The sequence below is a fragment of the Caulobacter sp. Root343 genome, assembly GCF_001425745.1.
Lineage (GTDB): Bacteria > Pseudomonadota > Alphaproteobacteria > Caulobacterales > Caulobacteraceae > Caulobacter.
The window spans coordinates 876,623-933,129 of the sequence record NZ_LMDF01000007.1; the positions used below are offsets into that span (position 1 = coordinate 876,623).

Genomic DNA, 56,507 nt, shown 5'->3' on the forward strand with positions numbered 1-56,507 from the left:
CCCCCGGACGGGCGTGGACCAACTGGATCGGCTACTCCGTCTCCAGCTCGGCGATCCACGATAGGCGGCTTGTACGATCACCGCCCTGTCGCTCCGCCGACGATTTGGTCCCGGACGATCCCGCCACCCGCACGCGCTCCTAAAGAGTAAGCCGTGCGACCTGACGAGGCCGCCGGGAACCGCCAGCGGCCCCGCTCAACCTATCCCCATCGCCGCTTCGGGCCGGNTCGCACGCGCTCCTAAAGAGTAAGCCGTGCGACCTGACGAGGCCGCCGGGAACCGCCAGCGGCCCCGCTCAACCTATCCCCATCGCCGCTTCGGGCCGGATCCAAGCGCCCTCCCCTTGCGATGGGGACGGGATTGATTGTGCAGCGGTTCTGAACGCGGATCATTCAGAGGCGCGTAAAAGTGAGAAGCGGTTGACTTCGCTGGGTTCGGTTTCGCGAACGCCGGGGATAGAGACGGCTCAATCCCCGTAGTCTCCCCGAAATCCCTCTCTCYRWGAGAGAGGGATTTCGGCCCCGCCCCCTGCTCGGCCCGCATCCGGTAGGCCATCACCGCCGTGTGGCCCAGGGGTTCGACCAGCCGCCAGTTGACGATCGCCCCCAGCGGCGCGCCGACCACGGGGATGAACTGGGCCAGTTTCGCCAGATCGATGTGGTCGCGGTACTGCTGCTGGAAGGCCCGCCAGTCGAAGTCGTCCAGGTGGGCCGGATGGGCCCGCGCGTCCCAGTCGTCCATGGCGGCCAGCACCCCGGCTCGGTGCGGAGCATCCGAAAACGCCAGCTCGAAGATGTGCAGGATGAACAGTCGCTCGGGCAGTTCCGTGCCGTCGTGGCCGAACACGGCGGCGATCTCGAACAAGAGCTTGATCTTGAAGCTCATCAGCAGCGGGAAGTCGGCCGCCGCCGCCAGGAAGCCGCCCAGGCCGGTGACCCCGCCCTCGGCCGCCGCCGCCTTCTTCCAGCCGTCGATGGCCTTGGCGGCCCGCGCGCGGCGTTCGTCCAGGGTCAGGCCGATCATCGGCGAGCCGGTCGTGAAGTCCGACCCGACCAGCAGGGCCCGCGTCATCCCCTCGATGGCCGCCGTGATGGCGGCGTGGACCTTCTCGGGGATCAGCTTGTTGATCCGCTGCTGCGTGGCGCGGGCCAGGCCGTTGAGGGGGCCGGCGGGCTTGGTGAGGTCAGCGCGCCAGGCGAGGAGGTCGGGGGAGAGGGGCATTCCTATCAGGTACCCCTTCTCCCCTTGCGGGAGAAGGTGGCCGCCGAAGGCGGTCGGATGAGGGGTCGCACCGCCGGCGCGCCCTGCCCGCCGAACCGCCGTCGCCGCGGACCTCACCTTCAACCCCTCATCCGGCGCTCCGCGCCACCTTCTCCCTCAAGGGGAGAAGGAAATGAACGTGGTATAGATCTAGTCGCAGACATGCCCAGCAAGTCGGAGATAATGGCGTTCACGCAAGCAGTTACCATGGAAACTGCTCGCCACAGACCTTGTCATCGGCCAACCTTTTCCTGAATCCATTTTTGGAAGTGTGATTGATCTCTCCGTTTGAGCGCACGAAGAGAAGCCACTCTCGGCCATTCTTCGATTTGCCTCATACTCATTCGTACATTTTCCCCGCCGTAGATGACGTCCACCTCCCCCGTTTTACAATGCACCACTATGGACCTATCGCCGATCCAAAGCACATCTCCGGCGCAAGAATAACCCGCCTCGACTAATATTCTCCTTGGCTCAAATCCATACCTAGATACCTCAGAAACATTCTTAAATCCCAAGGATACTATCGCAATAAATAACGGGATTACAAATACAAAAATGAATAACCTTGGCGTACTGCCAATTGCCACGTCGTATGAATAATAATAACCCGCACTAAACGCATAGATGAATGTTAATGGGCTAAAGACTCCTCCACAAACAACATATGCCGCTGCTAACATTGATATAATTCCCGGAAGGAAAGCGGTTTTCTTTATGGCGGAGGACCAAAATTCGTTTTCCTGCGTGAGAAAAATAAGCCCCCTCGCTGCGAACCAACCCGATGTGCACCCCAGCGCCGGTGCCAAAAGTCTAAAAAACAGATCAATTCCAGAATTCAGAACGTCTGCAGCGGACGCTATCTGTAGAAAATTCAGTCCCCAGCCATCGAATATCCATCCATTGAATATAGCTGCAGCCGCGAATGAAAGACCCGCAAGTGCCGATAGCCATTGAGCAACCATAGCTCCAAGGCTGTGCCATCTATCCAACATCGCCCCCATCTACTCAATCCTGACTTCGTAGAGCAGCTTAACCACAACAATAGCGATTGGACAGTTCCGCCGCATATCGGAACTCCCATCCACACCTCCGCCCTACCCATCCCCACCTTCCCCAGCCCCTTCACCTCGCCCTTCCCGCCCGACGCGCCTATATCCCTACCCTGACGTTCACCACGCCGGACCGCCGGGATTGTCCACCCAGTTCAGACTGCCGCTGACCGCGCCGCCGACCTATGCTCGCGAGGACTTCGCCGTCTCGCCGAGCAATGCGGACGCCGTGGCGCGACTGGACGCCTGGCCGGACTGGCCCGAGGGGCGGCTGGCCCTGGTCGGGCCGGCGGGGGTGGGCAAGACCCACCTGGCGCGGGCCTGGGCGCTGGCGACCGGCGCGGTGACCGTGGCGGCGGCCGATCCGGACGCGGCGCCGGTGGATCTCTCCGCCCTGCGCGGCCGGGCCGTGCTGGTCGAGGACGCCGACCGGAGGTCGGACAGCAGTCCTATCGATGACGAAGCCCTGTTTCACATCCTCAACATGGCCGGGGTCGACGGCGGGACCGTGCTGCTGACCGGCCGGACCGCGCCGCTGGCCTGGGCGGCGGCGGTGCCGGACCTGCGCTCGCGGCTCAACGCCATCTCGGTGGCGACGATCGACGAGCCCGACGACGCGGTGCTGGAGGCGGTGCTGCGGCGCGCCCTGGAGCAGCGGCTGATCAAGCCTGAACCCGACCTCTACCCCTACCTGCTCTCGCGCCTGCCCCGCTCGGCGGCGGAGGCGATCGCGGCGGCGGATTTGCTGGACGAGGCGGCGGCCGAGAAGCGGCGCGAGGTCAACAAGGCCCTGGCGCGGGAGGTGCTGGGGGATTTCGAGGGGGATGAGGAGTAGCGCTCCTTCCGCCCAGCAAATAGCCCGACCTCCCCGGCGAAGGCCGGGGCCCAGATTCATCCTGAGCGGTTTGAGCGTTCGCGCCCTACCGCTCCGCCAATATCGCCAACACCGGTGGGTTCGATCTGGGCCCCGGCCTTCGCCGGGGAAATCGGGGGTTTTGAGGCCTGTCTTCGTCCCGTCACTTGTCTCGTTCACCATGGCGGAACACACTCCGCCTATAGTGAACCCATGACCGACGTCGCGACCATGCCGCTAGCCGCCAAGATTCCGTCCACTGAAAATCCGACCAGCCTGGTGCTGGATGGCGAGCTGATGGCCTCGCCCGAGCGGTTCTTCAACCGCGAACTGTCGTGGCTGGCCTTCAACCAGCGGGTGCTGGAGGAGAGCGGCAATCCGCGCCACCCGCTGCTGGAGCGGTTGCGGTTCCTGTCGATCAGCGCCAACAACCTCGACGAATTCTACATGGTCCGCGTGGCCGGCCTGAAGGGCCAGGTGCGCGAGGGCGTGCGGGTGGTCAGCCAGGACGGCATGACGCCGGGCGAGCAGCTGACCCACATCAACGCCTCGGCCGCCGAGCTGATGAGCGAGCAGCAGAAGATCTGGCGCCAGGTCCGCACCGAGCTGTGGGACGAGGGCCTCAAGCTCCTGGACGCCAAGGACATCGAGGGCGAGGACCGGGTGCTGGCCGAGGACATCTTCCTCAACCAGATCTTCCCGGTGCTGACGCCGCTGGCCATCGACCCGGCCCACCCGTTCCCGTTCATCCCGAACCTGGGCTTCTGCCTGGCCTTGAAGCTGCGGCGGATCGCCGACGACAAGCACCTGTACGCCCTGGCCCCGGTGCCCTCGCAGGTGCGGCGGTTCTGGGAGCTGTCGTCGATCGTCCAGCGCGGCAAGAAGCGCCAGCGCAAGATCGTGGCGCTGGAAAGCTTCATCATCCTCTTTTTGGACCACTTGTTCCCCGGCTACGAGGTCGAGGGGCGCGGCCTGTTCCGCCTGATCCGCGACAGCGACCTGGAGATCGAGGAAGAGGCAGAGGACCTGGTGCGCGAGTTCGAGGCGCGGCTGAAGAAGCGGCGCCTGGGCCGGGTGGTGCGGGTCAAGATCCAGACCACCATGCCGCCGGACCTGCGCGACTTCATCATCGAGGGCCTGCGCGCCGAGCCCGAGGACGTGATCCTGGTCGACGGCAAGCTGGGCCTGGCCCAGATGTCGGAGCTGATCCCGCCGGACCGCCCGGACCTGAAGTTCCCGCCGTTCAACGCCCGCTTCCCCGAGCGCATCCGCGACCACGGCGGCGACTGCTTCGCGGCGATCCGCGAGAAGGACATTCTCGTTCACCACCCGTTCGAGAGCTTCGACGTGGTGGTGCAGTTCCTGCGCCAGGCCGCCCGCGATCCCAACGTGCTGGCGATCAAGCAGACCCTGTACCGCACCTCCAAGGACAGCCCGATCGTGGCGGCCCTGATCGAGGCGGCCGACAACGGCAAGAACGTCACGGCCCTGGTCGAGATCAAGGCCCGCTTCGACGAGGAGAATAACCTGAAGTGGGCCCGCGACCTGGAGCGGGCGGGCGTGCACGTGGTGTTCGGCTTCGTCGACTGGAAGACCCACGCCAAGCTGTCGGTGGTGGTGCGGCGCGAGGCCGACCAGACCTTGCGCACCTACTGCCACTTCGGCACCGGCAACTATCACCCGCAGACGGCGCGGGTTTACACCGACCTGTCCTTGTTCACCTGCGACCCGGCCCTGGGGCGCGACGGCGGCAAGCTGTTCAACTTCATCACCGGCTATGCAAAGCCCAGCGGGCTGGAGAAGCTGTCGTTCTCGCCCCAGACCCTGAAGCCCGACCTGCTGCGGATGATCGAGGTCGAGGCCGAGGCGGCGCGCGACGGCAAGCCGGCCGGCATCTGGGCCAAGATGAACGCGGTGGTCGACCCGCAGATCATCGACGCCCTCTACGCCGCCAGCCAGGCTGGGGTGCAGATCGACCTGGTCGTGCGCGGCATCTGCTGCCTGCGGCCGGGGATCCCGGGGCTGTCGGAGAACATCCGGGTCAAGAGCATCGTCGGTCGCTTCCTGGAGCACTCGCGGATCATCGCCTTCGCCAATGGCGGGCCGATGCCGTCGGCCCAGACGCGCCTGTTCATCAGCTCGGCCGACTGGATGCCGCGCAACCTGGACCGCCGGGTCGAGAGCCTGGTGCCGGTCGAGAATCCGACCGTCCACCAGCAGGTGCTGGACCAGATCATGGTCGCCAACCTCAACGACGAGGCCCAGAGCTGGAAGCTGGACAGCGAGGGCGACTACCACCGCGACCCGGCCTGGGCCAGCAAGGGCGCCTTCTCGGCCCACGATTACTTCATGACCAATCCCAGCCTGTCGGGCCGCGGTCACGGCGCGCGCGAGATGCCGCGGGCCTTCGACCATGTGGGGCCGAAGCGCCGGGGGTGAGGCGCCTCGGTCTCCTTTCGCCGTTGCTGCTGCTGGCCGCCTGCGGACCGGGGCCGGCGCGGCAGGCCGAGATCTGCGCCGTCCAGGCCCTGCCCGCCCGCCCCGGCGTCGACCGCTTCGGCGTCCCGCCAGGTGTCGAGCGCCAGGCCCAGCGCGAGGGCGCGGTCTATGGTCCCGGCGTGCTCCTGACCGGCCGCATCGGCTGGTGGGGCCGCTGTCCCGGCCGCGCCGACACCACCGACATGCTGCTGATCGGCCCCGCGCCCTGGGCCCTGACCAAGGGCGGCCCGCGCGCCCACGGCCGCCAGGTCGCCTACGGCACCTGCTACCATCGCCGCGAGGACCAGCGTTGGCGGACGGTGGCCTGCCGGATCAATCCCTAGCGGGCGATCCGCGCGGCGTCGGTGAAGGCCGCCGCCTCGATATTGGCCGTCGCCGTCCGCAACCGCGCCAGGCCATAGGCCAGCCGCCCCTCCGCCGTGTCCAGCAGCGGCTCGCTCAGCGACAGGCCGGCGTGGAGGACGTCCAGCTCCGGTCCGTCCAGGCTGTCGGCCCGCGCCTGCCCGGCCACGCCGGCCACGAAGATCGCCGCATGAAAAACGTGGCTGACCTGGCGGAACAGCCAGAGCCGCGCCCGCTCGGCGTCCGTGGCCTCGCGGTTGAAATAGACGCGCAGCAGCAGGGCCTCGCCGGCCTGGTCGGCGGCATAGACATTGGCCAGGGCGGCCAGGTCGACATAGCGGTCGGCCCGAAACGCCGCCTCCCAGTCGATCAGCCAGATCCGCCGGCCGTCATAGAGCAGGTTGCGCGGGTTGAGGTCGTTGTGGCTGGAGACCGGCTGGGGCTCCAGGCGCTTGCAGGCCGCATACAGCCCCGCCCAGGCGGCCAGCGGCGCGGCCAGGGCCTCCGCCGCCACGGTCCCGCTCCCGGCCGCGCGATCGACCAAAGCGGCCAGGCCGTCCAGATAGTCGACCAGCGGCGGAAAGCCCTCGATGGCGTGCAGCGCGCGTACGGCCTGGGCCAGCTCGACCACCAGGTCGGCGCGCGAGCCCGCATAGTCCAGCGTCAGCGACCGCGCCTCGACATGGTCGCTGATCGCCACCCCGTCGCCCGGATCGGCGTAGCGCACGCGCGGCGCCAGGCAGGCCTCGGCGGCCAGCTTCAGGCAGCGATAGCTGCGATGCGGATCGCGCAGGGCGTCGCGCTCGGCCGCCTCGACCTTCAGCACATAGGCGATGCCACCGACCCGGATCCGCCACAGCCCCGCGCCCGACAGGCCGCCGGACAGCGGCGTCCACCCGTCCAGCACCTCGGTCCCGAACGCGGCGCGCAGGGCCTTGCGGACGGCGGGGAGCTGGTCGGGCGAAATGGACATCGGCGGAGCCTCGTGAACAGGCCCGCCTTATTCACCCGGATGAAATTAGAGTCAATATTATCCGGGCAATAATACACCGGCGCGCGCAAAACGTTTTGTCGCAAGCCTTTCCGCGCGATCGTCCTCATGGAAAAATAGACGCCGGCGCTTCCCCCGCCGGCCGAATACGCTAAACCCAGCCCATGGTCTTCCAAGCGCCACGCGACGCGGCCGTGATCGATATCGGTTCCAACTCGGTCCGCCTGGTGGTGTACCGGCTGGAAGGCCGCGCCATCTGGACCGTGTTCAACGAGAAGGTCCTGGCGGGCCTGGGCCGCGACCTCGGCGACAGTGGCCGCCTGTCGCCCGAAGGCGTCCTCCAGACCCTGCAGGCCCTGAAGCGCTTCCGCGCCGTGCTGGAAGCCGTCGATCCGGCCGAGACCTTCGTGGTCGCCACCGCCGCCGCCCGCGAGGCCCGCGACGGCCAGGATTTCATCGCTCAGGTGCGCGAGCAGACCGGCTTCACGGTCCGCGTCCTCACCGGCGAGGAAGAGGCCCACTACGCCGCCCTGGGCGTGCTGGCCGGCGCGCCCGACGCCGAGGGCGTGGTCGGTGACCTGGGCGGCGCCAGCCTGGAGCTGGTCCGCCTGTCGACCACCGGGGCCGGCCAGGGCGTGACCCTGCCGCTAGGCCCGTTCAGCCTGGCCGATCCTCATGGTGGCCCGAACGGCGGTTTCGACGCCGAGCGCGTACGACGCCTGACCCGCGAGCGCGTGGCCGCCGTCGCCGACGACTTCCGCACCGACACCTTCCACGCCGTCGGCGGCGCCTGGCGGAACCTGGCCCTGCTGCACATGCGGCTTTCCGGCTACCCGTTGCACGTCGTCCACCAGTACGAGATCAGCGCGCCCGAGGCCCTGGCCGCCGCCCGCCTGGTCGCCCACCAGTCCAAGAGCTCGCTCGACCGCATCGAGGGCATGAGCAAGAAGCGCTCGGAGACCCTGCCCTACGCCGCCGTGGTGCTGGAGATCCTGATCGAGCAGCTGGGCCTCAAGCGCATCGAGATCTCGGCCTATGGCGTGCGCGAGGGCCTGCTGTTCGAGGCCATGCCGCCGCGCGTGCGGGGCCTGGACCCGCTGATCGAGGGCTGCACCGCCCTGGGCGCGCGCCAGGGCGTGGCCGACGAGCTGGGCCCGGCCCTGGACGCCTGGATCGCGCCGGCGTTCCGCACCCTGCCCCCGCTGTTCGGCGAGCGCGACGGCGTGCTGGTCGCCGCCGCCTGCCGCCTGTCCGACGTCGGCGCTCGCCTGCACCCCGACCATCGCGCCGACCTGGTGTTCGAACAGGTGCTGCGCGCCCCGATCGCCGGCCAGACCCATGCCGAGCGGTCCTTCCTGGCCGTGGCCGCCCACGCCCGCCACGCCACCAACTTCAACCCACCCGAGCTGGAGACCCTGGAGCGGCTGCTCAGCCCCGCCCAGCTGAAACGGGCCCGGGCCCTGGGCGCGACGATCCGCCTGGCCTGCGACCTTTCGGGCCGCAGCCCCCGCCTGCTGGCCCATTCGCGCCTGACCCTGGACAAGAGCCACCTGATCCTGGCGGCCGACCCCGGCTTCGCCGATCTGCTGCTGGGCGAGCAGACCAACAAGCGCGCCAACACCGCCGCCCAGCACCTGAACCTGAAGCCGAAGATTATCACGGGGTAAATCCAGGTATAGTTCGCCCGAGCAACATACTTAACCAGCCCTGAACTTCCCCAATACGGGGGAAATGACAAGTTGTCGCAGGACACCGGCGCTCAATGAGCACGGTTTGTTAGCTCTACCACACGCATCGTGCCTCCAACGACATTGGAGGAAGTCAATGATGCTGAAGCGTAAGTTCGACTACCTGGACGCCATCGCCGCCCCGGCCGCCAAGGCCCACCGTCGTCCCGAGCTGCATATCGCCAACGATCACGACGCTCCCGTCGCCAGCGGCGCGCGCTCGCTGCAATCCGAGATCGGCCGCGTCTTCGCCCAGGAAAGCCAATGGTCGGTGCGCCGCACCGTCGCCGTCGGCGTAATCTTCCACCTCGGCGTCTTCTGCGCCCTGGGCCTGGCGGCCGGTGGGGCGCTGAGTCAGTTCGGGCGGTAGCACGACGTTTGCAACGGATGGCGGGCGGACACTCGGAACCCCTCTCTCATAGAGAGAGGGAGGGGCCCGCCGCGAAGCGGTGGGAGGGTGAGTGGTTTCACCGCTGGCCGGAAATCCCGAGCCTCCCATTGAAGCATCTCAAGAGTGAACCCAGGTTTGAACCATCGGCGGCGCCGCCGCTTTCGCCGGAGCTTCGTTCGGAAAGAGTGTAACCTCTCACCCTCCCATGCTGCGCATGGGCCCCTCCCTCTCTCTAGGAGGGAGGGATTTTGGCAAACGTCCGCCCTGGGACGCCCCCTACCCCGACACCTCCGCCTCGCCGCCCGCTGGCGACGTCGCGCTGTCCAGCTCCAGCCAATCCGTGAACGGCAGCTTGTACGCGCGGTCGAAGAACTCGGCCTGGAAGCGGAAAGGCAGGTTGGCGTCGCTGTTCCACAGCATGACGATGCCGGTCTTGGTTTCGGGATCGAACATCATGGTCGAGCGATAGCCCGACACCCCGCCGCTGTGGCCGATCAGGTGGTGGCCCTTGTAGTCGAAGCTGCGCATGCCCAGGCCGTAGCCGGGGCTCTTCAGCTCGCGGGCGATGTTCAGGCGGCCATAGGGCCGGCCCGTGGCGACGCGGGAGCGCTGGACGTCGTCGAGCACCGAGGGCGACAGTACGTCCTGTCGCAACCCCATCTGGGCCCGCATCCAGATCGCCAGGTCGACGATGGTCGAGTTGACCCCGGCCGCCGCGGGCACGTGGTAATAGGCGTCGGACAGCTCCAGCGTGCCGCGGCCGCGGTTGTGCGGCTTGGCCCAGTGCTTGGCCGAGGTCAGGCCGGCGGCGCCGATGCTGGCCCCGGTCATGCCCAGCGGCCCGAACAGGCGACGCTGGACCGTCTCGGCATAGGGCTGGCCGGTCTTGTCGCGGATGACCTCGCTGATCGTGTCATAGGCGATATTCTGGTAGGTGTGGCAGGTGCCCGGCGGGCAGACCGGCTTCAGCGCGCCCAGCGAGGCGCGGATCTTGGCCGGGTCGACGCCGTCCTCCAGCTGGCCGTCATAGGCGTTCCTGCCCAGGCCCGTGCGCTGCGACAGCAGCTGCTCGACGGTCAGATCGCGCTGGGCCTCGCCCGGCAGGCGCAGGCTGGTGTGAAAGGTCTCGATCGGGTCCTGCAGCGAGAACAGGCCGTCGGCGGCCAGCCGGGCGCTCAGGGTGCTGGCGACGGTCTTGGACAGCGAGGCCCAGCGGAACACGGTGCGGGCGTCGACGGGCTCGCCGCCCTGGGCCGAGGTGAAGCCATAGCCCTTGACGAACGACAGCCGGCCCTTCTCGACCACGGCGACGGCCAGCCCCTCCATCGACCGGTCGGTCATCATGGCGTTGAAGCGGGCGTCCAGCGCCTTGTAGTCGATGTCGCCGCGCCAATCGGCGGGCGCCTCGGGGACCTTGAAGGTCGCCTGTCCAGGGATCGAGAAGTTCCCCTTCGGCCCCGCGTGGTCGAACCACAGCAGCAGAATCGAAGCGACGAAGACGAGGCCCGACAGGGCCGCGACGATCAGCCATTTCCGGCGCCGCCGCTTCTCCCAGACGCTGCTCTCCCCGACTTCGTGCACTGACCTAAGCTCTTGAAACTGGATCCGGCGACGCGACTCGCGAGGCCCCGCGCCCGTATCTTCTAGGCAAGAACACCCGCGATGTGCGTCGAAAATGCGGAGGATCTAGCCGAACAACGCCGCATAGAGGTCGCGGGGGTTCACCGGCTTCTCGACCCAGCCGGTCATGCCCGCCTCGCGGCAGGCGGCGACCTCGTCGGCCGAGACGGCGCCGGTGACGGCGATGATCGGCGTCTGGCGGTTGGCCCCGACCTGGCGCAGCCGCCGGGTAGCCTCGAGCCCGTCCATGCCCGGCATGCGTACGTCCATCAGGATGGCGTCGAACACCTGGGTCTGCGCCGCCGCAAGGGCGGCCAAGGCGTCCTCGGCGGTCTCGACGCGGGCGCCGAAGGCCTCCAGCATCTGGCGCAGGGCGCGGCGGTTGATGTCGTGGTCGTCGACCACCAGGATCAGCGGGGCCTCGTCGCGGAGCGCCAGCGCCGCATCCGGCTCCGGCGTGGGCGGCTCGACGCCCTCGGGCGCGGGCAGGCGCAGGATGAAGCGCGCGCCGCCGTCCTCGGCATTGGCGGCGGTGAGCTCGCCACCCATCAGCCGGGCCAGGTCGCGGCTGATCGACAGGCCCAGGCCCGTGCCGCCGAACGCCCGCGCGGTGTCGGCGCCCGCCTGCTCGTAGGGGGTGAAGAGCCGCTCGATCTGATCGTCGGCGAGGCCGGGTCCCGTGTCGCGCACCACGATCGTGACCGTGCGCGCCTTGCCGAGCTCGACGCGAACCTTGACCCGCACGTCGCCCTCGGCGGTGAACTTGAGGGCGTTGCTGAGCAGGTTGTTGAGGATCTGGCGCACGCGCATGGGATCGCCGCGCACCCAGCGCGGCAGGGCCTCGGCGCCCAGCAAGGACAGGCCCACGCCCTTGGCGTCGGCCGCGCCGCGCCAGAAGCCGACCGCGTCGGCGACCAGGGCGCGCAGATCGTAGTCGACCACCTCGACGCCCATGCGGCCGGCCTCGATCTTGGACAGGTCCAGCAGATCGTTCAGCAGGGTCCGCATCATCAGGCCGGCGTCGGCGATCAGCGAGGCGTCGGACTTGTCGCGGTCCAGGGCCTCGGCGCCGTTCAGGATGGCGTTGATCGGGGTGCGCAGCTCGTGGCTGACCATGGCGATGAAGGCCGACTTGGCCGCCGTCTGGGCTTCGGCCGCCCGCCGCGCGGCGCGTTCGGCCTCCATGGCCCGCCGCGACCACAGGAACACCATGGCCAGGGTCAGGCAGAACAGGCCGACGCCGGCCAGGAAGAACGGCATGACCGGATCGCTCAGGTTCCCGGCGACCAGCGGCGTCACGAACAGATAGACGAGGTGCGGCGCCACCGCCGAGCCGAAGGCGGCGAGGCAGCCCTCGGCGCCCATCAGAGCCGTGAAGATCGATCCCGACAGCAGCAGCACCGCGGCGGCCGCGCCCAGCGGCGTGCCGATCGACCACAGCGGAATGGCCAGCCAGCCGAAGGTCGTGGCCATGATCAGGTCGGTGACGAGGTTCAGCGCCACGGCGCGCCCAGGCCGGGCATGGCCGAGGAACCGCTTCAGGGCCAGCAGCTCGGCCACCTGCACGACCAGATAGGCGGCGGACCAGGCGAACAGGAACTTCAGGTCGGCGTAGAGGAACGCCAGGCCGCACAGCACCAGGATGACGAAGAGCCTGAGCGGCACCTGCTGCCGACGGGACACCGCGGCCGGGCGATAGGCGACCGCCAGTTTTTCCCAGAAAGCACCCAAAGCGACCCCCGTACCCGACGCGCTCCGCCTAAGGGCGCGAATACGCCGCCTCGCTGTACGCCAGCAAGCGTTGCCACAGCGCGCGACAGGACCCGATTTGGGTATCGAAAGCGCGACAGCCCCTGAGGTTGCCGCGCTCGATAATCGGGACGCCTACTCCGCCTTGGGCGCGCGGCGGACCTCGACCACGCGGACCTTGGCGCCGTCCAGCACCAGGGCCAGCTCGCCGCGCTTGATCTTCAGGGCGTCGGCCCCGAAGGCGTCGCGGCGCCAGCCGGCCAGGGCCGGGGTGGTGGCGTTGTCGTCGGCGGCGATCTTCTCCAGGTCCGAGACCGTGGCGATCAGCTTTGAGGCCACGCCGGCCTCTTCGGCCCGCGCCTTCAACAGCACCTTGAGCAGCTCGACCACCGCGCCGGCGTTCTGGGGCGGCGGCGGTCCGGGCTTGTCGACGACCGGGGCGTAGCCTTCCGGATCGGCCAGGGCGGCCTTGATCGCGGCCAGCAGATCCGGGCCGAACTTGCTGCCGCCAAAGCCCTTGGGCACGCCGCGCAGGTTGTTGAGGGCGTCCAGGCTGGTCGGGGCCTGGGTGGCCAGCTCGTCGATGGCCTCGTCCTTGAGGATGCGGCCGCGCGGCTGGTCGCGGCTCTGGGCGGTGCGCTCGCGCCAGGCGGCGACGGCCTTGAACACGGCCAGGTATTTCGGGGCGGTCTTGCGCGGACGCAGGCGACGCCAGGCCTTTTCCGGATCGACGTCATAGGCGGCCGGGTCGGAGATGGCGGTCATCTCCTCCTCGACCCAGGCCAGGCGGCCGCTGGTCTCGAGTCGCTCGCGCAGGATCGGGAACAGGGCGGCCAGGTGGGTGACGTCGGCCAGGGCGTAGGTCAGCTGGGCCTCGGACAGCGGCCGGCGCGCCCAGTCGGTGAACCGGCTGGACTTGTCCAGGTCGATGCGCAGCATCTGTCGGACCAGGGCGTCATAGGCGATCTGCTCGCCGAACCCCGCCGCCATGCCGGCGACCTGGGTGTCGAACAGCGGCCGCGGCATGGCCTTGAGATTGTTGAAGATCTCGACGTCCTGACGGGCGGCGTGGAACACCTTGAGGATGCTCTCGTCGCGCATCACGACCAGCAAGGGCTCGAGATCGATGTCTTCGGCCAGCGGGTCGATGACGGCTTCGTGCGTGGGCGAGGCGACTTGGATCAGGCACAGTTTCGGCCAATAGGTCGTCTCGCGCATGAACTCTGTGTCCACCGCGACGAAAGGCTCGCCCCGCAGCTCATTACAAAACGCCGCCAGCTCGGCGGTGGTGGTGATCGGCTTCATCCGCTGCTAATAGCCTCGCGCACCCCCGAGTCTGCAAGCGTCAAGACGCGTGAAGCGGCGCCGGGAAGCAAATTTTCCGCGAGTTCGGTGGATCCCGTCATCCTCCGATAGACCTAGAGCGAGCGCCAGAGCCACCATGAGCGATCTGCCCAACGGCCTTACCTACGCCCAGGCGGGTGTCGACATCGACGCGGGCAATGCCCTCGTGGACGCCATCAAGCCCCTGGCCAAGGCCACCCGCCGCCCAGGCGCGGAAGCCAGCCTCGGCGGCTTCGGGGCCCTGTTCGACCTGAAGGCGGCCGGCTACGAGGACGCCCTGCTGGTCACCACGACCGACGGCGTCGGCACCAAGCTGCGGATCGCCATCGACGCGGGCATGCACGCCACGGTCGGGATCGACCTGGTGGCCATGTGCGTCAACGATCTGCTGGCCCAGGGCGCCGAGCCGCTGATGTTCCTGGACTATTTCGCCACCGGCAAGCTGGACATCGAGGTCGCCAAGAGCGTCGTCGCCGGCATCGCCGACGGCTGCAAGCTGGCCGGCGCGGCCCTGGTCGGCGGCGAGACCGCCGAAATGCCAGGCATGTACAGCGACGGCGAATACGACCTGGCCGGCTTCTCGGTCGGCGCGGTCGAGCGCGACGGCGTCCTGCCCAAGCTGGACAAGCAGCGGGCCGGCGACGTGATCATCGGCCTGGGCTCGTCGGGCCCGCACTCCAACGGCTATTCGCTGGTGCGCCGCGTGGTCGAGCGCTCGGGCCTGGCCTGGGACGCCCCCTGCCCGTTTGAAGCCGGCAAGACCCTGGCCGAGGCGCTGATGGCCCCGACCCGCATCTATGTGAAGTCGCTGCTGCCGCTGCTGCAGTCCGGTCGGATCAAGGGCGGCGCCCACATCACCGGCGGCGGCCTGATCGAGAACCCGCCCCGCGCCATCGCCGAGGGCCTGGAGGCCCAGTTCGACTGGAACGCCTGGCCGCTGCCGCCCGTGTTCGAATGGCTGGCCCAGGTCGGCGGCATTTCGGAACACGAGATGCGCCGCACCTTCAACTGCGGCGTGGGCTTCATCGTCATCGTGGCGCAGGCCGACGCCGAACCGGTCCTGGCCGCCCTGCTGAACGCCGGCGAGGACGCCTTCATCTGCGGCCAGCTGGTCAAGGTTTGATGGCCCGAAAGACTAAGGTCGCCGTTCTGATCTCGGGCCGGGGCTCCAACATGGAGGCCCTGGTCCGCGCGGCGAAGGCGGAAGACTGCCCGTTCGAGATCGCGCTCGTCCTGGCCAACAAGCCGGACGCCGGCGGCCTGGCGGTCGCGGCCGAGGCCGGCGTCGAGGCGCTGTGCGTCGACCAGAAGCCGTTCGGCAAGGACCGCGAGGCTCACGAGCGGGCCATCGACGCGGCCCTGCGCCAGCGCGGGATCGAGGTCATCGCCCTGGCCGGCTACATGCGCATCCTGACGCCGTTCCTGGTCGACGCCTGGGAGGGCCGGATGCTGAACATCCACCCGTCCCTGCTACCCGCCTATCCGGGCCTGGACACCCACGGCCGCGCCCTGACGGCCGGCGAGCTGGAAGCCGGCTGCACGGTCCACCTGGTCACCGCCGGCGTCGACGAGGGCCCGATCCTGGGCCAGGCCCGCGTGCCGATCCTGCCCGGCGACGACGACCACACCCTGGCGGCGCGGGTGCTGGAGCAGGAGCACAGGCTCTATGCGGCGACCTTGGCGGAGTTCGTGCGGGGCCTCTAGGGCGCTCACGGCCATCGGAAGCCGCCACGACGAGCGGCCGCCACGGGTAGTGGGCGGACATCTGCCTTGCCAGAAGACGTCCGCCTCGGTTCTGACGCCCTCAGCGAATGAAATAGCCGTTCACCTTCCAGGCCGAACCTTCGTGGGCCAGGATGAGGGTTTCTACGGCGTCAGGCCTATTCGCGAAGACGGTCGCGAATTGGACGATCTTGTACTCGCCTGCGGGGGCCCCCGGCAGCGAGCTCGCGCTCGACACGCTCTTGAGCGAACGCGAAGCCACCGCGCCCAGTTGTTGTCGCAGAGGTTGAACCGTTGCGGTCCAGCCGGCCTCCGTCACTTGCGCTCTAAACAAGCTTCCCGACGCTTTCCAGCTTTCGCCCCAGCGTTGCCCATCGATCAGCTTCGCCCATTCCTCGGCCGCATGCGCGCCCGCCTGGTCGGACGCGCTGGACGATGCCGAGACGGCTATCGGCGTCGTCGGTGGCCGTGTCCTGCCGTCGTCCTGCAAAGCCAGTGAAATCGCCACTGAAACTACTATCGCAAACATGATCGCAACACCTCCAGAGAACCAAGCGAAGGCGTGACCCACGCGTTGGCGATTTTCGGACGGGTCACGTTCTCCACCCGGCGCCTCTGTCGCGACGACCCCGATTTGTTTGTCCCCCAAGAAATTTGGGCCTTGGCTCTCCATCTGGGCCAGAAGCCTCGCCGCCTCGCGGCTGCTGCCGACGCCGAGCTTTCGACGCGCCTCGCGCAGGCGCTCGTTCACCGTATGAATCGACAGTCCGAGCGTTAGAGCGATCGACTTTGCGTCGTGACCGTTAAGGAGCAGGCGAAGCGTCTCCTTCTCGCGCTCGCTGACAGTACCAAAACGTTCCCGCATGCTCGGCCGCCCTTACCTTCGATTGCAGCCTAGCCGGGCGACCAAAGGTTCGCCATGGGCCGTAAGCCAACCTCGAGGTTCCGCCTCCCCGCGATCAGGGTTCCGCCCCGTACTTCGCCATCATGTCCAGAAGCAGCCTGGCCTGCCGCGCCGCCTCGCCGCCGTTGGGGTCGGCGGACAGCGGCTTGAGCAGGGCGAAGGCGGTGTTGGCGTCGTCGGCCATCAGGAAGGCCACTGCGGCCACGATCCGGATCTTCGGCACCTCGGGCGCCAGGCCGACGGCGCGCCGCAGCAGGGCCAGGCGCTCCGGCGACGGCGTTCCCTCGGTGGCCATGGTCTGGGCCAGCAGGAACAAGGTCTGATAGTCGTTGGGCTCGGCCGCGTCGGCGCGCGCCAGATAGGTCCGGGCCGAGGCGAGCAAGGCCTCGCGATGCGGCAGGTCGCTGGCCGCCCGATAGAGCTTGCTGGTCCCCATCAGCCGCAAGGCTTCCAGATTGCCGCCGTCCTCGGCCAGCAGCCGCTCCAGCAGGCGTTCGCCCTCGTCGCGGTCGCCGATGGTGATCTCGGCCCTGGCCAGGGCCTGGCGGCTGTAGCGCTCGTCCGGACGTCGGGCGGCGGCCTTGCGGAAGTGGCGCAGCAGGCCCGGCCTGTCGGTGCTGGCCGGGCCGGCCTTCAGCTGCTGCAGCTCCAGGATCAGGTCGTCAGCGCCCGCTGGCATGCGGCGGATGGTGACCGCGCGGTGCGTCTCGCCGATCCTGGGAATCGTCGTCAGCACGGGCTTGGCGCCCAGAAAGACCGCCAGCGTGTCCTTCAGCTTCTCGGGCGGCGCGCCGAAGACTTCGGTCCAGGCGGCGTCCACGTCGTGCTCTCCGCCCTCCAGACGCTTCAGATAGGCGTCGAGCTTCGCCTTTCGGCCGGGATCCGACCAGAGATAGCGGACCAGCAGCGCCGCCCGCTCGTCGAAGCGCCGGCGGTTCGCGGCGCTCTCGCCGTCGCCGGTCTCGGCGATCACGTGGGCGACGCCATCGAGGCTCCCGATCACCCGCCGCTCGTCGAACAAGGCCGGCGTCTGGCCGATCACGATCCTGTCGGGCTGGATGTCGACGGCGCTGTAGTAGATCGCCGCCCCTTTCACCAACCATCGCGGCTGGCGGAACGGAAAGGTCTCGCTGAAGAAATGCAGCGCATAGGCGCTGAGGACACCGTCGTCCCCCGCCGTCTTGTCGGTCGCGTTGAAGAACCGGAAATTGTCGCGGATGACGACGGCGAAGATGTCGTCGGGCTCAGCCACGTTCATCGACAAGGCGCTGACCGCCGCGCCGGGCAGGAAGCGCCTGTAGGACAGGTTCTCGGTCGCGCCGGGGTCGACCGGCCGCACTAGGTAGATCGGAAACTTCCGAGATGGCGGGCCGCCCTGCCGGCCGTAGAGCGCGCGCAGGGTCTGGTCCAGCGCCTCCAGATCGTCGACCACCCGCCGGAGCACCGCCTCGCCCTCGTCGGAATAGACGATGACGTGGTCGCTTTCGGCCCGCAGCCAATGGCCGCGGGCCTGCGGCGCGACGACGACGTTGTCGACGGACTGGGCGCTGGCGACCGTCGGAGCGCCAAGCAAAAGGGCCACGGCCACGATCGCGGCCCTCATGCCGACCGCCAGCGACGCTCGGCCCAGATCGCGCCGCCAGTGACGACGGCCACCGCGACCCACAACGCCGACGCGCCGACCGTCACATAGGTCAAGGCGCCCAGGGCGCCGCCGGCCGCCAGACCCAGCCAGAGCAGGACATAGCGCGGCCAGTCCGACGGTTCGCCGCCGACCAGGGCGCCGGCGATGCGCTGGCCCGCCTTGACCAGGGCGCCGGTCATGTAGGTGAGGCCCACCGCGACATCGCCGTTGCGCTGGAACACCGCGTTCTCCGCGCCCATGGCCATGGCGACGGCCGTGACGCCGGCCGTGTCGAAACCCAGCGCCAGCAGGGCCGCGCCGCTGGCCAGCAGGAGCGCTTCCAGCACCAGGACCGGCGAGCGCCGGCTTTCGCCAAACGCCCGGGCCGTAAGGGCGCCCAGTACGACCCCGGCCACGAACGAGGCCACCAGGGTCAGCACGGTCAGCACCGCGTGGACGTTCCCCGTCGCCAGCCCGACGCCCAGCCGCGTGGAGTTGCCGCTCATGAACGAGACGAAGAACCCGCCCAGCTTCAGGAAGCCGATGGCGTCGACATAGCCGGCCACGCCCGACAGGGTGACCGCCAGCACAACCTCGCCCCGTTCGTAGTGCTTCACGTCTGGCCCCGCCCCAATAGAAAACGGCCGGATCGTCACCGATCCGGCCGCCTCGCGTCACGAGAAAAGTCGCGCTAAGCCTTAGCCGACGATCTGGTCTTCCGTGAAGAACTGGGCGATTTCGATCGCGGCGTTCTCCAGGCTGTCCGAGCCGTGGACCGAGTTTTCGCCGATCGACAGGGCGAATTGCTTGCGGATGGTGCCTTCGTCGGCGTTGGCCGGGTTGGTGGCGCCCATGACTTCGCGGTACTTGGCGACGGCGTTGTCGCCTTCCAGCACCTGCACGACGACCGGCTCGGCGGTCATCTGGCCGACGAGTTCGCCGTAGAACGGACGCTCGGCGTGCACTTCGTAGAATTTCTTGGCTTGGGCTTCGGTCAGCTTCACGCGGCGCTGAGCGACGATGCGCAGGCCAGCGGCCTCGATCACAGCGTTGATGGCGCCGGTCAGGTTGCGACGGGTGGCGTCAGGCTTGAGGATCGAGAAGGTGCGTTCGGTCACGAGATATCTCACACAAGAGTTGTGAATTGGGAGGTTGCGGGCTTATAGCCGTGCGCCTCCTCCCCGCCAACCCCGCCGCGTAACCTTCATAAAATGCTTCAGATCCGTGACCTGACCTTCAACGCCTGGGGTCGGAAGTTCTTTGACCATGCCAGTGTCAGCCTTCCCCCCGGCGCCAAGGTCGGCCTGATCGGTCGCAACGGCGTGGGCAAGTCCACCCTGTTCAAGTTGATCCTGGGCCAGCTGCACGCGGGCGACGACGAGATCAGCCTGCCCAAGGCCGCGCGGATCGGGTCGGTCGACCAGGAACACCCGGCCACGCCCTTCACCCTGCTGGAGACCGTGCTGGAGGCCGACGAGGAGCGTCACAGCCTGATGACCCGGCTGGACACGGCCGATCCCGAGGAGATGGGTGAGATCTGGGCCCGGCTGATCGAGATCGACGCCGACTCGGCGCCGGCGCGGGCCTCGGAAATCCTGGTCGGCCTGGGCTTTTCGCAGGAAGACCTGGCGCGACCGATGAGCGAGTTCTCCGGCGGCTGGCGGATGCGCGTGGCCCTGGCCGCGGCGCTGTTCGCCGAGCCGGACATGCTGCTGCTGGACGAACCGACCAACTATCTCGACCTGGAAGGCGCGCTGTGGCTGGAGGCCCGCCTCCAGAAATACCCGCACACCGCCCTGATCGTCAGCCACGATCGCGAGCTGCTCAACAACAGCTGCACGCACATGCTGCACCTGGCCGGCGGCAAGCTGGAGCTCTACACCGGCGGCTACGACGACTTCGAGAAGCGCCGCGCCGAGAAGGCTCGCCTGCAGCTGTCGGCCAAGGCCAAGCAGGACGCCGAGCGCGCCCACCTGCAGGCCTTCGTCGACCGCTTCAAGGCCAAGGCCTCGAAGGCCGCCCAGGCCCAGTCCCGCATGAAGCGCCTGGCCAAGATGGAGCCGGTGGCCACCACGATCGAGGAGCGCGTCGCGCCGTTCACCCTGCCCTCGCCGCCGCGCCCGCTGCCCCCGCCGCTCATTCGCCTGGAACGGGCGAACGTCGGCTACGAGGAAGGCCGCTCGATCCTCAAGAACCTCAACCTGCGCATGGACCTGGACGACCGCATCGGCCTGCTGGGCGTCAACGGCGCGGGCAAGTCGACCTTCGCCAAGATGATCGCCGGGGCGCTGGGCGTGCAGTCGGGCGAATTCCACCGCGACCGCAAGATGCGCGTGGGCTGGTTCCACCAGCACCAGATCGAGGCGATGGATCCCGAGGACACCCCGCTGGAGATCATCCGCCGGGCCATGCCCGACTCCTCCGAAAGCTCGCGGCGCTCGAAACTGGCGCAGTTCGGCCTGGGCTTCGACAAGCAGGAGACCACGGTCGCCAACCTGTCGGGCGGCGAGCGCGCGCGCCTGCTGCTCAACATGGTGGCGATGGACGCGCCGCACATGCTGATCCTCGACGAGCCGACCAACCACCTGGACATCGACAGCCGCCGGGCCCTGCTGGACGCACTGAACGACTACGAGGGCGCGGTGATCCTGATCACCCACGACCGCTCGCTGATGGAGCTGGTCGCCGACCGCCTGTGGCTGGCGGCCGACGGCACGGTGAAACCGTTCGACGGCGACATGGACGACTACGCCAGGTTCGTGCTGGAGCGCGCCAAGCAGGCGGTGAAGCCGACCCAGGTGGCGCGCGAACCGGAGCCAGCGGCGACCTCCGCCAAGAAAAAGACCGCCGTCGAGCCGCTGCGCCGCAAGGTCGAGGCCGCCGAGCAGGTGCTGACCCGCTGCACCCGCAACTTGGCCGAGCTGGAAACCCAGCTGGCGGACCCGGCCCTCTATGTGAAGACCCCCGGCAAGGTGGCCGAGCTGACCAAGCGCCGCGACAACGCCAAGACCAAGCTGGACGAGGCCGAAGCCGCCTGGATGAGCCTGGCCGAAGAGCTGGCCGAGGCCGAGGCGTAAGCTTAACCACAGGCTCGGAAAGGTTTAGGGTGAACGCGCGCTAAACCATGTCGTTTAGCCATTCCGCGACATCTGGGGCGCAGTCTGCGTCCCATGAGTAGCGCCCATCCCCGTAACCATGTCGTGGCCAATCCGGAAGGATTGTCCGCCCACGCCGTCCTCGAGGCGTTCGCCGACTGGGTGAACGCGCGGATCGGCGAGGCCATGCGGATCGAGATGGACCTGGCGTTCCGCGACCGTCCGTTCGACGTCGAGGTCGGCCGCACCCCGGCCCTGGTCGGCTGGGAGCACAAGTTCATCCCGCCGGGGGCCGCCGCGCCGCGCGGCAAGATGTGGACGGTCTACCGCCTGCACGACCAGACCGGCCGGCCGGCCCACCTGCCGCAATCGGGCGACCTGGTCGAGGACCTGACGCCGCTGCTGGGCGAGCTGGGTTATCTGGGCATCTTCGACGGCGAGGTCGCGCTGTTCCCCGGCGTGGGCAAACGCAAATAGGCCCTGGAGCCTCCCGCACCGGGAAGGCTCGATCAGGGCGCCGTCAGTACGACGGCTTCACCCGCACTTCACTTCCTGGACGATCCCCGTATCGGCGTTGAACAGGATGTTCAGCCGGTCGGCGCGATAGTCCATGGTCACCGGACAGGTCGTGCAGGCCACCCGCCAGCGCGACGGATCGACCGGGGCCGGCAGGCTGGTGCGCGGCTTGCCGACGAAGGCCTGCGCGTCCTTCAGGCCGCACTGGTCCTTGTCGGCCTCGGCGGCGGGCGGCTTGGCCGGCAGGGCGACGGCCGGCGGCGCGGTGGGCGTGCTGGGCGGCGGTGGCGGAGCCGGCTCGGGCGCGCTGGAGCACGAGGCCAGGACGAGACCCAAGGCCAGAACTTGCACCACGCGCTTCATGCCTGCTTCTCCCAACCGCGTTCGGCGCCCTGGCGCCAGTAGGACACCGGATGACCGGCTTTCTTGAAGACCGACCAGCGCCCGCGCGCCAACGCCAGCGCCTGGTCATCCCGGCCGTCGAACAGCAGGATGCAGCGCGAAACCCCTGAAAGATCTCCAGGTTCGGCCCCGTCGATCAGGAACAGCGCGTCGCCCCCGTTGGGGTTCCCGTCCTCGCCGGTCAGCAGCACCGGCTGGCGCTCGGCCATCGGCTCGCCGCTGACTCCGTGCGGTAGGAAGCTGTCCTCGCGATAGGTCCAGAGGTGCTGATCCAGCGCTTCCAGCCGCCGCGGATCGCCGCCGCGCACCAGCGCCTTCCAGCCCCGCCCCAGCGTCTTTTCCAGAAGCTCGGGCAGCACCGCCTCGAGCGGCGAGCGCTCCAGGTGGTAGAACCAGACGTCGCAAGGCGCGGCGGTCATGCTCAGCCTTCGTAGGCGTCGGCGACGAGGCGGTTCAGCAGGCGGACGCCGAAGCCGGCGGCGCCGTCCGGCACGGTCGGGTCGGTCGAGGGCTTGCGCCAAGCCACCGAGGCGATGTCCAGGTGCGCCCACGGCGTGCCGTTGACGAACTTCTGCAGGAACAGCCCGGCGGTGATCGAACCGGCCGGGCGGCCGCCGATGTTCTTCATGTCGGCGATCGGGCTTTCGATCTGCTTCTCGTAGGCGGCCGGCAGCGGCAGGCGCCACAGGGTCTCGCGCTCGGCCTTGCCGGCGGCGAGAAGTTTCTCTGACAAGCCATCGTTATTGCTGAACAAACCGGCGTAGTCATGACCCAGGGCGATGATGATCGCGCCGGTCAGGGTCGCCAGGTCGACCATGAACTGGGGCTTGAAGCGGTCCTGGCAGTACCAGAGCGCGTCGGCCAGCACGAGGCGGCCCTCGGCGTCGGTGTTGATGACCTCGATCGTCTGGCCTGACATCGAGGTGACCACGTCGCCGGGACGCTGCGCATTGCCGTCGGGCATGTTCTCGACCAGGCCGAGGATGCCGATGGCGTTGACCTTGGCCTTGCGGCCGGCCAGGGCGTGCATGACGCCGGTCACGGCGGCCGCGCCGCCCATGTCCCACTTCATGTCCTCCATGCCGTCGGCGGGCTTGATGGAGATGCCGCCGGTGTCGAAGCAGACCCCCTTGCCGACGAAGGCGATCGGCTGGGCGTTTTTGTCGGCCGCGCCGTTCCACTTCATGATCACCAGCTGGCTCTCGCGAACGCTGCCCTGGCCCACGCCCAGCAGGCTGCCCATGCCGAGCTCGGCCATGGCGGCTTCGCCCAGGACCTCGACCTCCAGACCCAGGCTCTCCAGGCTCTTGGCGCGGGCGGCGAACTCTTCGGGGTGCAGGATGTTGGCCGGCTCGGAGACGAGGTCGCGGCTGAAGACGATGGCGTCGGCCAGCGCCGACAGCGGCGCATAGGCCTTCTGGGCCTTGACCGGATCGGCGGCGGCGACCTTGACCACCTGGACCGACGGTTTCTTCTCGGCCTTTTCGGTGGTGCGGTACTTGTCGAAGCGGTAGGCGGCCAGGCGGGCGCCAAACGCGGCGCGAGCGGCGCTCTCGGCGTCGGCGCCCAGCTTCAAAACGAGTTCGGTCACGCCCGTGGTCTTCACGGCCTGATAGGCGGCGGCGGCGGCGGTTTCGACAGCTTCCGGCTCGACGGCGCCGGAGCCATCGACGCCGACCAGCACCAGGCGGGCGGCCTCCAGGCCATGCGGCGCCACGACGTCGAGGGTCTGACCCTTGGCGCCGGTGAAGCGGCCGCCGGCGATGGCGCGCGCCAGGGCGCCGCCCGTGGCCTCGTTGGCCGCCTTGGCCTCCGGCGACAAGGCCGCGCCCTCGTGAGCCAGGACCGCGAGGGCGGCGGTGGCGCCGGCCTGGGTGTCGACGGGGACGAACTCGATACGCATGCCGCGCTCCTGCATCTGGGCGACTTCCAAAACGGCGCGCCGCAAGGGTCCGCCGTTCTTTGACCTAAGGCGGCATAGTCCAATGCCGCGCCTTAGAAAAGGCTCCGTTCGCCCCCACTCGGGACAGTCAAGTTAGGTCCCCGGTTGTGCCGACGCGAAGCCCCCGTGTAGAACGACGCATCTTCGGGGTTCGTCCCACGAATCCATCCGCCCCGAACGCCTCTTCATGCGCCTCATAGAACGTTATCTTTTCCGCCAGTTGCTGGGTCCGACGCTTCTGGCGATCGGGGCCTTGGTGGCGCTCGCCCTGTTGGCGCGCAGCCTGTCGGAATTCGACGTCCTGGTCGAACAGCGCCAGAGCGCCCTGGTCTTCCTGAAGATCATCGTGCTGGCCCTGCCCCAACTGCTCAGCATCATGATGCCGCTGGCCCTGTTCGTGGCGGCGCTGGTGGCCTTGAATCGCCTGCATACCGAGCAGGAGATCGTCGTCTGCTTCGCCGGCGGCATGAGCCGCTGGAGCGTCATCTCGCCGGCCATGCGCCTGGCGGTGCTGGCGGCCCTGGTTTCGCTGGTCAGCGGGCTGTGGCTGCAACCCTGGAGCGCCCGCCAGATCCGCGAGACGGCCTTCGAGATCAAGACCGACGTGGCCTCGACCCTGGTCCAGCCGGGCCAGTTCACCGAGCCGGGCCCGGGCCTCACGGTCTATGCCCAGTCGATCGACCGCGACAACAAGATCCAGAACCTGTTCATCCACCAGGAACTGCCCAACGGCGCGGCCTCGACATATTCGTCGCGCGAGGCCGAGATCGCCACGCGCCGGGGCGAGCCGGTGCTGATCATGCGCCACGGCTCCAACCAGCAGTTCTCTCGCCAGGGCGTGCTGCAATACACCTCGTTCGACGAGTACACGTTCGACCTGTCGAGCCTGGCGCACGGCGACGAGCTGCTGCACTACAAGATCGCCGACCGTTATCCGCACGAGCTGTTCTTTCCCGACATGACGCAGGACTGGGAGCAGCGGAACGCGGGCAAGATGGTGGCCGAGGGCCATTCGCGCTTCGCCGGCCCGCTCTACAACATCGCCCTGATGACCATGGCCCTGGCGGCCGTGCTGGGGGGGCCGTTCAGCCGCATGGGCTACGGCAAGCGGATCGCCGCCGTCGGCGCGGCCGCGGGCGTCGTGCGCATCGTCGGCTTCGGCGTGCAGGCCGCCTGCGAGGACAGCGCCTGGCTGAACGTCCTGCAGTACATGGTGCCGCTGGCGGCCATGTGGTGGGGTCTGTCGCAGATCTTCCGCCAGAAGGTCTCCACGCGTCGCAAGGCCCAGCTGGCCAAGGCGGCGCCGGCCTGGACGGGAGCGGCCTGATGACCATGGGCATGCTGGAACGCTACGTCCTCACGCGCACCATGAGCGCCCTGGTGGGCGCCCTGGCCGTGCTGGCCGCGATGGTGATGCTGATCGCCTTCGTCGACATCGCGCGCAATGTCGGCACGCGGGCCGACGCCAGCTTCCTCCAGCTTCTCTACCTGACGATCCTGCAAGCCCCGGCCACCATCCTGGTGCTGGCCCCGTTCGTTTTCCTGTTCGGCACCATGTGGGCGTTCGTCGAGCTGAACCGGCGCAGCGAGCTGATCGCCATGCGCGCGGCCGGCGTCTCGGCCTGGCGCTTCATCATGCCGGCCGCCTTGGCCTCGTTCGTGATCGGCCTGCTGACCATCACCCTGCTCAATCCCCTGACGACGGCGATGACCGCCAAGTTCGAGACCGAGCGCGACAGGGTGATGAACGGCTATCTGAAGGAAGCGCCCAAGGGCACCTGGCTGCGCCAGGGCGACGACAAGACCCAGATCGTCATCCGCGCCCGGGCTCGCGACATCATCGACGGCTCGGTGCGGCTGAAGGGCGTGTCGCTGTTCGTCTACAGCCTCAACAACAAGGGCGTGATGGACTTCACGCGCCGCATCGAGGCCAACGAGGCCAAGCTGGAGCCGGGTTTCTGGCGCCTGACCGGCGTGCGCGAGGCCACGCCCGGCGCCGGGGCGATCCGCTCCGACAGCCTGTCGATTCCCTCGAACCTGGACGACCGCACGGCGTCCGAGCGGTTCAACACGCCTCAGGCGGTGGCCTTGTGGCGCCTGCCGGCCACGATCCAGCGCACCGAGGACGCCGGCTTCTCGGCCGCGCCGTTCAAGCTGCGCCTGCAACAGGACCTGGCCACGCCCCTGCTCTTCTCGGCGATGTCGGTGCTGGCGGCGGCGTTCTCGCTGCGCCTGATGCGTCTGGGCGGCCTGGCGGCCCTGGCCGGCTCTGGTGTGGCCCTGGGCTTCGGGTTCTTTTTCTTCAACGAGCTTTGCAGCACGTTGGGCAAGGCGGACGTTCTGGCCCCGTCCATCGCCGCCTGGACACCGCCGATTATCGCGATTTTGGCGGGCTTCACTTTGCTTTGCTATACGGAAGATGGGTGAGTCATTGCTTCCAAGGTCGTCCATGACTGAAACGCGTCCCAGCGCCGCCTGTCGCGTGCTGCTCCTGAGCAGCGCGGCGTCGTGGGCGCTCGCCTGCGCGGGCGCGGCCCACGCTCAGCAGAGCCTCGTCTCCATCCCGCCGACCCCGGTGGTCTCGGCCGCCCCGTCCGACGGATTGGGCGATGAGGGCTACTATCTAGAATCGGACCTGCTGATCCGGGACGACAAGAACCAGATCATGACCGCCACCGGGTCGGTCGAGACCCGCTATCAGGGGCGCACCCTGCGCGCCGACAAGGTGGTCTACGACAACAAGACCGGCGCGGTGACCGCCGACGGTCACGTCCAGCTGATCAATCCCGACGGCACCGCCGAGTTCGCCGACCACCTGGAAGCCGACAAGGACTTCAAGGCGGGCTTCGCGCGCAACTTCGCCGCCCGCCTCGACCAGAACATGAAGGTGGCTTCGGCCACCGCCGTGCGCCGCAACGCCAATATCCAGGAACTGAACAAGGCGATCTACACGCCCTGCGAGGTCTGCGCCGAAAAGCCGAAGCCGACCTGGTCGGTCTCGGCCGACAAGATCGTCCAGGATAAGCAGCGCCAGATGATCTACTACAAGAACGCGGTCATCCACCTGTGGGGTGCGCCGGTTCTCTACATGCCGCTGTTCTGGCACCCCGATCCGCAGGCCAAGCGCAGCTCGGGCTTCCTGGCGCCGAAGATCGACTTCTCCAAGGGCCGCGGAATCTCGTACCAGCAGCCCTATCTGTACGTGATCTCGCCGTCGTCGGACGTGGTGGTCACCCCGCAGATCAACAGCCAGGTGAACCCGTTCCTGAACGTGAACTACCGCAAGCGCTTCTACTCGGGGATACTCGAGGCGCGCGGCGGCTTCACCTACGACAAGGAATTCGACATCAAGGGCGATCGTTTCGGCGACGCCACGCTGCGCAGCTACATCCTGGCGCACGGCAAGTTCGACATCGATCAGCACTGGAAGTGGGGCTTCTCGGCCGAGCGCGTCTCGGACGCCCTGCTGTTCGACAAGTACAAGATCAACGACGTCTATCAGCAGCGCGGTCTGTTCACGAGCGACGACCACCGGCTGGTGTCGCAGCTCTATACGACGCGCCAGGACGCCCGGTCGTGGCTGTCGATCTCGGCCGTCTCGGTCCAGGGCCTGCGCGTCGTCGGCATCAACGCGACGACCAATTCGGCCAACGCCTTCGAGAACAGCGGCGCCTTCCCGCTGATCGGCCCGCTGGTCGAGGCGCGGTGGGAGCCGAACAGCCCGGTGCTGGGCGGCCGCCTGCGCCTGCAGGGTTCCGGCGTGGTGCTGAACCGCTCGGAGTCGCAGTATGGCGAAGCGCCCTATTATCTTCCCGGCTACAAGGGCGAGAACGGCGTCGACTCCAGCCGCGCCAGCGTCAGGGCCGACTGGCGCGCCAGCCGGATCATCGGACCCGGCCTGAAGATCTCGCCCTTCGCCCAAGCGCGTGGCGACGCCTATTCGATCAAGACCTTCGTCACGCCCGCGGCCGCCGCCCTAGGCGACGACGCCAAGGAAACCTACACCCGCGCCCTGGGCGTGGGCGGCGTCGACTTCAGCCTGCCATTCTACAAGCCGCTGGCCAATGGCGGCAGCATCGTGCTGGAACCCCTGGCCCAGGTCGCCGTGGGCTCCGACAGCTCGCGCGTGCCGGTGGTGGTCGCCCGCAACGGGACGACCAGCTACCTCTACAACGAGGACAGCGCGACGCTGGAGTTCGACGAAACCAACCTGTTCCAGGCCAACAAGTCGCCGGGCTTCGACCTCTACGAGGGCGGCCAGCGCCTGAACGTCGGCGGCCGGGCCACCTACAGCCGTCCCGACGGCCGGGGCGGCAGCATCCTGGTCGGCCGCAGCTTCCGGACCGAGTTCGATCCGCTGCTGCCGGCCCGCACCGGCCTGCAAAGCAAGTCCTCCGACTGGATCGTGGCGGCCACGGTCACCCCGATGCCCGGGATCAACGCCTTCGTCCGCACGCGCCTCGACGCTCAGACCCAGGAAATCCATCGGATCGAAACGGGCGTCGACGCCTACACCGCCCGCGCCAACGGCTCGATCCGCTACCTGAAGGACGAGCTGGACTCCAACGGAGCCCGGCAGGAAAGTTTCGAGGCCCGAGGCGAAGTCAAGCTGACCAAGCGCTTCTCGCTGACCACCTTCGGCCAGCGTGACATGGTTCAGGATGTCTGGCGTCGCCGGGACGTGGGTGTCGCCTACCAGGACGACTGCATTCGCATCGACGTGATCTACCAACAGGAAGACCGCTACGCCTCGACGGCCAGCGGCCTTCGGCTGCAGCCTGACCGAACCATCGTGTTCCGCCTAACGCTCGCCACATTAGGTGATACAGGGTACAGCTCGAACTAAGTAACCGCGCTTGGGGGCGTGCGGGGCGGCCCGCATGCCTCGCGCGCACGCCTCGGGGGCGACGGCCGAAAGGAAAAACCGCCGGCTTCGGCGATCGCCGCCCCCGAAACACAAGATAAACCGACCGCGCCCCCGAGGGGGCGGCCTGGGCCTAGAGGAACGACACTATCCATGCGGTCTGCGCGTAGCGTTACGACTTTCGCGGCCGGTGCCGCGTCCATCCTCGCCCTGACCGTGGCGAGCCTCGGCTTGCCGACCCTGGCGCAGGAACAGCCCGCGGCCCAAGGGGCGCCCGCTCAGGCGACGCCCGCCCAGGACGCGCCGCCTCAGGTCGCGGCTCCGCCGGCCGCCGCGCCGGCGCCCGCCGCGCCGCAGCCGCTGTCGGAAAGCGTCTCGGCGGTCGTCAACGACGACATCATCTCCAGCTACGACCTGATGCAGCGCATGCGCCTGCTGATGGCCACCTCGGGCATGCAGCCGACCCAGGAGAACCTGCCTCAGATCGAGCAGGAAGCCCTGCGCTCGCTGATCGACGAGCGCCTGCAGATGCAGGAGCTGAAGCGCGTCGAGAAGCAGCAGAAGATCACGATCATCTCGACCGACAAGGAGGTCGAGGAGCAGATCGCCGACATCGCCCAGTCCAACAAGATGACCCCCGACCAGCTGAAGCAGTCGCTGGTGGCCCAGGGCATCGGCTTGGAAACCTGGCGCGCCCAGCTGCGCGCGGACTCCAGCTGGCAGTCCTGGATCCAGGGCCGCTACGGCTCGCGCCTGCGCATCGGCGAGGACCAGATCAAGGCCTATCAGCGCCGCCTGGCCGAGTCGGCCGCCAAGCCGCAGTACCAGATCAGCGAAGTCTTCCTCGACGCCAACCGCGTCGGCGGCATGGAGGTCGCGATCAACGGCGCGGCCCAGCTGATCACCCAGATGCAGCAGGGCGCGCCGTTCGCGGCCGTGGCCCGCCAGTTCTCGGGCTCGGCCACCGCGGCCAACGGCGGCGACGTGGGCTGGGTCAACCAGGGCGAAATGCCGGCCGAGGTCGACGCGGCGCTGGAACAGCTGCGCCCCGGCCAGCTGTCCAAGCCGATCCAGGTCAAGGACGGCGTCTACATCATCTATCTGCGCGACAAGCGCGCCGGCTCGAAGACGGCCATCGTCGACCTCAAGCAGGTCGCCGCCCCGCTGGCCGCCGACGCCACCCCGGCCCAGGTCGAGGCGGCCACCAAGCTGCTGACCGACCTGAAGCCCAAGATCACCAGCTGCCAGACTCTGGAAGCCACCGCCGGCAAGGTGGACGGCCTGGTCGCCGGCGACCTCGGCGAGGCCGAGATCACCGACCTGGCGCCGGCCTTCCAGGACGCGGCGAACAAGCTGGAGGTCGGCCAGATCTCGGACCCGATCCGCACCGACGCCGGCATGCACCTGATCGCGGTCTGCGGAAAGCGCCAGGGCGGCGCCAACGCGCCGACCCACGAGCAGATCGAAAATCGCCTGCGCGGCCAGCAACTGGCGCTGATCGCCAAGCGCTACCTGCGTGACCTGCGCAATCAGGCCACCATCGAGACCCGGTGACGCCGCGCCCGCTCGCCCTCAGCGCCGGTGATCCGGCCGGCGTCGGGGCGGAGATCATCGCCAAGGCCTGGCGCGCCCTGCGCGAGGACGGTCCCCCCTTCGTGGTGGTCGGCGACGCCCAGCTACTGGCCTCGGCTGGCGGCGGGGTGAAGGTGCGCCGCGTGCTCAGCCCGAAGGAGGCGCTGGGCGCCTTCGCCGAGGCCCTGCCGGTCATCGACATCCCCCTGCTCTCGCCGGTCGTCTCCGGCCAGCCCTCGCCTACCTATGCGCCGCAGGTGATCCGCTGGATCGAGACCAGCGTCGGCCTGGCCCTGTCCGGCGCGGTCAGCGGCCTGGTCACCGCCCCGATCGCCAAGGCTCCGCTGTACGAGGCCGGCTTCAAGTTCCCGGGCCACACCGAGTTTCTGGCCGAACTGACCGCCGCCGAGCGCTTCGACGGCGCGCGGGGGCCGGTGATGATGCTCGCCGCCGGCGACCTGCGCACGGCCCTGGTGACCATCCATACGGCGCTCCTGAAGGTCCCCGGCGCCTTGTCGATCGAGGCGATCGTCAACAGTGGCCTGGTCACCGCCGACGCCCTGCGTCGCGATTTCGGCATCAAGACCCCGCGCCTGGCCGTCGCCGCCCTCAACCCGCACGCCGGCGAAGGCGGAGCCCTTGGCCGCGAGGAGATCGAGATCATCGCCCCGGCCGTCCGCGCGCTGCAGGATCTGGGCGTCGACGCCTACGGCCCCGCCCCGGCCGACAGCCTGTTCCACCCGGAGGCCCGGGTCGGCTACGACGGCGTCCTTTGCATGTATCACGACCAGGCCCTGATCCCGGTCAAGATGCTGGACTTCTGGGGAGGGGTGAACATCACCCTGGGCCTGCCGATCGTGCGGACCTCGCCCGACCACGGCACCGGCTTCGACATCGCTGGACGCGGCCTGGCCCGTCCCGATAGCCTGATCGCCGCCATCCGCCTGGCGGCGCAGATCGCCGCGCGCCGCGACGCCTGAAAAGACCTGCCTGAAAAAGACCTGGAAGCATAGACGATGAGCCTGGCCGACCTGCCGCCCCTGCGCGAGGCCCTGGAACGCCACGACCTGCTGGCGCGCAAGAGCTTCGGCCAGCACTTCCTGCTGGACCTCAACATCACCCGCAAGATCGCCCGCCTGGCCCAGATCGGCGAGGGCGACACGGTGGTCGAGGTCGGGCCCGGCCCCGGCGGCCTGACCCGCGCCCTGCTCGAAACCGGCGCGCGCGTCGTGGCCATCGAGAAGGACAGCCGCTTCCTGCCGCTGCTGTCCGAGGTCGCCGAGGTCGCCGACGGCCGCCTGGAGCTGGTCGAGGGCGACGCTCTGAAGGTCGACGCCGCCAAGGCCGCCGGCGGGCCGGCGCACGTGGTTGCGAACCTGCCCTACAACGTCGGCACCCAGCTCCTGATCAACTGGCTGACCGGTCCCTTTCGGCCGCTGTCGATGACCCTGATGTTCCAGAAGGAAGTCGCCGACCGCATCGTCGCGCATACCGACGACGACGCTTACGGCCGCTTGGCCGTGATCTCCCAGACGCTGTGCGAGGCCAAGACGATCATGGACCTGCCGGCCAAGGCGTTCACCCCGCCGCCGAAGGTGGCCTCGGCCGTGGTTCGCCTGGTTCCTAGAAGCGATCCGCCACCCGCCGACGTGATCGCGGCCCTGGAGCGCGTCACCGCCGCCGCCTTCGGCCAGCGCCGCAAGATGCTGCGCTCCAGCCTCAAGGGCCTGGGCGGCGGCGCCTTGTGCGAAAAGGCCGGCGTCAATCCGGACGCCCGGGCCGAGGTCATCGACCTGGCGGGCTTCCTGGCCCTGGCGCGGGCGACGCTGGGCTGAGGGACGAGCGGGACATGTGGTGGGAACGATCCAAACTCGTCCGAGAGACCGCGAGCCAGTGGAACCGGATCCGCAGCGCCTATGTCGACAAGGTGCTGGCGGACCCCGAGATCAGTCTCGACATCAAGAGCAAGGCGTTCTCGAACGCCCATTATCTGATCGTCGGCCTGTTCACCCGGATCTGTAACGCCAAGGGCTATGTCGCCACGTCGGAGGCAAAGGTTTTCAACGCCATCTTCGGCCTCCGTCATCCGCGAAAGTTCTATGAGCGCTGGAACGAGATCATGCCGGATCCCGTCGCCCTGGCGGAGCGGGACCTGCCCCACATGATGCTGCTGGTGTCCAGCGACGCCGTCCAGGCCGGGACATACCGCGCTGACGCCGATCCCTTCATCGCCTTCGTCAACAGCGTGGCCGAACTGGTTTTCATGGCCGACGGCCAATTTACCCACTCGGAAATGGAGCCATTTGGCCGCATAGCCTCGCTCCTACACGCCCAGGCCCTGAAATTGGCTACGACAACGAGGGGCGACGCGGGAAGTTCGCAACCGCCGCCTCTCGAGGCCGATACGCTCCCTGGCCCCCCTGTCGAGACGCTCGGCTCCCTCGAAAACAGCCTGTTGAAGCTGGAGAAGCTGATCGGCCTGGAGGGCGTCAAGGCTGAGGTCTCGACCTTGGCCAACTTCGCCAGGGTCGTAACGATGCGGAAGGCGCGCGGCATGGCCGCACCCGAACTTGGCATGCACGTGGTGTTCTCGGGCAATCCCGGCACCGGCAAAACCACGGTGGCCCGCATCCTCGCCGAGATTTACTTCCACCTAGGCCTGCTCTCCAAGGGCCACTTGGTCGAGACCGACCGCTCGGGCCTGGTAGCCGGCTATATTGGCCAGACGGCGCTGAAGACCCAGGAGGTCGCTCAGAGCGCCTTGGGCGGCGTGCTGTTCATTGACGAGGCATATGCCCTAGCCGGCGAAGGTTGGGATTTCGGCAAGGAAGCGATCGACACCCTGCTGAAGCTGATGGAAGACAATCGCGACGACTTCGTGGTCATCGTCGCCGGCTACCAGGAACCGATGGACCAGTTCCTGAACTCCAATCCTGGCCTGCGCTCGCGCTTCCCGCGCCTGATCAATTTCACCGACTACTCTCCCGACGAACTGGCTCAGATCTTCGCGCGATACGCCAAGGACGGCGCTTATGAGATCGACGACGCGATCCTGGCCCTTGTGAAGACGGTCATGGAAGGTCGCGCCGGTCAGCCGAACTTCGCCAACGCCCGCGATGTGCGAAACCTGTTCGAGCGGGCAATCGGTCTACAGGCCAACCGCATCGGCGTGATGGCCAACCCGACGGACACCGACCTGGCGCGCCTGACCGTGGAAGACCTTCGCAACGCCGCCGGCTTGGCGCCTGTCGCCTAAGCTTCAGCTTAGGTTCATCTGGGAAGACGCTTCCTGACGACACACCGCCCGGGAGGCCCCAATGATCGTACGTTTGTCCATCGCCTGCGCCCTGCTCGGCTTCTCGGCCCTGGCCATCCTGGTCTAGCCCTCGAACGCCTCGATAATCGGGCACGGACCGGTGTCGGACGCCGCGCAGGCGCTCGCCAGCTTGGCCAGCGAGGCACGCGCCCCCTGCAGCTCGGCGATCTTCTCGTCCAGGGCCGCGATGCGCTCCGCCGCCAGAGCCCTGGCCCGCGCACGATCCTGGCCAGCGTCTAAATCCAGTAGCTCGCCGATCTGCTCCAGGGTGAAGCCCGCCGCTTGGGCCGAGCGGATGAACCGCAGCCGGCGCACGTCGTCGGCGTCGTACCGCCGAATCCCGCCCGACAAGGCCGAACCGCCGGTCTTCCCGGGCGTTCGAAGCAGGCCTCGGCGCTGGTAGTAGCGCACCGTCTCCACGCCGACGCCGCCCTCGCGCGCCAGCCCCGCGATCGTTGCCGTCATGCCTTGACTCCGTACCATGGTACGGACCCTACATGGGGCGGGTCCGATCGCGAACCAAGGAGTGAAGCGATGCGTCCCCACCGGAAAGCCGTGCTCTACCGCATGGTCATGCCCGAGCACATCTGCCCTTACGGCCTCAAGGCCCTGCACCTGCTCAAGGCCAAGGGCTACGACGTCGAGGACCATTGGCTTCGCACCCGGGCCGAAACCGACGCCTTCAAGGCCGAGCACGGCGTGGCGACCACGCCCCAGGCCTTCATCGACGGCCAGCGGATCGGCGGCTACGACGACCTGCGCAAGCACTTCGGCGCGCGGGTCCGCGATCCCAAGGCCCTGACCTATACCCCGGTGATCGCCGTCTTCGCCGTGGCCGCCCTGATGGCTCTGGCGGCCAGCCAGGCGGCCTTTCACACCCCGCTGACGGTCCAGGCCGCCGAATGGTTCGTCGCCTTCAGCATGAGCCTGCTGGCCATGCTGAAGCTGCGCGACGTCGAGACGTTCTCGACCATGTTCCTGAACTACGACCTGCTGGCCCGGCGCTGGGTTCCGTACGGCTATGTCTATCCGTTCGCCGAGTTGGCGGCGGGCGTGCTGATGGCGGCCGGGGTGCTGACCTGGCTTTCCGCCCCGCTGGGCCTGTTCATCGGCGGGATCGGGGCGGTGTCGGTGTTCAAGGCCGTCTATCTCGACAAGCGCAAGCTGAAATGCGCCTGCGTGGGCGGCGACAGCAACGTGCCGCTCGGCTTCGTTTCACTGACCGAGAACCTGATGATGGTGGCCATGGCCGCCTGGATGTTGGTCGGCCGCCACGCCTGATATACATCTCCGCGCCAAGGCCTATTGACGGTTGAGGCGATGCTCTTCAGCCTTAGCGTGGGCTGAGCGGGGCGAACGTGACCACCAACAATGCGGTGAAAGCGCCATCGACGGTCGCGCGGCGCCTTCTCTTCATGGCCCTGACCCTGGCCGCGCCCGCCATCCTGCTGATGGGGGCCCTGGTCGCCATGCAGTACGGCGAGGGCGAGCGGCGTTTCTCCACCCAGCTCGTCGCCATGACCCGCGCCCTGTCGCTGGCCACCGACCGCCAGATCGGCCAAGGCCAGAGCGTCCTGCAAGGCCTGGCCGTGTCACCCGCCCTGGCCGAGGGCGACATGACGACGTTCGAGAAGCAGGCGCGCGAGGCCGTGGCGGGGCGCGAAGGCTGGATCGTGCTGATGACCCTGGATCGGCAGCTGATCAACACTCGGATAGCGCCCGGCGCCCCGACGCCCTACGCGCCCGTCACGCCGTCGTCCTGGCGCGAGATGACTACGGGCAAGTCGAATGTCAGCAACCTGATCCCGCGCCACGGGGCCGACCCCATCATCGGCGTCAATGTGCCGGTGCTGGTCAGAGGCAAGGTGCTGGTGCTGGCCTATATGCAGCATCCCGAGAACTTTCACGCCCTGATGACCGCCCAGGGGTTTCCCGATACCTGGACGGCCAGCATTGTCGACCGCAACGCCGCCCTGGTGGCCCGCTCGCGCGACCAGGAGAAGATGCTGGGCAAGCACGCCAGCCCGGACATGCAAAACGCCATGGCCCGCGCCAACGAGGGCGTGATCCACAGCCGCACGCTCGACGGCGTCAAGACCTTGTCGGCCTTCAGCCGCTCGCCGACGTACGGCTGGACCTTCATTGTCGGCGTGCCGCGCGATGAACTGAATCGGGTGGTGGTGAGCTCGCTCGGACCGGCCCTAGGCAGCGCGGCCCTGCTGATCGCGCTGGGCGTGGTGGCCGCGATCGGTTTCGCCCGGCCGATCTCTCGCGACGTGCGCGGCCTGGTTGCCGAGGCCGAGGCGCTGGCCGCCGGCGCGCCGCTGGATCCCGCCCCCTCGCACCTGCAGGAGATCGCCGAGGTGCGTGGCTCGCTGCGGGCGGCCGCCGACATCCTGCGGGCCCGCGACGCCGAGGCTCGCCAGGCCGCCGAACGCCAGCAGTTGATGATCAACGAGCTGAATCACCGGGTGAAGAACACCCTGGTCGTCGTCCAATCCCTGGCGCGCCACAGCCTGCGGCCCGTAAGCGACAAGGGGGGCGGCGAGAACGGCCTGGCGCAGTTCAACGACCGCATCCACGCCCTGGCCAGCGCCCACGACCTGCTGACCCGCCGTAGTTGGGAAGGCGCGGACCTCGGCGAGATCCTGGCCGAGGCGCTGGAGCCCTATATCAGCCAGGTGACCCTGGAAGGGCCGCCCCTGCCCCTGCCCCCGAATGCCGCCGTGGCCCTGGCGATGATCTTTCACGAGCTGGCCACCAACGCCTCCAAATATGGCGCTCTGTCCACCCAGGCCGGCCGCGTCGCGGTGACCTGGAGCCACGAGGCTCGCACCCGCCTCGTCCTGACCTGGCGTGAAAGCGGCGGCCCGCCGGTCGCGCCGCCGCGGCGCAGCGGCTTCGGCTCGCGCCTGATCGCCGCCAGCCTGAAGGGCGAGCTGGCTGGATCGTCCCGGTTCGACTACGCGCCGGGCGGATTGACCTGCGTGCTGACCATTCTCGCCCCGCCGAGAGGCGCCTGAACGACCGATCGTCGCAGCGCCCTGATGTCGCCTTGGCTTGGCCACGGAGCATCTGCAATAGCTGCCATCACCGGTCGTAGGGGAAGTTGCGTGATGAGCCTGACATTTTTGATTGGCGCCGTTCTGGGCTCGGGCCTGTTCATCGCGCTGGGCCGCGCCCCGGCCGAGAAGTTGATCGCCTATGTTCAGGACCGCGTGAAGCGTTAGACCTTCTGGGAACTAACGGCGCCGTCGGGCTCTTGATTGAGCAGGGTCGCACAGGGCGACCGCTCACGGAGTCCCTACGATGTCCATTCTCGCCTGGCTCCTTCTGGGCCTGATCGCCGGCTTCATCGCCAGCAAGCTCGTCAACCGCACCGGCAGCGGCGTGCTGCTGGATATCGTGCTCGGCATCGTCGGCGCGTTCGTCGGCGGCTGGCTGTTCAACCAGTTCGGCAACAGCGGCGTATCCGGCTTGAATCTCTACAGCCTCGCCGTGGCCACGGTCGGCGCCATCGTCGTACTGGCGCTGTATCATTTGATCTTCGGCCGTCGCGCGCTTTGAAGCCGCGAGGTCCTGGCGGCGGGCCTTGGCTCGCCGCTAGATCTCTTCCTTCAGAAGATCGCCCACCAAGCCGCCGATCCACGGGTTACGCGCCCGCTTGAGACGTTCGGCGTGGTAGATGTGGGCCAGGTCCGCGTAGGCGCGGTCGAAATCCTCATTCAGAATGACGTAGTCGAAGCGCTCCCAGTCGGCGACCTCGTCCTTGGCGCGTGCGAGACGGCGGTGGATGACCTCCTCGCTGTCCTGGCTGCGCGCGTGCAGGCGGCGGCTCATCTCGGCCAGCGACGGCGGCAGGATATAGACCAGCACGCTGTCGTCCTTGGCCTGGGCGTGAACCTTCATCGCGCCCTGGAAGTCGATGTCGAACAGAGCGCTTTCGCCCCGCTCCAAGGCCTGCATGATCGGCGGCTTGGGGCTGCCATAGTAGTTGCCGTAGACTTCGGCCCACTCCAGGAACGCGTCCTGTTCGATCATCTCCTGGAACTTGGCCCGGGTGACGAAGTGGTAGTCGCGGCCGTCGTGCTCGCCCGGCCGCGGATCGCGGGTCGTGGCGCTGATCGACAGGTGCAGGTCGTTGTGGTCGGCCACCAGACGGCGGGTCAGCGAGGTCTTGCCGACGCCCGAGGGGGCCACGACCATCAAGAGCAGGCCGCGATGGGGATGATGGGGCTTATTCAACGTTCTGGACCTGCTCGCGGAACTGCTCGATCACGGCCTTCAGCTCCAGACCGATCGCGGTCAGGGCGGTCAGGGCCGACTTCGAGCAGAGGGTATTGGATTCTCGCATGAATTCCTGGGACAGGAAGTCGAGCCTGCGGCCTGACGCGCCTTCGCCCGCAAGCAAGGCCCGCGCGCCGGCGATGTGACTGATCAGGCGGTCCAGCTCCTCGCGCACGTCGGCCTTCACGGCCTGGGCGGCGGCTTCCTGGACGATGCGCTCCTCGCTGGCGGCCTCGCCGACCAGTTCGGCCATGCGGCGGGCGAAGCGCTCCTTCAGCACCGCCGGCTGACCGGCGGCCTCGCCCTCGGCTTGGTTGGTGAGCACCTCAATGCGATCCACGAGGCCGTTCAGCACCGGATCCAAGGCCGCGCCCTCCTCCAGCCGCGCCGCCTTGAGGCCGTCGAGGGCCTGGGCGATCGAGGCCGCCATGGCCGTCTCGACGGTCGCGCGGGTCTCGGCGTCGTCCTCGTCCTCGCGGGCCTCGATGACGCCCTTCAGGGCCAGCAGGCCGTCCAGCGTAGGCTTGGCGATCATGCCGGTGGCGACATAGGGCCCGCCGGCGGTCAGATAGCGCTCCAGGGCGGCGACATTGATCTGGGTCTCGCCCGAGGTCTCGGCGCGCTTGGCCTGGACGTTGACGGTGAGCTGGCCGCGCTGGAAGCGGGCCTGCGAACCGTCACGGGCGGCGCGCTCCAGGCTCTCGAAGCCGGGCGGGCCGCGAAAGCGGGTCTCAAGGTTGCGGCCGTTGACGCTGCGCGCCTCGACGGCCCAAGTCCAAGCGCCGTGCGCGCCTTCGACCCGGGCGAAGCCGGTCATCCCCGAGAGCGCCATGTTTCAGTCCCCCGCCGGCTTGGCTGGCACAACGGGCGCGTCGCCCGCGCGGTCGCGCTCGATCTGCCGCCACTTGGCGACGTTGGCGTTGTGCTGCTCCAGGGTGGAGGCGAACACGTGGCCGCCCGTGCCGTCGGCGACGAAATAGAGGTCGTCGGTCTTGGCCGGGTTCAGCACCGCCGCCAGGGCCGCACGGCCCGGATTGGCGATCGGCGTCGGCGGCAGGCCGGCGATCAGATAGGTGTTGTAGGGCGTCGGGCGCTGCAGCTCCGACAGCCGGATGCCGCGGCCCAGCGGCCGGCCGCGCGAGATGCCGTAGATGATCGTCGGATCCGAACCCAGGCGCATGCCCGTGCGCAGGCGGTTGACGAACACGGCGGCGACGCGCGGACGCTCCGAGGCCAGGCCGGTTTCCTTCTCGACGATCGAGGCCAGGGTGACGGCCTCGTCCTTGGTCTGGAACGGCAGGCCCTGGACGCGGTTGGCCCACAGCCGGTTCAGCAGCTTGTCGCGATCGTCCATCATGCGCTGCAGGACGGCGGCGCGGTCTTCGCCGCGCTGGACCTCGTAGGTCTCCGGCAGGATCGCGCCCTCGGGCGGCGTCGCGGCGTTGCCGGTCAGCACGTCGGACTTGTTGAGGATGTCCATGACCATGTCCGAGGTCAGGCCCTCGGGCACGGTGATCCAGTGTCGGACGATGCGGCCGTGGCGAACCGCGTCCAGCACCTGGGCCATCGAGGCGCGCGAGCCGAACTCGTATTCGCCGGCCTTCAAAGTCCGGGCCGCGCCGGTGACCTTGGCGGCGGTCATGAAGATCGAAGAGGAGCGGATGACGCCGCCGCGCTCCAGGCTGGCGGCGATCTCGGGCAGGCTGGCGCCCTTGCGCAGGATCACCGTCGTCTTGTCGCCCGCCTTCGCGGCCGGACCCGGCCCCTGATAGACCCAGGCGGCGCCCAGCACGGCGACCATGCCGACCACGACCAGGGTCGTGACCGCGCCGAACAGAGCGCGCACCAGGCGACGGCCTAGCGATGCCGTCTCGCGACGAGCGGTTCTGGACCTTTGGGGCCCCTTGGGCGCGCGGGCGCGAGGCGGCGTCTTCTTGCTCACGTGACCTTCTTGAACACGACGGTGGCGTTGGTGCCGCCGAAGCCGAAGCTGTTGGAGACGGCCACGTCGATCTTCATCGGCACGGCCTTGTTCGGCGCCAGGTTCATGGCGACGTGGACGTCCGGATTGTCGAGGTTGATGGTCGGCGGGGCGATCTGGTCGCGGATGGCCAGGATCGAGAAGATCCCCTCGATCGCGCCGGCCGCGCCCAGCAGGTGGCCCGTCATCGACTTGGTCGAGGACATGACGACGTTCTTGGCGTGGTCGCCCAGGAAGCGCTCGACCGCGCCCGCTTCTAGGCCGTCGGCCATGGTCGAGGTGCCATGGGCGTTGACGTAGTCGATGTCCGAGGGCTTCAGGCCCGCGTCCTTCATGGCCGCCGCCAGGGCGCGGCCGCCGCCTTCGCCGTCTTCCGACGGGGCGGTGATGTGGTGGGCGTCGCCCGACAGGCCGTAGCCGACGACCTCGGCATAGATCTTGGCCCCGCGCGCCTTGGCGTGCTCGTACTCTTCCAGGACCAGGGCGCCGGCGCCCTCGCCCATCACGAAGCCGTCGCGGTCCTTGTCGTAGGGACGCGAGGCCTTTTCCGGGGTGGCGTTCCAGTCGGTGGACACGGCGCGGCAGGCGATGAAGCCGGCGATGCCGACCTTGCAGACGGCCGCTTCCGCGCCGCCGGCCACCATCACGTCGGCGTCGCCGTACTTGATCAGCCGCATGGCGTCGCCGATGGCGTGGGCGCCCGTGGCGCAGGCCGTCACCACCGCGTGGTTGGGACCCTTGAAGCCGTGCTTGATCGAGACCTGACCCGAGATCAGGTTGATCAGGGCCGAGGAGATGAAGAACGGGCTGACCCGGCGCGGGCCCTTGGCCTCCAGCTCCAGGGCGGTGTCGGCGATCGTCGACAGGCCGCCGATGCCCGAGCCCAGGATGACGCCGGTGCGCCACTTGTCCTCGTCGGTCTCCGGGACCCAACCCGAGTCCTTGATGGCCTCGTCGGCGGCGGCGATGCCGTAAAGAATGAAATCGTCCACGCGCTTCTGGTCGCGCGGGCTCATGGTCAGGTCGGGGTTGAACGAGCCCTCGACGTCGGGGCCGCCGCCGCCGCGCCCGTCGACGCGCGGAACCTCGCAAGCCACCTGGCACGCATACTCGGTCGGATCGAAGGCCGTGATGCGGTTCGCGCCGGACTTGCCGGCCAGGATGTTCTTCCAGGTGATGTCGACGCCCTGGCCCAGAGGGGTCAGCAGGCCGATACCCGTGACAACGACTCTACGCATGGATCACTCCCAAACCTTCGATGCGGGACGCGAGATGTGGGGAGAACGCCCCACGACGCCAGCCGCGAATCTTGGCCTCAAACGAAAACCGCCGCGCGCACGATGGCAAGAGCCCGTGCGACGCGGCGGAAATGGTCAGGTTCGACTAGCGAACTCGACGCCTGATTAGGCGGTCTTTTCCGTGATGAACTTCACGGCGTCGCCAACCGTCTGGATGTGCTCGGCGGCGTCGTCCGGGATTTCGATGTCGAACTCTTCTTCGAACGCCATCACCAGCTCGACGTTGTCGAGGCTGTCGGCGCCCAGGTCGTCGATGAAGGAAGCCTTCTCGGTGACCTTCTCGGGATCGGCATCCAGGTGTTCGATGACGATCTTACGCACGCGCTCGAGAATGTCGGACATTCTGTTAGTCCCTCGTTGAGAAAATTTCGGCCCATGAACAGCGAGGCGAAACCACGCTATTCGCAGGAATTGTCGGGCTCCGCCTATCACGTTCCTTTTCGGCTTGCTAGCGGCAGACCGAAGGAGGAACAGCGGTTTTAGATCATGGCCATGCCGCCGTTGACGTGCAAGGTCTGCCCGGTGACGTAGCCGGCCTGATCGCTGGCCAGGAAAACGCACGCCGCGGCGATATCGCTCCCTTCGCCCAGCTTGCCGGCGGGAATCGTCGAAAGGATGCCCGCCTTCTGCTGCTCGTTGAGCGCATCGGTCATCGGGCTGGCGATGAAACCAGGAGCCACGCAGTTGACCGTGACGTTGCGGCTGGCCAGTTCCTGGGCCAGGGCCTTGGAAAATCCGATCATTCCGGCCTTGGAAGCCGCGTAGTTGGTCTGGCCGGGGTTGCCGGTGACGCCGACCACCGAGGTGATGCCGATGATGCGACCGCTACGGCGCTTCATCATGCCCTTGGCGGCGGCGCGGGACAGGCGGAAATAGCCTTCCAGATTGACCTTGATCACGGTCTCCCAGTCCTCGTCCTTCATGCGGACGATCAGGCCGTCGCGGGTGATGCCGGCGTTGGCGATCACGATGTCCAGCGGCGCGCCGGCGGCTTCCTCCGCCTTGGCGACCAGGCCGTCGACCTGCTCGGCGTCCGAGAGATTCGCCACCACGGTCGAGACGCGCTCGCCCAGCTCGCCCTTCAACTCGGCCAGGGCCGATTCGCGGGTGCCCGAGAGGACGACGTGGGCGCCTTGGCCGTGCAGGGCGCGGGCGATGGCCCCGCCGATGCCGCCGGTGGCGCCGGTGACGAGGGCGGTCTTGCCGGTGAGGTCGAACATGTTCGGCTTCCTTGGAACTAAGCGGCTCTATCTCAGAGCGATTGGGCGAAGGCTTCGAGATCGGCGGGCGTATTGAGCGGGGTCGCCTCGGCGTCCGGGGCGATGCGCTTGGCCATGCCGGACAGCACCTTGCCGGCGCCGGCCTCGGCGAAACGCGTGACGCCGCCCTCAGTGGCCAGCCAGGTCATGCTCTCGCGCCAGCGGACGCGGCCGGTGACCTGTTCGACCAGAAGCTTGCGGATGACGTCCGGGTCGTGAACCGGGCCGGCGGTGATGTTGGCGACCAGGAGCGCGCGCGGGGCGATGATCGTGGTCCGGGCCAGGGCCTCGGCCATCTCGTCGGCGGCCGGCTGCATCAGCGGGCAGTGGAACGGGGCCGAGACGTTCAGCGGAATGGCCCGCGCGCCCAGCTCCTTGGCCTTCTCGATGGCCTTGTCCACGGCGACCTTGGCGCCGGAGATCACCACATTGCCGTTGTTGTTGTCGTTGGCCACGACGCAGACGCCGACTTCCGAGCCCGCCGCGGCGGCGGCTTCGGCCAGGGCCAGGTCGGTCTTGGGACCGATCAGCGAGGCCATCGCGCCCTCGCCCACCGGCACGGCGCGCTGCATGGCCTGGCCGCGCAGCTTCAGCAGGCGGGCGGTGTCGGCCAGGGTGATGGCGCCGGCGGCGGCCAGGGCCGAATATTCGCCGAGGCTGTGACCGGCCACGAAGGCGGCGCGGTCGACGCCCACCCCGAACTCTTTTTCAAGCGTGCGGGTCACGGCCAGGCTGACGGCCATCAAGGCCGGCTGGGCGTTCTCGGTCAGGGTCAGGTCGCCCTCTGGACCGTCCTTCATCAAGGCGAACAGCTTCTGGCCCAGGGCGTCGTCGACTTCCTGGAACACCTCGCGGGCGGCGGCGAAGGCCTGGGCGAGGTCGACGCCCATGCCGACCGACTGGCTGCCCTGGCCGGGGAAAATGAAGGCGATGCTCATGATGGCCCGCTCCGTCTCAACTAGATTCAAGGGGCGGAGGGTTAGGCCAAAGGGGCCTGGGCGGCAAGTCGGCCCCGTTTTCTCACCCTAGCCAGGGCCCTCCGGGCGGTCCCCAGCCCCAGACCGGCATCGGCGGCTCGCCCTCGGGCTCGGCAACGCCTTCGGCCGAATTGATCACCGCCAGGCGGGTGCCCCATTCCAGATAGCCCACGAAGGCGGCGCGGAACTCGGGATCGTCAGGCATTCCGACCTCGTCGGCGGTCGCCAGCATCAGGGCCACCCAGGCCCGGCGCTGTTCCTGGGTCAGATGCCGGCCCATGTGCTTGCGGATCATCGCGGCGTGGCCGCCGCCGGCCTCGGTATAGGCCTTGGGCCCGCCGAACACCTCGCCGACGAACGCCGCCACGTGCGCGGCGTGCCTTGGGTCCATGTGGGCGAAGACCGGGGCCAGGATCGGGTCGTTCGGCGCCTTGGCGTAGAAGGTCTCGAACAGGGTCTTGAACCTCGCGGGGCCGCCGGCCCACTCAGCCAGGGTCGGAACCTCGGACTCGCCCAGCGCCATCGTCTTCTCCCCAATGCCTGCAAAGGCAGGTAACGACGAAGGTAGCGGTTTGGAAGACGGCAGAATGGGGTTATCCAAGACGTGACCGTAAACACCCTCCCCGCAGGAGCCTTCCAGATGCCCCGTATGCTCGCCGGTATCGCCGCCGCCGCCCTCGCTTTGGCCGCCACTTCTCCTGCCCTGGCCGCGCTGAAGGTCGGCGACAAGGCTCCCGAGTTCACCGCCAAGGCCGCTCTGGCCGGCAAGGACTTCGACTTCAAGCTGGCAAAGGCCCTGAAGAAGGGACCGGTGGTCCTCTACTTCTTCCCGGCCGCCTACACCGCCGGCTGCACGGCCGAGGCCCATGAGTTCGCCGAAGCCACCCCCGAGTTCGAAAAGCTGGGCGCCACGGTGATCGGCGTCACGGCCGGCAATGTCGACCGCATCAAGGACTTCTCCAAGGAGCACTGCCGCGACAAGTTCGCGGTGGCCGCCGCCGACGCGACCCTGGTCAAGAGCTACGACGTGGTGCTGTCGCAGAAGCCCGAATGGTCGAACCGCACCTCGTACGTGATCGCCCCGGACCACAAGGTCCTGATGGCCTATACCGACGGCAACTTCGCCGGCCACGTCACTCAGACCATGGACGCGGTGAAGGCCTACAACGCCGCCCACAAGAAGTAGCCAAGCTTTTCGGGTTTCGGCCAGCCGCGCGGCTTGAGGGTCGCGCGCGCTTGGAGAAATGATCGGTCATGTCCGATCCAGCCTCCCTCGAGATCGCCGCGAGAGGCGTCGCCATCGGCGCCTTCGCCGCCACCGGCGTGGCCCTGGCCGCCAGCCAGCGCCTGACGCCGGCCCGTTGGGTGGGGGTCGCCTTGATGGCGTGCTCCATCGCCCACGTTGTCGAGAGCCAGCTCTACTACACCGAGCATCGCCACTTCAGCCTGGTCACCTGGGCCATGGCGGCGTCCGCGACGAGCCTATTCTGGCTGTTCTGCTCCGTCCTGTTCGAGGACGAGCCCCAGATCCCACCCTGGCGCTTCGCCATCCCCAGCGCGACCCTGGCTTTGTGGGCCGCCGGCGCGTTTCTGCCGCCGTCTCCGGTTCGTGGAGCCATCTGGCAGCTGTGCGCCGCCTTCTCGGTCGTGCTGATGGTCCACATCCTGCTGATGGCCTGGAAAGGCTGGCGGACGGACCTTGTCGAACGCCGCCGCCGGCTTCGCGCCCCGATCGCGGCCGCGGCGACGGGCTACATGTTCGTGCAGACCCTGTGCGACATCGGCCTCGGTCACGGCCCGGTGCTGTCAAGCCTGGTCCAGGCCCTGGCCTTGGTCGGTCTCGGTGTCGGCTCGGCGCTGGCCCTGCTGCGCGCCGAGCCCGCCCTGGTCCAGGCCGCGCCGGCGGCGGACGACATGCAGTCGCCGAAGCCGGTTGAGATGCTGGACCTCACCCCCGCCGACCGCCTTGTCCTGGCGCGCCTGGACAAGGCCATGAACGAGAACGAGGTCTGGCGTGGCGAGGACCTCTCGATCGGAACCCTGGCCGCCCTGGTCGGCGCGCCCGAACACCGCCTGCGCAAGCTGATCAATGGCGTGCTGGGTCACCGCAACTTCGCCGACTACGTGAACGGCCGGCGGATCGCGGCGGCCAAGGTCGCCCTGGCCGATCCCGAACAGGCGCTGAAGTCGGTCTCGACCATCGCCTATGAGCTGGGCTTCGCCTCGCTAGGGCCGTTCAACCGCGCCTTCCGCGCCGCCGCTGGCGTCACCCCGACCGCCTGGCGCCAGCAGGCCACGCCGGCCATGCCGCGCCTGCGGCTGGTCGAAACCGGCGAGGACGCGTCGAAAACCGGCAAGTCAGCCTGATTTCGCGTCCGGCGAGACGGTCGAGGGCGGGGCCGCTTCCTTGGCGAGGTCTCTCATCGCCCAGGAGCCCCCGATGGCGTCCCAACTGCTCGCCCCCCTCCTCCCGTTCGTGCGCAACTGGCTTGACGCCATGCAGGTCGACGTCACCCGCTATGTGACCTTCTCGGTCGGCGTCTGGCTGGTCCTGTGGGTCGTGTTGGCCGCGCCGCTAGCGGGCCGCAAGATCCGCGACAGCCGCCCGCTCGCACGCCAACTACTGGTCGAATTCGCGACCTCGATCCGCTCGATCATGATCTTCTCGAGCTTGGGCCTGCTGACCTTCGGCCTGTTCCGCGCCGGCTGGCTGCCGGGTCCGTATATCGCCAGGAACTGGGGTCCCCTGTGGTTCTGGACCAGCCTGCTCCTGATGATCGTCGCCCACGACGCCTGGTTCTACTGGACGCACCGGCTGATCCACGACCGTCGGCTATTCCGGGCCTTCCACCGGCGGCACCACCGGTCGAACAACCCCTCGCCATTCACCGCCTACAGCTTCGACCTGGGCGAGGCGTTCATCAACGGCGTGTTCGTGCCGCTGTGGATGATCCTGATCCCAACCCAGTGGCCGGTTGTCGGTCTGTTCATGCTGCACCAGATCGTCCGCAACACGCTCGGTCATTCGGGGTACGAGCTGTTCCCCGCCCGCAAGGACGGCCGCCCGCTGCTGCCCTGGATCACGACCGTGACCCATCACGACCTACACCACGCCCAGGCGGGCTGGAACTACGGCCTCTATTTCACCTGGTGGGACAAGCTGATGGGCACCGAGAACCCCGACTATCTGAAGCGTTTCGCCGAGGTCACGGCCAAGAAGGCCAAGACAGGCAAGCTGGACGCTACCAGCTCGCCTTCACCAGCTTGACCATGGCGCGGGCGTCCTGCAGCCGCCATTCGTCGCGGGCGTTGATCCCCCGCGTGGGCGCCCCGCGCAGGCTGATGGTGATCTCGGCCGGGATGTCGAACGGCCGGGTCAGCGAAAGGTCAACACCCTCTTCTCCGGTCGAACCGCCGCCCAGGGCGATCGAGCCGATCGGCCGCCCTTCCAGGGTCAGCGACGAGCGGATATTGGCGCGGGCCACCGGAATCTTGCCCGGCACGGCGATGGCCTGGCTGGCGTCCATGTCCATCGAGACGCGGACATAGTTGGCGCGCGGCAGCAGGCCGAAGCCGAACATCTTCGACATCGACGAGCGCAGCTTGGCCTCGCGGTCGTTCCACGAGGCGCCGACCGCCAGGGCCCGCTGGCCGATCCGGCTGTCGTCGGGCTTCTGCGTCAGGTTGAGGTCGAAGTCGTAGGTCGGGTTCTCGAGCGTGCCGGCCGTCTTGACCGTCAGGGCGACCTTCTCGGTGTCGGTGGAGAGATCCAACGGCAGGGCCGCCGAATAGCCGGCGAAGCGGCCGTCCTTGGCCGAGACCGACATGGCGGGCTTCTGAATGATCTCCGCGTACGCGGGCGCGCCAACGGCCGTTACGGCGACGGCTGTCGCGAGCGCGATCACAAAGGAAGTCCCTGTCCCCATGCCCGCCTGCTAGCATACTCGGCCTTGGGGATGAAGCCCGCCCGGGCGTCATTTGTATGACAGATTCGAGACCGCTCGTTTCGACGGCAAACCCCGGTGCGACTTGCCTTCCGCCCTCTTCTCCTGTAGGAGCGCGCGTTCTCATGGAAGAGCGGTCTTGCACGCACCCATCCGGGACCGGGGATTTCCCCGCTCGGCTTGCAGGATCCATCGTGGTCGACGGACTTCCGTCGTCGCCCACGCCGCCTTCCACAACGGAAGAAGGAAAACATGGCGTTCTACGAACACGTGGTCATCGCGCGGCAGGATATCTCGCCGCAACAGGCCGAAGCTCTGAACGAGCAACTGAAGACCCTCATCGAAGAGAATGGCGGCCACATCGCCAAGATCGAGTACTGGGGCCTTCGCAACCTCACCTACCGCATCAAGAAGAACCGCAAGGGCCACTACTCCCTGCTCGCGATCGACGCCCCGGCGCCGGCCGTGAAGGAAATGGAGCGTCAGCTGCTCATCAACGAAGATGTGCTGCGCTTCATGACCATCCGCGTGGAAGAGCTGGACCTGGAACTGTCGCCGGTCCTGGCGCGTCGTGACCGTGGCGATCGCCCGGAACGTCCGCGCGACGACTTCGCGCCTCAGGCTCAAGCGTAAGGGAGAAGAGATCATGACCGATACGACTGCTCCCGAAGCCGGCGCTCCGGCCGCCGCCGCTGGCGGCGCTCGCCGCCCGTTCTTCCGTCGCCGCAAGGTGTGCCCGTTCTCGGGCGCCAACGCGCCGAAGATTGACTACAAGGACGTGAAGCTGCTGCAGCGTTACGTTTCCGAACGCGGCAAGATCGTGCCGTCGCGCATCACCGCGGTGTCGGCCAAGAAGCAACGCGAACTGGCCAAGGCCATCAAGCGCGCCCGCTTCCTGGCTCTGCTCCCCTACGTCGTGAAGTAAGGGAGACGCCACGATGAAAGTCATTCTGCTCGAACGCGTTGAAGGCACCGGCGTCCTTGGCGACGTGGTCACCGTGAAGGACGGCTTCGCCCGTAACTTCCTGCTGCCGCGCCACAAGGCTCTCCGCGCCACCAAGGCCAACGAAGCCAATTTCGAAGCGCAACGCGCCGAGATCGAGGCTCGCAACGTCCGCAACCGTGAAGCCGCCGGCAAGAACGGTGAAGCGCTGGACGGCACCCAGTACATCATGATCCGTCAAGCGGGCGAAAGCGGCCAGCTGTACGGTTCGGTCGCGGGTCGCGACGTCGCCGACGCCATCAAGGCCGAAGGCGGCAAGGTCGACCGCTCGATGGTCGTGCTGGACAAGCCGATCAAGACGCTGGGCGTCCACGAAGTGAAGGTGAAGCTGCACGCCGAAGTGACCGTCACGGTCACCTTGAACATCGCGCGCAGCCAAGACGAAGCCGAGCGCCAAGCGCGCGGCGAAAACGTCATCGCCTCGCAGTTCGAAGAAGATCGCGCCGCTGACGCCGAAGCCGCCCAAGACATGGCCGAAGGCGGCGCCGGCTCGTTCGAAGGCGACCACTACGAAGCCTGATTCCTTCTGGAATCGGACTGTTATCAAGAGAACGGCGCGGAGCGATCCGCGCCGTTTTTCTTTGTTTCATTTTAGAAATGATCAACTTGTAGGCGCCGACCAACGCGCCCATGTTGTCCCTCAAGAGGCGAAAACGCCTCGCGTTGGGGGGGAGTCGGTCGGCAGGAGCGGCCCCCTCCGCCTTGTGAGAGGGGAATACCGCATGAGCTTGCGTCATCTGTTGTTGACCGCCGTGTCCGCCGCCGCATGCGCCGGAACCGCCCACGCCCAGACCGCGCCGGCCGCCGAAACCACGTCGGTGGAAGAGGTCATCGTCACCGGGACGCGCACGCCGGGCCGAACCCGGCTGGACACCATCGCCCCCGTCGACGTCATCAGTAACCAAGCCTTGGCCAGGCAAGGCAGCGGCGCCGAACTGGCCCAGGCGCTGTCGAACCTGACCCCGGCCATCGACTTCCCGCGTCCCGCCATCACCGACGGCACCGACCACGTCCGCCCGGCCACCCTGCGCGGCCTGGCTCCCGACCAGACCCTGGTCCTGATCAACGGCATGCGCGGCCACGTCGGCGCCCTGGTCAACATCAACGGCTCGATCGGCCGCGGCTCGACCGCCTTCGACCTGAACTCGATCCCCACCGTGGCGGTCGAGCGGGTGGAAGTGCTGCGCGACGGCGCCTCGGCCCAGTACGGCGCCGACGCCATCGCCGGCGTGATCAACCTGCGCCTGCGCGAAGCCCGCAGCGGCGGCGGCGTGACGGTCAACTGGGGCAACTACGACACCAAGGTCCAGACCGCCCGCGGCGAGCGCAAGGCCCACGACGGCATGACCATGTCGGTCTCCGGCTGGCAGGGCCTGCCGATCGGCGACACCGGCTTCCTGACCGTCGCGGCCGAATATCTGAACCGCCATCCGACCAACCGCGCCGACTATGTGGATCCAGTGGCGGCTCCCGCCTATGGGCGCCCCATTGTCATCGGCCGCTACGGCGATCCGAAGCTGGAGAGCAAGGCGCTCTACCTGAACGCCGGCGTGCCGGTGGGCGAGACCTGGTCGCTGTACGGTTATGGCGGCTATCAGCGCCGCGACACCGAGGCCGCGGCCACCGCTCGGACCTACAACAACAGCAACAATGTGCCGGCGGTCTATCCGGGCGGCTTCCTGCCGATCATCTCCACCAAGATCGACGACTACAACATCGCGGGCGGGATCAAGGGCGAGCTGGGCGGCTTCACCACCGACCTGGGCGTGACCTACGGCAAGAACTCGCTCGATTACACGATCAAGAACACGATCAACTCGACCTATGGCGCGGCCTCGCCCCGCACCTTCAAGGCCGGCGGTCTCGACTACGACCAGATCCTGGTCAACCTGAACATGTCCAAGCCGTTCGACTTCGGCCTGGTCGCGCCCACCAACGTCGCCTTCGGCCTCGAATATCGCCAGGAGACCTTCCAGGTCCGCCAGGGCGAGGCGGCTTCCTATACCAAGGGCCCGTTGCCCGGCGCGCCCGTGTCGCAAGGCTTCGGCGGCTTCCGCCCGAGCAACGAGGTCGACGTCGATCGCCACAACATCTCGGCCTATCTCGACCTGGAAGGCAAGCTGACCGAGAAGCTGTCGTTCGACGTCGCCGGCCGCTATGAGGACTATTCGGACTTCGGCTCGAAGGTCACCGGCAAGCTGTCCGCGCGCTACGACATCGACGACGCACTCGCCATCCGCGCCGCCATCTCCAGCGGCGTGAAGTCGCCGGCCCTGCAGCAGCAGTACTTCAGCTACACGGCCACCAACAACGTCGCCACGCCGACCGGCTCGATCCTCGTCGAGTCCGGCACCTTCACCGTCAACAGCCCCATCGCCGTGGCCCTGGGCGCCAAGCCTCTGAAGCCCGAGGAGTCGATGAACTACTCGGCGGGCATCGTCTTCCGCACCGGCCCGTTCGAGCTGACCGTCGACGCCTACCAGATCGACATCGACGACCGCATCGTGCTGTCGGAGAACCTGCCCAACCCGTCGACCCCGGCGGCGACGGCCGCGGTGATCAACGCCCTGCTCGCCCCCTATGGCGTCAGCGCGGCCCGCTTCTTCCTGAACGGCGTCGAGACCCGTACGCGGGGCGTCGACATCGTCGGCCGCTATCGTCTCGAGACGGTCGACACCGGCCGCTTCGACTTCACCGTGGCCGCCAACTTCAACGGCACCGTGGTCAAGAAGACGCCGGGCCTGCCGACTATCACCTCGGTCTCGCAGCCGCCGTTCCTGTTCGACCGCGGCAACGTCAAGACCTACGAGGAAGGCACCCCGAACCAGAAGTTCGTGCTGAACACCGACTGGTCGCTGGGCGACTGGGGCGCGACCCTGAAGGGCACCTTCTATGACAGCGTCCTGGTGCCGAACAACAACCCGATCCTGGACTACAACACCGGCGACACCTGGATCGTCGACCTTGAAGGCCGCTACAAGCTCGGCCCGGCGGGCCTGGCCCTGGGCGTCAACAACCTGTTCGACCAATATCCGAACAAGACGCCGGCCTTGATCAACTCGCCCAGCGGGTCGATCGGCTTCCCCAGCTACTCGCCGTTCGGCTTCAACGGGCGCTTCCTGTACGCCCGCGTCAGCGTCAACTGGTAGGCTGGGCGGGCCCTGAAAGGCCCGCAAACGTTTGGGCGCGGAGAGCGATCTCCGCGCCCTTTTTCTTAGCGCCTCACGTCAGAAACGGACGCCCTCTTGAGCCCGTGCGCTTGCACTTTCGGAGCCTCAGAACATACACAGAATATCCCCGTTCATCTGAGTCGCCGGGCCAAGTCGCCCGCGCGTCGAAAGGCTCGTCGCGTTAACTTCCGATGATGTCCCTCGTCCCCGCGCTCGATCTGCGCCCACCGCATGAAGAACCCACGATCAACGTGGCCCCGCACAACATGGAGGCCGAGCAGGCGCTGCTGGGCGTCCTGCTTTACGACAACGCGGCCTACGAACGCCTGACCGACAGCCTGCAGGCGCGCTGCTTCTACGAGCCGTTCCACCAGCGCCTGTTCCAGGCGATCGAAACCCACGTCCGCAAGGGCCAGCTGGCCGAGCCGATCCTGCTGGCCGACGAATTCAAGAAGGACCCCGCGTTCGAGGAGCTGGGCGGCCTGCGCTACCTGGCCGACCTCGTCGATCGCGCCCCGCCCGCGGCCAACGCCGGCGACTACGCCCGGGTGATCTTCGACCTCTCCCTGCGCCGTGAGCTGATCCGCATCGGCGGCGACATCGCCGTGGCCGCCCAAGGCGCGGCCGAGGAAAAGCGCACCGCTCGCGACCAGATCGAAGCGGCCGAGCAGCAGCTCTACAGCCTGGCCGAAAGCGGCGCGGCTTCGTCGGGCTTCGTGTCGTTCGGCGACGCCCTGCGCGGCGCGGTCGAGATGACCGCCGAAGCCTACAGCCGCGACGGCGGCATGTCGGGCGTCTCCACCGACCTGATGGACCTGGACCAGAAGATCGGCGGCCTGCACCCATCCGACTTGATCGTCCTGGCCGGCCGCCCGTCGATGGGCAAGACCGCGCTGGCGACCAATATCGCGTTCAACATCGCCAAAAAGTACGCCTACGAGATCCAGCCCGACGGCACCAAGAAGACCGTCCAAGGCGGCGTCGTGGCCTTCTACTCACTGGAAATGAGCGCCGAACAGCTGGCCCTGCGTATGCTGGCCGACGCCTCCGGCGTGTCGGGCGACCGGCTCCGCAAGGGCGAGATCGACGCCTCCGAGTTCGGCCGGGTCCGCGACGCGGCCATGGAGCTGCAGGAAGCGCCGCTCTATATCGACGCCACCGGCGGTATCTCGATCGCCAAGCTGACCGCCCGCGCCCGCCGCCTGAAGCGCCAGGTCGGCCTGGACCTGGTGGTCGTCGACTACCTGCAGCTGGTCACCGGTTCCGACCTCGGTTCGAACGCCAACCGCGTGCAGGAAGTCAGCCAGATCACCATGGGCCTCAAGGCCCTGGCCAAGGAGCTGGGCTGTCCGGTCATCGCCCTGTCGCAGCTGTCGCGTCAGGTCGAGCAGCGCGACGACAAGCGGCCCCAGCTCTCCGACCTTCGCGAATCCGGTTCGATCGAACAGGACGCCGACATGGTCTGGTTCGTGTACCGCGAGGCCTACTATGTCGGCCGCGCCGAGCCGCGCGAGGGCACGCCCGAACACCTGACCTGGCAGGAAGACATGGACCGCCTGCAGGGCCTGGCCGAGGTGATCATCGCCAAGCAGCGTCACGGTCCGATCGGCACGGTGCGCCTGTCGTTCAACAGCGACACCACCCGCTTCGGCAACCTGGCCCGCGACCACTATTTCGCCCAGGCGCGGAACATTCCGTCGGACGAGTAGCCGTTCTTCGATCCGACCTCCCCGGCGAAAGCCGGGGCCCAGATCGAACCCTGGGCGCCAGCTGATGCCGTAGGCGCGAACACGCCAGCGTTCGGGATGAATCTGGGTCCCGGCTTTCGCCGGGAAGGTCGGACTATTTGAAGGGCATTTGACGTCGCCCTCTGGAGCAGGCGAGTTTGCCGCCTCGCCTCCAGCCCCGACGAGTCGCATGGACTTCAGCCCCCTGCCCACCTCCAGCCTGATCGGCGCCTTCCTGCTGGCGTTTCCGGCCTTGTTCTCGATCGTCAACCCGGTCGGGGCCTCGCTGATCTTCCACCAGGCGATGGGCGGACGCGCGCGCGCCGAGCGGCTGAAGCTGGCCCGGGCGATCGGCTTCTACGCCTTCCTGGTGCTGCTGGGCTCGCTGCTGCTGGGCGGCTACATCCTGAACTTCTTCGGCGTCAGCCTGGGCGCCCTGCGGGTCGCCGGCGGCCTGGTCGTGGCGATCCGCGCCTGGGGCCTGTTGATGGACCCGCAGGAGAACGAGGATCGCAAGACCAGCCAGACCGAACCGGCCCAGACCCACGAGGATGTGGCCTTCTTCCCGCTGACCATGCCGTTTACCACCGGTCCCGGCTCGATCTCGGTGGCCATCGCCCTCTCGTCGCAGCGCCCCGCCGAAGGCGCCGCCGTGGCGCCGTTCTTCATCGGTGCGAGCCTGGCCGCGGCCCTGGTCGCGATCATGGTCTGGCTGCTCTACAGCGCCTCGGGCCAGGTCATGCGGCTGCTGGGTCCGTCCGGCGCGCGGGTGCTATCGCGCCTGGTCGCCTTCCTGCTGCTTTGCATCGGCGTGCAGATCATCGCGTCGGGAGCCGAGAACCTGGTCGGGCGGTTCCTGGCGACCCATCACGGTTAAACCGTTGAACCCCAAGCCCGCCTCGGCTAGGCCCAGGCCGTGACCGACCTCAACGACGCCCGCATCACCATCGACTTCGACGCCCTGGCCAGCAACTTCGCCGCCCTGCGCGCCCGCGCCGGCGGCGCTGAGCTGGCGCCGGCCGTGAAGGCCGATGGTTACGGCCTGGGCGCGGCGGAAATCGCCGACCGCCTGTGGTCCGAAGGCGCGCGGAGCTTCTACGTCGCGCGTCTCGCCGAGGGCGTGGCCCTTCGCCAGGCCTTGGGCGACCGCGACGCCGCCATCTACGTCCTGGACGGCGCCACGCCGGGATCGGGCGACACCTTGCAAGGCGCCGACCTCACGCCGGTGCTCAACAGCCTGCCGCAGATCGAGGCCTGGAACGCCCAGGCCCGCTCCGGCCGGTTGAAGGCGGCGCTGCACGTCGACACCGGCATAAACCGCCTGGGCCTGCGCCCCGAGGAGGTGAAGGTGCTGGTCGGGGCGACCGATCGCCTGAAGCGCCTGGACCTCGATCTAATCATCAGTCACCTGGCCTGCGCCGACGAGCCCGCCCATCCGCTGAATGCGCGCCAGCTGGAGCGCTTCGGAGAGGTTGTCGCCCTCCTCCCGCACGCGCGCCGCAGCCTGGCCAATTCGGCGGGCCTGTTCCTGGGCGAGGCCTACCGTTTCGACCAGGCCCGGCCAGGGATCAGCCTCTATGGCGGCGGACCCGAGGGTGTCCCGCATCCCGAGATCCGAGCCGTGGCCACGGTGGAAGCGCCGATCCTGCAGGTGCGCGTGGTGCCGCGCGGCGAAAGCGTCGGCTATGGCGCGCGTTGGACGGCGCCGGACACCACGCGCGTGGCTATTGTCGCGGCCGGCTATGCCGACGGCGTGTTGCGGGCCAGCCATCCCAATGGCCAGGTGTGGTTCGACGGCGCGCGTCGTCGGCTGCTGGGGCGCGTCTCGATGGACGTTATCGCGGTCGAGGTCACCGACTGCGACGCCGCCCGCCCGGGAGCCAGGGTCGAGCTGTTCGGCCCGAACCTGCCGATCGACGAGGCCGCCAACGCCGCCGGCACCTCGGCTTACGAGCTGCTGACCCGTGTCACCCCGCGCGCCCACCGCGTGGTGGTCGGCTAGAGCCTGTCGCGTTAGCCGGCCAGCGCCCGCAGCCGCGCGGCGTTGACCGTCTCGACGGCCGCCTTCAGCACGTCCACCGTATCGGCCGAACCCTCGGCGGAGATCGCGAAACGATCGGCCGCCACGATGCTGTAGCGACCCGACTTCGACGCCGTATCCCATTCCTCGGTGACCATGCGCCCAGCGGCCGTGGCGATCTTTTCGTAGCCGGTCGCGGTGCGCCGCACGCTCGAAGCGCCTTGGGCGTCCGCATCGGCGCTGACGGCGCCGATCGCGCCCAGGTCGGTGATTTCGAGGACGAAGGCCGAGGTTCCCTTCACATAGCGCGCCCGGGCCTTGGCCATGGCCGGCTCGGGACCCAGGTCCGTGGAGACATCGCCGCGAGCGTAGCCGCCGACGCTGGCCGGCAGCAGATCCTTCAGACTGGCCGGGGCCAGGGCGCGGGTTCCCTTCTGGGCCGCCTTCTCGGCGCGCTCGGAGTCCTTTTCGAGCTGGCGAAGGTCGACCGGCTTGCCATTGACCTCGATCGGGCCGGACGAGTGTTGCTCGCCTTGTCGCCCGCAGCCGACGAGGACCGCCGCGACGGCGACCGCCACACCCCAACGCCACGCCCCGCTCCCGGCCATCAGCTCGCATCCTCCATCGCCCACTACCCTAACGCGTATTGCCTGCCTTGGCTGCGTCCGGCTTTGGCGCAGCGCCCCGCCAAGGAGTAATCTCCACCCATTCGAGAATCAGGAGCCCTCATGGCCCGCGACGGCGCCGTCTACGCCTGCCAGTCCTGCGGCGCGGTCCAGACCAAGTGGTCCGGCCAGTGTCCCGCCTGCCAAAGCTGGAACACCCTGGTCGAGGAGGTCGGGGCCAAGCCGCCCGGCGCCTTGTCGACGACGAAATCCACCCGCCTGCGCGGCCTGCAGTTCACCGGCCTGGAGAGCGAGACCGCTCCACCGCCGCGCATCCTGACCGGCGTCGACGAATTCGACCGCGTCTGCGGCGGCGGCGTCGTCCCCGGCTCGGCCATCCTGATCGGCGGCGACCCCGGCGTCGGCAAGTCCACCCTGCTGCTGCAAGTCT

Annotated in this window: 52 protein-coding genes and 2 pseudogenes (1 of these 54 cut by a window edge); 30 read left to right on the forward strand and 24 right to left on the reverse strand. The window is 68.1% G+C overall.

The features are described 5' to 3' along the window. Positions 1-513 precede the first annotated feature (513 nt). Together ASC70_RS16560 and ASC70_RS25070 are read right to left on the reverse strand one after the other, a co-directional pair. A pseudogene (locus tag ASC70_RS16560) lies at positions 514-1,221 on the reverse strand (EcsC family protein); the annotation flags it as partial. A gap of 272 nt (positions 1,222-1,493) precedes the next feature. Next, positions 1,494-2,264, reverse strand: coding sequence for a hypothetical protein (locus ASC70_RS25070; protein WP_156396238.1), 771 nt, complete (start codon positions 2,262-2,264; stop codon positions 1,494-1,496). A 190-nt stretch (positions 2,265-2,454) separates the two neighbouring features. Here ASC70_RS25070 and ASC70_RS16565 point away from each other — a divergent pair, with 190 nt between their 5' ends. The 3 genes from ASC70_RS16565 (at position 2,455) to ASC70_RS16575 (ending at position 5,987) form a co-directional block, all read left to right on the forward strand. Then, positions 2,455-3,147 carry a hypothetical protein gene (locus tag ASC70_RS16565; protein WP_056051974.1) on the forward strand — a complete coding sequence of 231 codons (693 nt, stop codon included), beginning with the start codon at positions 2,455-2,457 and terminating at the stop codon, positions 3,145-3,147. Between the two features lie 249 nt (positions 3,148-3,396). After that, complete coding sequence (locus ASC70_RS16570; protein WP_369815091.1) at positions 3,397-5,604, forward strand: RNA degradosome polyphosphate kinase; 2,208 nt, start codon at positions 3,397-3,399, stop codon at positions 5,602-5,604. Further along, positions 5,601-5,987: a hypothetical protein gene (locus ASC70_RS16575; RefSeq protein ID WP_056051980.1), complete on the forward strand. Its 387-nt coding sequence runs from the start codon at positions 5,601-5,603 to the stop codon at positions 5,985-5,987. Before ASC70_RS16570 ends, ASC70_RS16575 begins: the two co-directional genes overlap by 4 nt. Here the strand turns inward: ASC70_RS16575 and ASC70_RS16580 are convergent. Continuing rightward, complete coding sequence (locus ASC70_RS16580) at positions 5,984-6,979, reverse strand: phosphotransferase (protein ID WP_056051983.1); 996 nt, start codon at positions 6,977-6,979, stop codon at positions 5,984-5,986. The two genes, ASC70_RS16575 and ASC70_RS16580, sit on opposite strands and share 4 nt — an antisense overlap. A gap of 182 nt (positions 6,980-7,161) precedes the next feature. On the opposite strand from ASC70_RS16580, the gene ASC70_RS16585 reads away from it, so the two are divergent. Together ASC70_RS16585 and ASC70_RS16590 are read left to right on the forward strand one after the other, a co-directional pair. Continuing rightward, entirely contained in the window at positions 7,162-8,664 is a 1,503-nt protein-coding gene (locus ASC70_RS16585) for a Ppx/GppA phosphatase family protein (RefSeq protein ID WP_056051986.1), read from the forward strand. A 157-nt stretch (positions 8,665-8,821) separates the two neighbouring features. Beyond that, on the forward strand, positions 8,822-9,094 hold the full coding sequence (locus tag ASC70_RS16590) for a hypothetical protein (RefSeq protein WP_082009109.1): 273 nt from the start codon (positions 8,822-8,824) through the stop codon (positions 9,092-9,094). A 297-nt stretch (positions 9,095-9,391) separates the two neighbouring features. Here the strand turns inward: ASC70_RS16590 and ASC70_RS16595 are convergent. The 3 genes and pseudogenes from ASC70_RS16595 to rnd form a co-directional block, all read right to left on the reverse strand. Further along, positions 9,392-10,525 (reverse strand): annotated as a pseudogene (locus ASC70_RS16595) (serine hydrolase domain-containing protein); the annotation flags it as partial. Positions 10,526-10,801: 276 nt separating this feature from the next. Further along, complete coding sequence (locus ASC70_RS16600) at positions 10,802-12,466, reverse strand: response regulator (RefSeq protein ID WP_056051992.1); 1,665 nt, start codon at positions 12,464-12,466, stop codon at positions 10,802-10,804. Between the two features lie 153 nt (positions 12,467-12,619). Continuing rightward, positions 12,620-13,789: a ribonuclease D gene (gene rnd / locus ASC70_RS16605; RefSeq protein WP_047405192.1), complete on the reverse strand. Its 1,170-nt coding sequence runs from the start codon at positions 13,787-13,789 to the stop codon at positions 12,620-12,622. A gap of 136 nt (positions 13,790-13,925) precedes the next feature. Here rnd and purM point away from each other — a divergent pair, with 136 nt between their 5' ends. Beyond that, positions 13,926-14,951, forward strand: coding sequence for a phosphoribosylformylglycinamidine cyclo-ligase (purM, locus tag ASC70_RS16610; RefSeq protein ID WP_056051996.1), 1,026 nt, complete (start codon positions 13,926-13,928; stop codon positions 14,949-14,951). Then, positions 14,951-15,532 carry a phosphoribosylglycinamide formyltransferase gene (gene purN / locus ASC70_RS16615; RefSeq protein ID WP_056051999.1) on the forward strand — a complete coding sequence of 194 codons (582 nt, stop codon included), beginning with the start codon at positions 14,951-14,953 and terminating at the stop codon, positions 15,530-15,532. Before purM ends, purN begins: the two co-directional genes overlap by 1 nt. A gap of 100 nt (positions 15,533-15,632) precedes the next feature. Here the strand turns inward: purN and ASC70_RS16620 are convergent, their stop codons facing one another. From ASC70_RS16620 to ndk, 4 genes are all read right to left on the reverse strand, one after another. Further along, a complete protein-coding gene (locus tag ASC70_RS16620; RefSeq protein ID WP_056052003.1) occupies positions 15,633-16,415 on the reverse strand; it encodes a DUF4019 domain-containing protein in 783 nt (260 codons plus the stop codon). A 94-nt stretch (positions 16,416-16,509) separates the two neighbouring features. Continuing rightward, on the reverse strand, positions 16,510-18,057 hold the full coding sequence (locus tag ASC70_RS16625; protein WP_056052007.1) for a hypothetical protein: 1,548 nt from the start codon (positions 18,055-18,057) through the stop codon (positions 16,510-16,512). Continuing rightward, positions 18,054-18,695 (reverse strand): YoaK family protein, encoded by a 642-nt coding sequence (locus tag ASC70_RS16630; protein WP_056052010.1) that lies wholly within the window; start codon positions 18,693-18,695, stop codon positions 18,054-18,056. The genes ASC70_RS16625 and ASC70_RS16630 overlap by 4 nt, the downstream gene beginning before the upstream one ends. Before the next feature lie 81 nt (positions 18,696-18,776). Continuing rightward, positions 18,777-19,196 carry a nucleoside-diphosphate kinase gene (ndk, locus tag ASC70_RS16635; RefSeq protein WP_047405181.1) on the reverse strand — a complete coding sequence of 140 codons (420 nt, stop codon included), beginning with the start codon at positions 19,194-19,196 and terminating at the stop codon, positions 18,777-18,779. Between the two features lie 93 nt (positions 19,197-19,289). Here ndk and ASC70_RS16640 point away from each other — a divergent pair, with 93 nt between their 5' ends. Together ASC70_RS16640 and ASC70_RS16645 are read left to right on the forward strand one after the other, a co-directional pair. Then, a complete protein-coding gene (locus ASC70_RS16640; RefSeq protein ID WP_056052013.1) occupies positions 19,290-21,155 on the forward strand; it encodes an ABC-F family ATP-binding cassette domain-containing protein in 1,866 nt (621 codons plus the stop codon). A gap of 93 nt (positions 21,156-21,248) precedes the next feature. Continuing rightward, positions 21,249-21,650, forward strand: coding sequence for a hypothetical protein (locus ASC70_RS16645; RefSeq protein WP_056052016.1), 402 nt, complete (start codon positions 21,249-21,251; stop codon positions 21,648-21,650). A gap of 57 nt (positions 21,651-21,707) precedes the next feature. Here ASC70_RS16645 and ASC70_RS16650 read toward each other — a convergent pair whose 3' ends face one another. Genes ASC70_RS16650 through ASC70_RS16660 form a run of 3 tightly spaced genes read right to left on the reverse strand, consistent with a single transcriptional unit; the run spans position 21,708 to position 23,994 of the window. Further along, positions 21,708-22,052, reverse strand: a complete 345-nt coding sequence (locus ASC70_RS16650) for a peptidase inhibitor I78 (RefSeq protein ID WP_056052020.1) — start codon at positions 22,050-22,052, stop codon at positions 21,708-21,710. Next, positions 22,049-22,510: a DNA polymerase III subunit chi gene (locus ASC70_RS16655; RefSeq protein WP_056052023.1), complete on the reverse strand. Its 462-nt coding sequence runs from the start codon at positions 22,508-22,510 to the stop codon at positions 22,049-22,051. The genes ASC70_RS16650 and ASC70_RS16655 overlap by 4 nt, the downstream gene beginning before the upstream one ends. 2 nt (positions 22,511-22,512) lie before the next feature. Further along, positions 22,513-23,994, reverse strand: a complete 1,482-nt coding sequence (locus ASC70_RS16660) for a leucyl aminopeptidase (RefSeq protein ID WP_056052860.1) — start codon at positions 23,992-23,994, stop codon at positions 22,513-22,515. Positions 23,995-24,220: 226 nt separating this feature from the next. On the opposite strand from ASC70_RS16660, the gene lptF reads away from it, so the two are divergent. From lptF to ASC70_RS16695, 7 genes are all read left to right on the forward strand, one after another. Then, the gene (lptF, locus tag ASC70_RS16665; protein WP_056052027.1) at positions 24,221-25,360 is read left to right on the forward strand and encodes an LPS export ABC transporter permease LptF; all 1,140 of its coding nucleotides are present in this window, start codon (positions 24,221-24,223) and stop codon (positions 25,358-25,360) included. Beyond that, positions 25,360-26,460, forward strand: a complete 1,101-nt coding sequence (gene lptG, locus ASC70_RS16670) for an LPS export ABC transporter permease LptG (RefSeq protein ID WP_056052031.1) — start codon at positions 25,360-25,362, stop codon at positions 26,458-26,460. Before lptF ends, lptG begins: the two co-directional genes overlap by 1 nt. Continuing rightward, entirely contained in the window at positions 26,453-28,879 is a 2,427-nt protein-coding gene (locus ASC70_RS16675; RefSeq protein ID WP_056052036.1) for an LPS-assembly protein LptD, read from the forward strand. The genes lptG and ASC70_RS16675 overlap by 8 nt, the downstream gene beginning before the upstream one ends. A gap of 249 nt (positions 28,880-29,128) precedes the next feature. Then, a complete protein-coding gene (locus tag ASC70_RS16680; RefSeq protein ID WP_235519433.1) occupies positions 29,129-30,451 on the forward strand; it encodes a peptidylprolyl isomerase in 1,323 nt (440 codons plus the stop codon). After that, on the forward strand, positions 30,448-31,449 hold the full coding sequence (pdxA, locus tag ASC70_RS16685; RefSeq protein ID WP_056052041.1) for a 4-hydroxythreonine-4-phosphate dehydrogenase PdxA: 1,002 nt from the start codon (positions 30,448-30,450) through the stop codon (positions 31,447-31,449). Before ASC70_RS16680 ends, pdxA begins: the two co-directional genes overlap by 4 nt. 36 nt (positions 31,450-31,485) lie before the next feature. Then, the gene (rsmA, locus tag ASC70_RS16690) at positions 31,486-32,304 is read left to right on the forward strand and encodes a 16S rRNA (adenine(1518)-N(6)/adenine(1519)-N(6))-dimethyltransferase RsmA (RefSeq protein ID WP_056052045.1); all 819 of its coding nucleotides are present in this window, start codon (positions 31,486-31,488) and stop codon (positions 32,302-32,304) included. Positions 32,305-32,318: 14 nt separating this feature from the next. Next, complete coding sequence (locus ASC70_RS16695) at positions 32,319-33,725, forward strand: AAA family ATPase (protein WP_056052048.1); 1,407 nt, start codon at positions 32,319-32,321, stop codon at positions 33,723-33,725. 123 nt (positions 33,726-33,848) lie between these two features. Here the strand turns inward: ASC70_RS16695 and ASC70_RS16700 are convergent, their stop codons facing one another. After that, complete coding sequence (locus ASC70_RS16700) at positions 33,849-34,250, reverse strand: MerR family DNA-binding protein (RefSeq protein WP_056052051.1); 402 nt, start codon at positions 34,248-34,250, stop codon at positions 33,849-33,851. A gap of 69 nt (positions 34,251-34,319) precedes the next feature. Between ASC70_RS16700 and ASC70_RS16705 the strand changes: the two genes are divergently transcribed. The 3 genes from ASC70_RS16705 (at position 34,320) to ASC70_RS16715 (ending at position 37,352) form a co-directional block, all read left to right on the forward strand. Then, on the forward strand, positions 34,320-35,066 hold the full coding sequence (locus ASC70_RS16705; protein WP_056052054.1) for a MauE/DoxX family redox-associated membrane protein: 747 nt from the start codon (positions 34,320-34,322) through the stop codon (positions 35,064-35,066). Positions 35,067-35,143: 77 nt separating this feature from the next. Further along, positions 35,144-36,808, forward strand: coding sequence for a sensor histidine kinase (locus ASC70_RS16710; protein WP_162247237.1), 1,665 nt, complete (start codon positions 35,144-35,146; stop codon positions 36,806-36,808). Positions 36,809-37,094: 286 nt separating this feature from the next. Continuing rightward, complete coding sequence (locus tag ASC70_RS16715) at positions 37,095-37,352, forward strand: GlsB/YeaQ/YmgE family stress response membrane protein (RefSeq protein ID WP_047405154.1); 258 nt, start codon at positions 37,095-37,097, stop codon at positions 37,350-37,352. A 36-nt stretch (positions 37,353-37,388) separates the two neighbouring features. Here the strand turns inward: ASC70_RS16715 and gmk are convergent, their stop codons facing one another. From gmk to ASC70_RS16755, 8 genes are all read right to left on the reverse strand, one after another. Further along, the gene (gene gmk, locus ASC70_RS16720) at positions 37,389-38,030 is read right to left on the reverse strand and encodes a guanylate kinase (protein WP_056052060.1); all 642 of its coding nucleotides are present in this window, start codon (positions 38,028-38,030) and stop codon (positions 37,389-37,391) included. Continuing rightward, positions 38,023-38,904, reverse strand: coding sequence for a YicC/YloC family endoribonuclease (locus tag ASC70_RS16725; protein ID WP_056052063.1), 882 nt, complete (start codon positions 38,902-38,904; stop codon positions 38,023-38,025). The genes gmk and ASC70_RS16725 overlap by 8 nt, the downstream gene beginning before the upstream one ends. Positions 38,905-38,907: 3 nt before the next feature. Then, the gene (gene mltG / locus ASC70_RS16730; RefSeq protein ID WP_056052066.1) at positions 38,908-40,014 is read right to left on the reverse strand and encodes an endolytic transglycosylase MltG; all 1,107 of its coding nucleotides are present in this window, start codon (positions 40,012-40,014) and stop codon (positions 38,908-38,910) included. Next, entirely contained in the window at positions 40,011-41,291 is a 1,281-nt protein-coding gene (fabF, locus tag ASC70_RS16735) for a beta-ketoacyl-ACP synthase II (RefSeq protein WP_047405147.1), read from the reverse strand. Before fabF ends, mltG begins: the two co-directional genes overlap by 4 nt. A gap of 165 nt (positions 41,292-41,456) precedes the next feature. Further along, a complete protein-coding gene (locus tag ASC70_RS16740) occupies positions 41,457-41,693 on the reverse strand; it encodes an acyl carrier protein (protein ID WP_004615098.1) in 237 nt (78 codons plus the stop codon). A gap of 137 nt (positions 41,694-41,830) precedes the next feature. After that, positions 41,831-42,571, reverse strand: coding sequence for a 3-oxoacyl-[acyl-carrier-protein] reductase (gene fabG / locus ASC70_RS16745; RefSeq protein WP_056052069.1), 741 nt, complete (start codon positions 42,569-42,571; stop codon positions 41,831-41,833). A 32-nt stretch (positions 42,572-42,603) separates the two neighbouring features. After that, entirely contained in the window at positions 42,604-43,548 is a 945-nt protein-coding gene (fabD, locus tag ASC70_RS16750) for an ACP S-malonyltransferase (RefSeq protein WP_056052073.1), read from the reverse strand. 82 nt (positions 43,549-43,630) lie between these two features. After that, positions 43,631-44,110, reverse strand: a complete 480-nt coding sequence (locus ASC70_RS16755; protein ID WP_056052075.1) for a group II truncated hemoglobin — start codon at positions 44,108-44,110, stop codon at positions 43,631-43,633. A 117-nt stretch (positions 44,111-44,227) separates the two neighbouring features. On the opposite strand from ASC70_RS16755, the gene ASC70_RS16760 reads away from it, so the two are divergent. From ASC70_RS16760 to ASC70_RS16770, 3 genes are all read left to right on the forward strand, one after another. Then, the gene (locus ASC70_RS16760) at positions 44,228-44,773 is read left to right on the forward strand and encodes a peroxiredoxin (protein ID WP_056052078.1); all 546 of its coding nucleotides are present in this window, start codon (positions 44,228-44,230) and stop codon (positions 44,771-44,773) included. A gap of 68 nt (positions 44,774-44,841) precedes the next feature. Beyond that, on the forward strand, positions 44,842-45,954 hold the full coding sequence (locus ASC70_RS16765) for an AraC family transcriptional regulator (protein WP_056052080.1): 1,113 nt from the start codon (positions 44,842-44,844) through the stop codon (positions 45,952-45,954). A gap of 85 nt (positions 45,955-46,039) precedes the next feature. Continuing rightward, positions 46,040-46,855: a sterol desaturase family protein gene (locus ASC70_RS16770; protein WP_056052863.1), complete on the forward strand. Its 816-nt coding sequence runs from the start codon at positions 46,040-46,042 to the stop codon at positions 46,853-46,855. Here ASC70_RS16770 and ASC70_RS16775 read toward each other — a convergent pair. Beyond that, a complete protein-coding gene (locus ASC70_RS16775; RefSeq protein ID WP_056052083.1) occupies positions 46,830-47,513 on the reverse strand; it encodes a hypothetical protein in 684 nt (227 codons plus the stop codon). The two genes, ASC70_RS16770 and ASC70_RS16775, sit on opposite strands and share 26 nt — an antisense overlap. A gap of 270 nt (positions 47,514-47,783) precedes the next feature. On the opposite strand from ASC70_RS16775, the gene rpsF reads away from it, so the two are divergent. The 7 genes from rpsF (at position 47,784) to alr (ending at position 55,433) form a co-directional block, all read left to right on the forward strand. After that, complete coding sequence (gene rpsF, locus ASC70_RS16780; RefSeq protein ID WP_047405128.1) at positions 47,784-48,164, forward strand: 30S ribosomal protein S6; 381 nt, start codon at positions 47,784-47,786, stop codon at positions 48,162-48,164. Between the two features lie 13 nt (positions 48,165-48,177). Then, complete coding sequence (gene rpsR, locus ASC70_RS16785; RefSeq protein WP_004615089.1) at positions 48,178-48,456, forward strand: 30S ribosomal protein S18; 279 nt, start codon at positions 48,178-48,180, stop codon at positions 48,454-48,456. Between the two features lie 13 nt (positions 48,457-48,469). After that, a complete protein-coding gene (gene rplI / locus ASC70_RS16790) occupies positions 48,470-49,054 on the forward strand; it encodes a 50S ribosomal protein L9 (protein ID WP_047405120.1) in 585 nt (194 codons plus the stop codon). Between the two features lie 202 nt (positions 49,055-49,256). Next, the gene (locus tag ASC70_RS16795; protein ID WP_056052086.1) at positions 49,257-51,683 is read left to right on the forward strand and encodes a TonB-dependent siderophore receptor; all 2,427 of its coding nucleotides are present in this window, start codon (positions 49,257-49,259) and stop codon (positions 51,681-51,683) included. A gap of 212 nt (positions 51,684-51,895) precedes the next feature. Continuing rightward, entirely contained in the window at positions 51,896-53,413 is a 1,518-nt protein-coding gene (locus ASC70_RS16800; protein WP_056052089.1) for a replicative DNA helicase, read from the forward strand. A 208-nt stretch (positions 53,414-53,621) separates the two neighbouring features. Continuing rightward, positions 53,622-54,308, forward strand: a complete 687-nt coding sequence (locus tag ASC70_RS16805) for a MarC family protein (RefSeq protein WP_047405113.1) — start codon at positions 53,622-53,624, stop codon at positions 54,306-54,308. 39 nt (positions 54,309-54,347) lie between these two features. Then, positions 54,348-55,433, forward strand: coding sequence for an alanine racemase (gene alr / locus ASC70_RS16810; protein ID WP_056052092.1), 1,086 nt, complete (start codon positions 54,348-54,350; stop codon positions 55,431-55,433). Between the two features lie 11 nt (positions 55,434-55,444). On the opposite strand, the gene ASC70_RS16815 is transcribed toward alr, so the two are convergent. Beyond that, the gene (locus ASC70_RS16815) at positions 55,445-56,059 is read right to left on the reverse strand and encodes a hypothetical protein (RefSeq protein WP_156396240.1); all 615 of its coding nucleotides are present in this window, start codon (positions 56,057-56,059) and stop codon (positions 55,445-55,447) included. A gap of 120 nt (positions 56,060-56,179) precedes the next feature. Between ASC70_RS16815 and radA the strand changes: the two genes are divergently transcribed. Further along, a protein-coding gene (gene radA / locus ASC70_RS16820; RefSeq protein ID WP_047405109.1) for a DNA repair protein RadA crosses the window boundary here: on the forward strand, positions 56,180-56,507 show its 5' end (the start). 1,055 nt of this gene lie beyond the right edge of the window; only the first 328 of its 1,383 coding nucleotides appear in the window; it begins with the start codon at positions 56,180-56,182; its stop codon lies off the right edge, out of view.

Coding starts and splice junctions, on each gene's coding strand:
- lptF (WP_056052027.1), top strand. CDS start 24,221: ATGCGCCTCATAGAACGTTATCTTTTCCGCCAGTTGCTGGGTCCGACG.
- ASC70_RS16760 (WP_056052078.1), top strand. CDS start 44,228: ATGCCCCGTATGCTCGCCGGTATCGCCGCCGCCGCCCTCGCTTTGGCC.
- rpsR (WP_004615089.1), top strand. CDS start 48,178: ATGACCGATACGACTGCTCCCGAAGCCGGCGCTCCGGCCGCCGCCGCT.
- ASC70_RS16625 (WP_056052007.1), bottom strand. CDS start 18,057: ATGAGGGCCGCGATCGTGGCCGTGGCCCTTTTGCTTGGCGCTCCGACG.
- rpsF (WP_047405128.1), top strand. CDS start 47,784: ATGGCGTTCTACGAACACGTGGTCATCGCGCGGCAGGATATCTCGCCG.
- rplI (WP_047405120.1), top strand. CDS start 48,470: ATGAAAGTCATTCTGCTCGAACGCGTTGAAGGCACCGGCGTCCTTGGC.
- rsmA (WP_056052045.1), top strand. CDS start 31,486: ATGAGCCTGGCCGACCTGCCGCCCCTGCGCGAGGCCCTGGAACGCCAC.
- ASC70_RS16695 (WP_056052048.1), top strand. CDS start 32,319: ATGTGGTGGGAACGATCCAAACTCGTCCGAGAGACCGCGAGCCAGTGG.
- ASC70_RS16585 (WP_056051986.1), top strand. CDS start 7,162: ATGGTCTTCCAAGCGCCACGCGACGCGGCCGTGATCGATATCGGTTCC.
- ASC70_RS16570 (WP_369815091.1), top strand. CDS start 3,397: ATGCCGCTAGCCGCCAAGATTCCGTCCACTGAAAATCCGACCAGCCTG.
- ASC70_RS16655 (WP_056052023.1), bottom strand. CDS start 22,510: ATGACCGCCGCGCCTTGCGACGTCTGGTTCTACCACCTGGAGCGCTCG.
- fabD (WP_056052073.1), bottom strand. CDS start 43,548: ATGAGCATCGCCTTCATTTTCCCCGGCCAGGGCAGCCAGTCGGTCGGC.
- ASC70_RS16715 (WP_047405154.1), top strand. CDS start 37,095: ATGTCCATTCTCGCCTGGCTCCTTCTGGGCCTGATCGCCGGCTTCATC.
- ASC70_RS16620 (WP_056052003.1), bottom strand. CDS start 16,415: ATGCGGGAACGTTTTGGTACTGTCAGCGAGCGCGAGAAGGAGACGCTT.
- fabF (WP_047405147.1), bottom strand. CDS start 41,291: ATGCGTAGAGTCGTTGTCACGGGTATCGGCCTGCTGACCCCTCTGGGC.
- ASC70_RS16590 (WP_082009109.1), top strand. CDS start 8,822: ATGATGCTGAAGCGTAAGTTCGACTACCTGGACGCCATCGCCGCCCCG.
- ASC70_RS16650 (WP_056052020.1), bottom strand. CDS start 22,052: ATGAAGCGCGTGGTGCAAGTTCTGGCCTTGGGTCTCGTCCTGGCCTCG.
- ASC70_RS16740 (WP_004615098.1), bottom strand. CDS start 41,693: ATGTCCGACATTCTCGAGCGCGTGCGTAAGATCGTCATCGAACACCTG.
- ASC70_RS16800 (WP_056052089.1), top strand. CDS start 51,896: ATGATGTCCCTCGTCCCCGCGCTCGATCTGCGCCCACCGCATGAAGAA.
- ASC70_RS16705 (WP_056052054.1), top strand. CDS start 34,320: ATGCGTCCCCACCGGAAAGCCGTGCTCTACCGCATGGTCATGCCCGAG.
- ASC70_RS16675 (WP_056052036.1), top strand. CDS start 26,453: ATGGGTGAGTCATTGCTTCCAAGGTCGTCCATGACTGAAACGCGTCCC.
- ASC70_RS16795 (WP_056052086.1), top strand. CDS start 49,257: ATGAGCTTGCGTCATCTGTTGTTGACCGCCGTGTCCGCCGCCGCATGC.
- ASC70_RS16580 (WP_056051983.1), bottom strand. CDS start 6,979: ATGTCCATTTCGCCCGACCAGCTCCCCGCCGTCCGCAAGGCCCTGCGC.
- fabG (WP_056052069.1), bottom strand. CDS start 42,571: ATGTTCGACCTCACCGGCAAGACCGCCCTCGTCACCGGCGCCACCGGC.
- ASC70_RS16775 (WP_056052083.1), bottom strand. CDS start 47,513: ATGGGGACAGGGACTTCCTTTGTGATCGCGCTCGCGACAGCCGTCGCC.
- ASC70_RS16725 (WP_056052063.1), bottom strand. CDS start 38,904: ATGGCGCTCTCGGGGATGACCGGCTTCGCCCGGGTCGAAGGCGCGCAC.
- ASC70_RS25070 (WP_156396238.1), bottom strand. CDS start 2,264: ATGGGGGCGATGTTGGATAGATGGCACAGCCTTGGAGCTATGGTTGCT.
- lptG (WP_056052031.1), top strand. CDS start 25,360: ATGACCATGGGCATGCTGGAACGCTACGTCCTCACGCGCACCATGAGC.
- ASC70_RS16645 (WP_056052016.1), top strand. CDS start 21,249: ATGAGTAGCGCCCATCCCCGTAACCATGTCGTGGCCAATCCGGAAGGA.
- ASC70_RS16660 (WP_056052860.1), bottom strand. CDS start 23,994: ATGCGTATCGAGTTCGTCCCCGTCGACACCCAGGCCGGCGCCACCGCC.
- ASC70_RS16700 (WP_056052051.1), bottom strand. CDS start 34,250: ATGACGGCAACGATCGCGGGGCTGGCGCGCGAGGGCGGCGTCGGCGTG.
- ASC70_RS16805 (WP_047405113.1), top strand. CDS start 53,622: ATGGACTTCAGCCCCCTGCCCACCTCCAGCCTGATCGGCGCCTTCCTG.
- purN (WP_056051999.1), top strand. CDS start 14,951: ATGGCCCGAAAGACTAAGGTCGCCGTTCTGATCTCGGGCCGGGGCTCC.
- ASC70_RS16755 (WP_056052075.1), bottom strand. CDS start 44,110: ATGGCGCTGGGCGAGTCCGAGGTTCCGACCCTGGCTGAGTGGGCCGGC.
- ASC70_RS16640 (WP_056052013.1), top strand. CDS start 19,290: ATGCTTCAGATCCGTGACCTGACCTTCAACGCCTGGGGTCGGAAGTTC.
- ASC70_RS16815 (WP_156396240.1), bottom strand. CDS start 56,059: ATGGCCGGGAGCGGGGCGTGGCGTTGGGGTGTGGCGGTCGCCGTCGCG.
- rnd (WP_047405192.1), bottom strand. CDS start 13,789: ATGAAGCCGATCACCACCACCGCCGAGCTGGCGGCGTTTTGTAATGAG.
- purM (WP_056051996.1), top strand. CDS start 13,926: ATGAGCGATCTGCCCAACGGCCTTACCTACGCCCAGGCGGGTGTCGAC.
- ASC70_RS16765 (WP_056052080.1), top strand. CDS start 44,842: ATGTCCGATCCAGCCTCCCTCGAGATCGCCGCGAGAGGCGTCGCCATC.